Raw genomic sequence first — 54,521 nt, forward strand, 5'->3', positions numbered from 1 at the left:
CGAGGGTCTTGCCGAGCGTGCCCGAGTCGTCCTTGGCGGCTTTCCTTCCGGCCTCGTTGCCGTCCGGTCGCCGCTTGGCGTCGGGCTTGGGCTTTTCCGGTTCGACCGCCGGGGCCGTCTCAATGAGGTCCAGAGGCTCGTCGTCTTCGTCGGTTTCCGGGGCCGTTTCGGGCGTGCGGCGCGGCAGCGGCTTGAAGCCGGGCAGGGCGTCCGCCTCGGGACGGGTGGTCGCCTCGCTTGTCCAGGCCGGGCTGGGCGGGTCGTCCAGATCGCTTTCCGCCTCGACGAGGGCGCGCAGGGCGCGCAGCGCCTCCTCCATCTCCTGTTCCTGGGTGGACTTGCGCAGCACCGGAGCGCCGTCCTCGTCCGGCTCGTCGTCCTCCCGGCCGGCGTCGTCGTCCGCGTCGTCGCGGCTCCAGAAGGCGTCGTCGGCGTCGCCTTGCTCCTCCTCCGCGTCCTCGTCCTCCCGATCGTCGGAGCTGTCGAGGACCGGCTTGCGCGACCGGCCGAACAGCGGGGTCACCACGCCGCCGTCGCGCTCCTCCTCTGCGTCCGGACGGCCACGGGCCGTCCCCGCATCATCGTCCTCGTCGCGGTCGGCGGCGGCCTTCTGGACCATGCTGCGCAGGGCGGCGATGGTGCGGTCCAGCGGTTCGCTGCCGGTCGGGGCGGGATCGCGCTCCCGCGGCCGCTCCCAGGGGGGCGGGGCCTTGTCCGGGTCGCGGATGGCGAAGCCCAGGATGTCGTCGTTGGACGGCTCCGCGTCCTCGGGCTCGTCGTTAGGGGAGACACTGGGGGCGTCTTCGTCCGGCTCATCGTCCCGGTAATCGACGGCGTTTCTGAGCGGAAAGGCTGTCGGTTGGGCCGGCGGCGGAGGCGCCTCCTCCGTGCGGGCACCGTCGCCGCGACCGTCGAGGATGCTGCGCAGCGCAGCGATGGTGCGGTCGAAGGAGCGGGAAGCGTCGTCGTCCGGCTCGTCCTCGGCGGCCGGGTGGCTCGTCCGAGGGGCCGGAGCCGTGGCCTCGACCCGATTTGCTTCGTCGTCCCCGCCGTCATCCTCGTCCGCGTCCCGGTCCACCAGCGTCCAGCGGCGCGGACTCCAGTCCCCATCATCGACATCCGTGTCATCGACATCCGTGTCGTCGGCGTCCCGCTCGGCGTCCCACTCGGCGCTGTCCGCGTCGTCGTCATGGCCGGCGAGATCGGCGAGCGACACCGGCTCCCACAGCGGGCGCCGGCCCGACTCGGGGGTGGCGTCACCGTCCGCAACCAGCTGTTCCAACTCCAGATCCAGATCCAGATCCAGAGCGGCGGGGGCGGGCCGGGCGGCGGCCGGCACGGGGATGGGCGTGGGGGCCGCGTCCGGCGGCTCGTTGTCCATCGCATCGCCGCGGCTCCGCACCGCGTCGAGCAGCCCTTGCAGCGCGGCCAGCGGTCCGGCGAAGGACGGGGCGTCCTCCGCCATGGGCGTCGCCGTCACGGGCGTGGCGAAGGGCGGGGGCGCCGGACGGCTTTCGGTGTCGCGGGAGTTGCAGCGCGAGCAGCGGTAATGGGGGGCGATGGACAGGACCGGGTAATTGGGGCCGAAGCGCCGGTTCATGTCCGCGCGCGGCAGCACGCCCTCGTGGCCGCAGGCGCGGCAGCGGACGTGCACATCGACCTCGATGTCGCGCAGGTAAAGCATGCGTGCCATCGGCGCAGTATACGCAGCGGCGTGCCCAAGCCCAGCGGATTCGCCGCACGCGCCGCGCGCCGTGCCGGTGCCGGCGGTGACCTTTTCGGTCAGCCGTGCCGACCGGGCATCCCGGCGGGCCGTCCAGAGACGGACGGTTGGCAAGTCGCGGCGGAGCCGCTATGTTCAGCGCCGTGGCCCCGTAGCTCATCTGGATAGAGCGACGGTTTCCTAAACCGTAGGCAGCTGGTTCGAGTCCAGCCGGGGTCACCACCTCCTTCCGCGACCGGTTCCGCCGTCCGTCTGCCGGCTCCCTGCCGAAGGTTTTCCCTCATGACCGCATCCCTGTTGCAGGACGCCGTTCTCGTCACCGGCGCGGGCCGCCGCGTCGGTTTGCATCTGGCCGAGCGGATGATGGCGCTGGGGCACCCCGTCGTCGCCCACTACCGCACGCCCACCGACGATGTGGAGCGGCTCCGCGCCGCCGGGGCGGTCTGCCTGCCGGGCGATCTGGCCGACCCGGACGGCGGGCCGCGGCTGGCCGCGGCGGTGCGCGGCGTGGCGGGCAGCCTGCGGGCGGTGGTCCACAACGCCTCGGCCTTCGAGGTGACGGCGGCGGACACCGCGGACGCGCTGCGGCAGCTCGACGTCTTCCACGCCGTGCATGTCCGCGCCCCCTTCGCCCTGAATCGCGAACTGGCGCCGCTGCTGGACGCCTGTTCGGCGCGGCGGGCCGACATCGTGCACATCACCGACATCTACGCCGACAACCCCAACCCGGCCTTCGACGCCTACTGCGCCAGCAAGGCCGGGCTTCAGAACCTCGCCCTGTCCTTCGCCAAGCGGCTGGCCCCCAAGGTGAAGGTCAACGTCGTCCAGCCGGGGCCGATCCTGTTCAAGGAGTGGCACGGTCCCGAGGCGCGGGTGCGCGTGCTGTCAGAGACGCTGCTCGGCGAGGAAGGCGGGGTGGAGGCCATCGGCATGGCGGTGGAGGCCATCCTGCAGAACCACTATCAGACCGGCGCCGTCGTCGCGGTGGACGGTGGCCGGCGCCTCGCCTAACCGGGGGGAGCCGACGTGGCAGCCCGGCAGGGCGGCCGTGCACAACTCGCCCCGCGGTGGCGGAACGGGGCGCCCGGCGAGCAGCGCGGCGATCTCCGCGAAGGGGTCGGCCAGATAGGCGTCCGGGCGCAGGGCCGCCAAGCCGTCCGCCGGGAAGGAGCGGTTCACCCGACCGATCAGGTCGATGTCGGCGGGCCGGTCACGAGTCTTGCAGCCGGGGTGGGCGCGGTCGCGGCCCAGCGCCAGCTCGATCCCCACGCACAGCCCCTTGCAGCAGGAGGGGTCCAGCGCGCTTGGCACATAGGCGCAGTAATTGACGAAGGGGTGGGCGCTCGCCATGCCGACCGGTGCGGTGCGGTAAAAGCGGCTGAGCAGCACACCGCCGAACACATCGGCCAGATGGGCGGCGATTCGCGCCGCGTTCCGGTCCGGGTCCAGATTGGTTCCGATTCCCAGGATGTAGCCGGCTGTCGCCATGATGGCGGTGGGCATCGGACTCAGGGTGTCCATGGGCGTTCCATCGGTCGAGATGTGCATAGGAAAGATGTGAAAAGCCGAACAGAAACGATGATGCCGAATTGTTGCAGGCTGATCATTTCGCGAGGCAAATATGAGCGAATTTCGATGCATCTTTCCGTATGTGAAAATTCGATGGCTGTTTTTTACAGAATTTTCGTTGGAACGTTCATAGAAAGCAATCATGATAAAGGTTGCATGGCCGAATTGCCGACGGTTAGCCGATATGGTGAATGGAATTCTTTGCCGTTTTGTCGCCCTGGCGTTGTTTGTACTTGCCGGTGCAGCGAGCGCCGGGACGCTGCCGACGCCGACGGAAAAGCCGGTCCTGGTCGTGTCGGGCCTGATCGGAACGACGAACCAGGATGGCATGGCGGTTTTCGACCGTCCCATGCTGGAGGCGCTCGGCATGGTGTCCTTCACCACCGCCACGCCCTGGTACAAGGAGCCGGTGACCTTCGAAGGCGTGCCGCTGGCCCGCCTGATGGAGCGTGTCGAGGCGCGCGGCGAAACGCTGACCGCGACGGCGCTGAACGACTACACCGGCGAAATCCCCATGGACGACGTGCGCAACCGCAAGGTGATCCTGGCGCTGAAGCGCGACGGGGCCTATATGCCGGTCAGCGACAAGGGGCCGCTGTTCATCGTCTATGATTTCGACCATGATCCGGAAGCCAACCGGCAGAAGTATTTCGCACGCTCGGTCTGGCAGGTCGCCCGGTTGACCGTGAAGTGAAGGCACCCTCCGTGAGTTTGCCGACCGAGACCGCGCCGAACGGGAGCACCCGGCTGTCCCGCCTGTTGGGCTGGGCGTCGGAGGACCGCGCGCGCCGCCTGGGTCTCTGGCTGGCCATCCTGACCGGCGCATTCGGTCTGGCCGCTGCCTATCTGTCCCTGCTGGTGGTGAATTACGGCGAGGCGCTGCGCGGGGCCGCGCCCTACAACTTCGCCTGGGCCGCCGGCCAGACGGTGGGCGAGGTGACGCGGCTGGAGCAGCGCATCCTGGCCAGCGCGCTTCCCGGAACCAACATCGATGCAGAGGAGGTGCAGCTCCGCCTGGACATCGTGCGCAACCGCATCGCCGTGCTGGGGCGGGGGCAGGCCTCCCTCTTCATGGACCGCTATCCGCAGCATCGCCGCACGGTGGCCCGGCTGGAGCAGGCGCTGGACACCGTCGGCACGATCCTGGCCGGGCCGCTGCCGCCGGCGGAGAAGGCGCTTGCCGCCCTGGCGGTGCTGGAACCCGTCGACCGCGAGCTGAACGCCTTCGCCTCCGTCGCTTCCCAGTTCGGCGGGGAGCTGGTGGACGAGGGGCACGACCACCTGCTCTATCTGCATGGGCTGTTCTCCATGCTGGCCGCCGGTCTGGCGGTCTGCGGCGTCCTGTTCATCACCGTGCTGCTGATCCAGAACCGGACCATCCGGCGCGCGCACGACCGCATGGAGGCGATGGCCGGCGCCCTGCAGACGGCCATCGCCCAAGCGGAGGAGGCCAGCCAGGCCAAGACCCGCTTCCTGGCGACCATGAGCCACGAGCTGCGCACCCCGCTGAACGCGATCATCGGCTTCTCGGAGCTGATCCGCGACGACGGCGGCCTCCAGGGCGAGGGCCGGCCTTCCGGGGGGGGCGCACCGGGAAGCGCGAAGGAAGGCACCCGCCGGGAACACGCCCAGTATGCGGGCTACATCCTGGGGAGCGCCCGGCACATGCTCAGTCTGGTCATCGACATCCTGACGGTGGCCCAGATGGAATCGGGCCATGCCAACCTGACCTTCGAACCCGTGGACCCGCGCAAGGTGGTCGGCACCGCCATCGCCACGGTGCTGGGCACCCAGGCCGGGCGCGGTCGGACGATCCGGACGGCGGCGGGGGCGGTCTGGCCGGTGCTTCAGGCCGACGAGCGGGCGGTGCGGCAGATGCTGCTGAACCTGCTGTCCAACGCGGTGAAGTTCAGCAGCGCCCCGTCGCCGATCGAGGTTCAGGCGTGGCTGGACCCGCAGGGCGGCTTCGTCATCGCCGTGCAGGACCAGGGCATCGGCATGACGCCGGAGCAGATTGAAAAGGCCGCCCAGCCGTTCTATCAGGCGGAGGACGGCGCGACCCGCCGTTTCCAGGGGTCGGGGCTGGGGCTCAGCATCGTGAAGAGCCTGATGGAGGCGCATGGCGGCCGGCTGCTGCTGGAAGGCGCGGCGGGGGCCGGCCTTCGAGCGTCGCTGCATTTCCCGGCGGAACGGGTCGGTGGTCCAATGCTGCGTCCGGAGCCGGCCAGCCAGTTTTGAGACCCATTTTTGAGACGAGACCGGCGCCAAACGCGCTGGAAGAAAGCAAAAGAAGGAAGGGATCGGGTTTTATGACGGTGCAGGCAAATGTTCTCGCCCTCGTGCAGGAGGCGATGGAGGCGCGCCGGTCGAACGAGGCGCTCGACACGCCGCTGGACGCCGCGGGCGAGGCGGCCATGATCGACGCCGCGGCGCGGAAGGTGGAGGAACTGCTCGACGTGCTGCGGATCGACCACCGCAACGACCACAACACCCGAGACACGCCGCGCCGCGTCGCCAAGATGCTGGTGCGCGAGCTTCTGAAGGGCCGCTTCACGGCGCCGCCCGAGCTGACTGAGTTCCGGAACGCCGAGGAATTTGACCATCTGATCGTCACCGGTCCGATCGCCGTGCGCTCCACCTGCGCGCACCATCTGATGCCGATCTACGGCACCGCCTTCATCGGCATCCTGCCGGCCAAGGGCGGCAACATCCTTGGCCTGTCCAAGTACGACCGGATCGTCGACCATTTCGCCGCCCGCTTCCAGATCCAGGAGGAGCTGGTCAAGCAGATCGCCAACTTCATCGTGGAGGCCACCCGGCCCCGCGGGCTGGCCGTGCGGATCAGCGCCGTCCACATGTGCAAGACCCACCGCGGCGTGCGCGCCGGCCATGACAGCCGCATGGTCAACAGCTCCTTCCACGGCGAGCTGCTGGAGTCGCGCGAGCTGCGCGAGGAGTTCCTCAGGGAGTGCGCGACGCTTGAGCGGTCCGCCCGCTGAGCGGAGCGTCCTGTCCCCGGGCCCGCCCGCCGTGATGGGCGCTGAGTGGCGGTCCGGCATGGCGGGGGCGGCGCTGCTGATGGCGGCGTCGCTCGCCCTGGTGCTGACCGCCGGGGCGCTGGCCCGCGAACTAGGCGGCCGCTACAGCGCGGCGGAGGTGCTGTTCCTGCGCTTCCTGCTGTCGCTGCCGGTGGTCGCCGCGGCGGCCGTCGCGATGGCCGGGCGGCGCGCCCTGTCCGTCACCCGGCCCGGCGGCCACGCGGTGCGGGCGCTGAGCGGCGTCGGGGCGGCGCTGATCTTCTACGCGGCGACCCAGCATCTGCCCTTTGCCGATCTGATCGCCCTGTCCTACGCGGCTCCGCTGTTCGTGGTGCTGCTGTCCGGCGCGGCCATCGGGGAGCGGGTGGGGGCGGCCTCCGCCCTCTGCGTCGCGCTGGGGATGGCCGGCGTCTTCCTGATCGCCCCGCCGACGCGGCTGGAGCCGTGGAGCCTCGCCATGCTCGCCATGGCCTTCCTGAACGCGGTCTGCATCCTGGCGACCCGGCGGACGGCCCAGGCCGACGGACCGGCGGCCACCGGGCTGGTCTTCGTGCTGGCCGGGTGCCTGCTGACCGCCCCGGCGGCCCTGCTGACCGGTTTCCGCATGCCCGATGCCGCCGACCTGCCGGCCTTCCTGCTGCTGGGCCTCGCCGCGGGGACGGCCATCCTGCTGAACGCCGCCGCCTTCCGCCGGGCGCCCGCGGCGGTGCTGGCGCCCATCGACTATCTGGGGATCGCCGCCTCGGCGGCCATCGGCTTCCTGTGGTGGGGCGAAAGCCCGTCGCCCGCGGTGCTGCTGGGCGGGGCGCTGATCGCCGCGGCCGGGCTGGGCACGCTGTGGGCCGGCGCGCGGCGGCCGGGCTGAGACCCCGCCGGTTCGATCACAGCTCGATCAGCGCGTAGGGCCTTCCCGACTCCTTCTCGATGGTCTGGGCGACGTTGTAGACCGGCGTGCCGCGCAGGGTCCGGCCGGCGTAGCTGCCGTGGTGGGCGTGGCCGTGGACGACCGCCTGAACGTGGAAGCGGTCGATGGTCTCCGCCAGACGCGAGGAGCCGAGGAACGGGTAGATCTCGGTCGGCTCGCCGCGCACCGTCTCGGCGATCGGGGCGTAGTGCAGGACGACCATGGTCCGTTCGGTCTCCAGCTGGCGCAGGGCGCTTTCCAGCCGCATCGCCTCGTTCACCGCCTCGTGCACGAACTGCTTGATCGCCGGTTCGCCGAAGGCGTCGAGCATGCGGTTCTCGAACCCGCCGCCGAAGCCCTTCACCCCGGCGAAGCCGACGCCGCGGATCTCCAACGGGTTGCCGTCGAGGAAGCGGACGCCGGCCTGCTCCAGGATGCGCTGAAGCTCCTCGACGTGGCCGCATTCGTGGTCGTGGTTGCCCAGCACGGCGACCACCGGGATGCCGATGGCCCGCAGGTCCTCAGCCAGCACCTCGGCCTCGCGCGGCTTGCCGTGGTTGGTCAGGTCGCCGGCCAGCGCCAGGACGTCCGCCCGGTCGGCGATCTCCTGGAACAGCTCGCGGTAGGGGTGGGTGGAGGTTTCCCCCACATGGATGTCGCCGATGGCGGCGACCTTGATCGTTCCTTCAGCCATGCTTCGTTTCCTCGCCGACGACGTCGGCGAACCCCCAGTCCGTGACGTCGATCCGATAATCCTCGCGCGAGAACAGCCGCCCCCGGCAGATGCGGGTCTGCGGCACCGGCAGCTTCGCGCGCTCGTTCAGCCGGTCCAGAAGCTCCTGCAACAGCCAGCCGGGGATGTGGTCGCGCTCCGTCGGGTAGATGAAGCGGAAGTTCAGGACGTGCATCAGCAGCACCTCCCAATACTGCTCCATGTGGCCGAGCAGCCGTTTCCAGTCGATGTGGGTGTGCTGCTTCAGGATCATGTGGGCGACGTCGGGGCCGTCGTACTTGTGCCGCATCTGCACGAAGGCCTTGGAGAAGACCATTTCCGTTGGCGGGATGAGCTGCACGTCGGCGCCGCAGACCAGCGCGCGGTGGTCCTCCTCGAACCAGCGGTCGTTGACCGGGTTGATGGCGGCGGCGGAGTTGAAGATCACGTCGAAGAACAGGTCGCCGTGCAGGACCTTGCCGATCCAGCGTTCGTCCTCGATCTCGGTGCCGAAGCCGCGATCCTGGAAATGCGCGAGGATGCGCGGAAAGTCGCCGCCCCGGCAGAAGATGTCGATGTCCTTGGTCGGCCGGGTGATCCCGGTGTAGGCGCTGAGCGCGTAGGTGCCGCCCAGCAGGAAGGGAATGCCGGATTCCTTCAGAACCTTGAGACTCTCCGTGTAGAAGGCCTCGGCCTCGGCCGAAACATCCGCACGGCCTTCGCGCCCCCGGCTTTCGCGGTTGCCGTCCATCGCACCCCCTCTCCTCCGCTGTCGTCTTTCGCGCCTTCAACAGGAGGAGTGGGCGAAACGGCACCGCCGAATGGTGCCGGTGGCGGGAAAAAAGCGGGCAAGGGCGGGCGGAACCGCCGCGCCGCTACACCGGTTGAGGGTGGTATTGCTGATGGGGAGGCAACCGATGGCACGACATCCGATCCCACAGGGGCTTTTGCTCGCCGCCGGCCTCGTGCTGTGCGGTGCCGGTCCCGCTCTGGCGCAGGGAAGCTGCGCCGCGCTGGTCGACCGCTTCGCCGCCGAGAACAACCTGTCGGCCAGCCCGCCGCCGGTCGCGACTCCGCCGGGCAGCTCCGGCTCCACCGCAGGGGACGGGGCGTTGCCCGATGGAGGTTTGGGCGGCAGTTCCGGCACGACGCCGGACCAGCTCGCCCGCTCGGGTGGGGTGGTGGCGCCGCCGGCCTCGGGCGACCGGGCGGTGATCGAGCCGCCGCGCACCGGCGCTCCCATGCCGACCGCTCCGGCGGTGCGGCCCGACGCCGCGCCGAACAGCGGCTCCTCCATGGAAAGCGGGTCGATGGGGCAGGCGGCGCGCAACGCCCAGATCGAATCGCTGGTGACCGCCGCGCGCTCCGCCGCGAAGGACGGCAACGAGCAGCTTTGCATGGAATCGCTGGACAAGGCGCGCGGCCTGACCCGCGCCGCGCCGGGAGCAACGGGTGGCACGATGGGCGGGGGCGGCTGATGGCGACGGTGCGGATGATGGCCGAACTGATGGCCGCCGACCTGAGCGTCGCCGGCCCCCTTCCACCTTCCCCGCCGACCCCGGACATGCCGGTGCCGCCGCCCGGCATGCCGGACATGCCCGGCGACCCCTCGCGGCCGCCGATCAAAGAGCCGCCGGACGCCATCCCCGTTCCCCCGGAGGAACCGCCGCCCAACCCCGAGCGGCTTGCCTGAAACCGCCCGCCGGGGAGAAAAATGGCACCAGGGCCGCGTGAGCGCGAAACGGCGCTCCTGCGGTCTTGTGATTCGCGCGGGGAAAGGCGATGTGTTCTGTCGGGCACCGGAGGCCGGTGCCGAGTCGCCTTTTGGAGTTCAGTGGGTCTCATGCACCGTCAACCCCCGCGCCAGCACGTCTACCGCCAGCCCGTCGTCCTCGGCACCCAGGTTCAGGCCACCGTCAAGTGGTACGATCCGACCCGCGGCTTCGGCTTCGTCAAGTTCGAGGACGGGTCGCCCGACGCCCTGATCCCCGCCGCCATCGTCGGCACCGCCGGCCACGAGTCCCTGCCGGACGGCGCCACCGTCGTGGTGGACATCGTCGAGGGGCGCAAGGGCAACCAGGTCTCCGCCCTGCATTCGGTCGACACCTCCACTGCCGTCCCGGCGCGTCCGGCCCGTGCCCAGGGTCCGCGCCCGTCCTTTGGCGACCGAGGGGGCTTCGGCGACCGCAACGACCGTGGGGGTGACCGCGGGTTCGGCAACCGCGGCTACAACGACCGGGGCGGTGATCGCGGCGGTGATCGCGGGTTCGCTGGCCGGGGCGACAGCCGTGGCTTCAACGATCGGGGTGGTGATCGCGGCTTCAACGACCGGGGCGGCGACCGCGGCGGCTTCGGCGGCCCGCGCCGTCCGGCGGCGGGCGGCCCGGCCACCCAGACCGAGGGCACCGTGAAGTGGTTCAACGCCACCAAGGGCTTCGGCTTCATCGCCCAGGACGGCGGCGGCCAGGACGTGTTCGTCCACATCAAGGCGGTGGAGCGCTCGGGCCTGCAGGGGCTGAACGACGGCCAGCGCGTCCGCATCTCCGTCCGCCAGGGCGACAAGGGTCCGGAAGCCGTCTCGGTCGAAGAGGCGTAAGGCCTCGGTCCATTGACGATGGTCCACCGAAGGTAAGGTGTCGTTCGGCTCGGTTGAACGGCGGCGCAAAGCCGCGCATCGTGGCGGGGCCGGGACGGCGGTGCGACGGCGCGCCGCCCCGGCCCGATCCGAATCAAGAAAGGACGCCCAGTGGTTCCCGTCACCTGTCCGACCACGCCCTTCGACGGCCAGAAGCCCGGCACCTCCGGGCTGCGCAAGGCCGTGAAGGTCTTCGAGCAGCCGCGCTATCTGGAAAACTTCGTCCAATCCATCTTCGACTGCGTCGACGGCCTGTCCGGCGCCACGCTGGTGATCGGCGGCGACGGGCGGTACCACAACCGCACCGCCGTGCAGACCATTCTGCGCATGGCCGCGGCCAACGGCGTCGCGCGCGCGGTGGTCGGGCGCGGCGGCATCCTGTCCACCCCGGCGGCCTCCTGCGTCATCCGCAAGCGCGGGGCCATCGGCGGCGTAATCCTGTCGGCCAGCCACAACCCCGGCGGCCCGGACGGCGATTTCGGCATCAAGTTCAACGCCGCCAACGGCGGCCCGGCGCCGGAATCGATGACCGACGCCTTCTTCGCCCGCTCCAAGGCCATCACCGAATACAAGACGCTGGAGTCGCCGGACCTCGACCTCGACCGGCTCGGCGGGACGGCGCTCGGCGGCATGGCGGTGGAGGTCATCGACCCGGTGGCCGACTATGCGGAGCTGATGGAATCGCTGTTCGACATGGCGGCGATCCGCAAGCTGTTCGCGTCGGGCTTCCGCATGGTGTTCGACGCCATGCACGCGGTCACCGGCCCCTACGCCACGGAGATCCTGGAGCGCCGGCTGGGCGCCCCCGCCGGCACCGTCATCAACGGCACGCCGCTGGAGGATTTCGGCGGGCACCACCCCGACCCGAACCTCGCCCACGCCGAGGAGCTGGTGGAGCGGCTGTTCGGGCCGGACGCGCCGGACTTCGGCGCCGCCTCGGACGGCGACGGCGACCGCAACATGATCCTGGGCCGCAACGTCTTCGTGTCGCCCAGCGACAGCCTCGCCGTGCTGGCGGCCAACGCCACCCACGTCCCGGCCTTCAAGGGCGGTCTGGCCGGCGTCGCCCGTTCCATGCCGACCAGCCGGGCGGTGGACCGCGTGGCGGCGAAGCTGGGGATTTCCTGCTACGAGACGCCGACGGGCTGGAAGTTCTTCGGCACGCTGCTCGACGCCGGGCGCATCAACCTGTGCGGCGAGGAGAGCTTCGGCACCGGCGCCGACCATGTGCGCGAGAAGGACGGGCTGTGGGCCGTCCTGATGTGGCTCAACGTGCTGGCCGCCCGCGGCCTGTCGGTGGCCGAACTGATGGCCGAGCATTGGGGGACCTACGGGCGCACCTATTACGGCCGCCACGATTACGAGGCCATCCCGCAGGAGGCCGCCGACGCCCTGATCGCCGAGCTGCGCGGGACGCTGCCGGGGCTGGCCGGAACGGACCTCGGCGGGCGCACGGTCGCGGCGGCGGACGAGTTCGCCTACACCGACCCGGTGGACGGCAGCCGGTCGGAGCGGCAGGGCCTGCGCGTCGGGTTCGAGGACGGGTCGCGCATCGTCTACCGCCTGTCCGGCACCGGCACGTCGGGCGCCACGCTGCGCGTCTATTTCGAGCGGTACGAGCCGGTCGGCGGCGAGCATGGGCTGGACGCCCCGGTGGCGCTGAAGCCGCTGGCCGATCTGGCCGCGGAACTGGCCGGCATCGTGCGCCACACCGGGCGCACCAAGCCGGACGTCGCCACGTAACGGCGTGACCTGAAGGAAGGCTCTTCCTCCGGAGCCAGGGGAGGGGCCTTTTTCTTTTCAGAACACCGCCTGGAGCAGGCCCAGCGTGCGCCGCTTGGCCAGGGCGGCGCTGGCCGCGTCGTAGCTGGCGCGCTCGTCGCAGTTGAAGCCGTGGCCGGCCGGGTAGAGGTGCGTGATGGCGGGGGGGTGGCGCTGGCGCACCGCCTCGGCCACCGTCAGGGGAATGGCGTGGTCCGTCTCGCCGAAATGCAGCAGCACAGGCGTGCGCGGCACCTCGTCCAGCCGGTTGCCGATGCCGCCGCCGTAATAGGCGACGGCGGCGCGGACCGGCAGGCGCGACGCGGCGGCCCAGGCGATGGTGCCGCCCCAGCAATAGCCGGCGATGGCTGCCCCCTCCGCCCCGCCGAGATGGGCGAGCCCCGCCGCCACGTCGATCAGAGCGTCGTCGACGCTGACCGCGCCCATCAGGTCGCGGCCGCGCTGGACGCCGGCCTCGTCATAGGGCAGCTCCACCCCGCGCTGCGCCCGGTCGAACAAGGCGGGGGCCAGCGTGTGGTAGCCGTCCGCCGCGTAGCCGTCGCAGACGCGGCGGATGTGGCTGTTGATCCCGAAAATCTCCTGGACGATCAGGAGCCGCCCCTTCTCCGGTCCCATCGGCCGGGCCTCGTAGGCGGTCAGCCGGTGCCCGTCGGAGGCCGTCAGGTGCGTCCAGGCGCCGCTCGTTCCGCCGCTCGTGCCGCTGGTCGTTCCGGTCATGGCTGGTCTCTCCCTCCATTCGTTCCGTGCAGGGAAGATAGCAGCCTGACGCCGGGTGTCATCCGCGACCGACTGGCCCATATCCCCTAGGACCGTCACCCCGTCACTGGAGCCGCCCGATGTCCGCCCCCGCCGACCGTTCCCCGACCGCTGGACCCTTCGACCTGACGCCGCCGACGCCGGAGCAGCGCGCGGTGCTGGTGGAGCGCCTGTCGGACGAGGAGCGGCACGTCCTGCTCAGCCACGGGACGGAGGCGCCCTTCTGCGGCGGCCTGCTCGACAACAAGAAGCCGGGCACCTACGCCTGCCGTCTCTGCGGCCTGCCGCTGTTCCGGTCCGGGACGAAGTTCGAATCCGGCACCGGCTGGCCCAGCTTCACCGCACCCTACGAGAACGCGCATCTGAAGCTGGTGCAGGACAACAGCTACGGCATGGTGCGGGTGGAGACGCTGTGCGCCCGCTGCGGCAGCCACCAGGGCCACGTCTTCCCCGACGGCCCGCCGCCGACCGGCATGCGCTTCTGCATCAACTCCGTCTCCCTGGCCTTCCTGCCGGAGGGACAGGCGCTGGCCAGGAGCGTTCAGGACTGGGTGGAGGAGGGGGCGGCGTTCTAGCAGACGCTTGCCCCCTCCCTAACCCTCCCCCGCTGTCGCAGGGGAGGGGACTTGATTCTCCCTCCCCTGCAAAGCGGGGGAGGGCCGGGGTGGGGGTAAAAGCCTCCCCCAAACCTCCCGTTTCATTGGATACCCCCTTCATGCCGACCGACGACACCTCCCGCTCACCCATCTCCGTCCTCGACCTCGCCCCGGTCCCGGAAGGCAGCACGCCGGGCGACGCCTTGCGAAACACGCTGGACCTCGCCCGCCACGCCGAGCGGCTGGGCTACCGCCGCTACTGGCTGGCCGAACACCACAACATGACCGGCATCGCCAGCGCCGCGACCTCGGTCGTCATCGGCCATGTCGCGGCGGGCACCTCGACCATCCGCGTCGGGGCCGGCGGCATCATGCTGCCCAACCACTCGCCGCTGGTCATCGCCGAGCAGTTCGGCACGCTGGAGGCGCTGTTCCCCGGTCGCATCGACCTCGGGCTGGGCCGGGCGCCCGGCACCGACCAGATGACGCTGCGCGCCCTGCGCCGTGATCCGTCGGTGGCGGAGCAGTTCCCCCAGGATGTGCTGGAGCTTCAGGCCCTGCTCGGCCCCGTCCAGCCGGGCCAGCGCGTGCAGGCCGTGCCCGGCGCCGGCACGGAGGTGCCGCTGTGGATCCTCGGCTCCAGCCTGTTCGGCGCGCAGCTGGCGGCGGCCTTCGGCCTGCCCTACGCCTTCGCCTCGCACTTCGCGCCGGACGCCCTGATGCGGGCGCTGCAGGTCTACCGGGAGAATTTCACGCCCTCGGCGCAGCTCGACCGGCCCTACGCCATGGTCGGGGTGAACGTCGTCGCCGCCGAGACCGACGCGGAGGCGCGCCGGCTCTTCACCTCCGCCCAGCAGAGCTTCGCCCGCCTGATCCGCGGCACCCGCGGCCAATTGCCGCCGCCCATCGACGACATTGAGAGCTTCTGGTCGCCGCTGGAGAAGGCGCAGGCGATGAACATGCTGTCCTGCTCCTTCGTCGGCTCGGCGGAGACGGTGCGGCGCGGGCTGGACTCCTTCCTCGCCGAAACCGGAGCCGATGAGATCATGGTGGCCTCGGCCATCCACGACCACGCGGCGCGGGTGCGCTCCTACGAGATCCTGGCGGAGGTCCACGGGGCGCTGCGGGCCGCGGCCTGACGCGCTCCAAATTGGGGGAGCGGTCCGGCGCAACCGCACAGCGCGCTTCGCGGACTGCGCCATGGACCGCGCCGGAGGAGAGCCCTATCGTCTGTGGCCCGGCGTCGCGTGACGCGGTTCACAGAGATGGAGAGGGGATATGGCCGAGTTTCCCCACGCCAGCAGGGTCAACGTGACGCTTGATCTGCCGCTCGACGTCTATCGGCGTCTGGAACAGCAGGCGCGCTACATGAGCGTTACCGTCGAGGCGCTGCTGAAGACTATCCTGGCGCAGCAACTCTACGACTCCAGTCTTCGCAATATGGATTAGTTCATTGTCGTGAGGCGGCGCGCACGGCGGCGTCAAGATCGCCGTGGCTCTCCAGAAGCGCCGCCAGACCGGCCTCCTCCAGCACGCCGCGGATCGGGCCGGGCACCGCCGCCAGCACGATCCGCACGCCGGACCTCCCGCCCGTGCTTCCCGCACCCGGCCGCGCCTGCCGCACCGCCAGCAGCAGCGAGCGCAGCCCCGCCGGGGTCAGTTGCGTCACCGCCGACAGGTCGAGCACCAGCCCGGCCGGCGCCTTTTCCGGCGCGTCCGGGGTGGCGGGGGCCAGTGCTGCGAACAGGCGCGCCTCGAACCGGGGGGCGGCGGCGCTGTCGATCGGCCCCACCGGGCGCAGGATCGTCACGTCGCCGCGCACCTCTTCCGCGATTTGCATCAAACCCTCCGATTTCCCCATCCGGCTGGGCCTGCTATACCTCCTCCGGCGGGGGATTTCCCATCACACGGATCATCATACAGCAGAGCGGCGGCGGGGGCATGGAATCGGACGGACGCTTCGGCGGCGGGGCGGGCCTGCGGGACGGCGGGGAGTTTTCCGACGAGTCCGGCGGCGGGCCGCGCGCGCTCCCGGCCTTCCTCGCGGCGGGACCCGCCGTGGCCCCGGAGGACCGCCCTCCGGCGGAGGCGCCGCCGGACCAGCCGGCGCGGCTGCGCGGGGCGCTGAACCCGCTGCTGGCCGCCGCCGGGCCGCTGCTCGACCTCGCCGGGTCGCTGCGCGAACGCTCGGGGCACGAGAACCCGGAGGGCTTGCGCGACGTCATCCTCGCCGAGGTCCGCCGCTTCGAAGAGGAGGCCGCCGCCATCGGCGTCCCGCCGGAGGAGGTGCGCGTCGCCCGCTTCGCCCTGTGCACCATGCTGGACGACGTGGTGCGGGCCACCCCCTGGGGGGCGCGCTGCCGCTGGGCGCGCGAGGGGCTGGCGGTGGTGGTCGATCCCGGCGCCGGCGGGCCGGACCGCTTCTTCGACCTGCTCGACACCATGCTGAGCGACCCGCGCCTGCACCGGCTGGAGCTGGAGCTGTTCTACGCCTGCCTGTCGCTGGGCTTCGAGGGCAAGTTCCGCGACAAGCCGCGCGGCGCCCACGACCTCGCCCATCTGCGGGACGAGCTGTTCCGCGTGCTGCGCCGCCTGCGCGGCGAGCGGGAGCGCGCGCTGTCGCCGCAATGGCGCGGCGTCGCCGAACGATTCCGCCCGCTGGGGCATGTGCTGCCGCCCTGGCTGGCCGCGGTGGCGGTGGCGACGCTGCTCGGCGGGCTGTTCCTGACCCTGTCGGCCTCGCTGGGCGGCCGGGCGGACGCGGTGGTGGCCCGGCTGGGCGCGCTGCTCCCCGACCGGCCGCTGGAGCTGGTCCGCGCCGTCCCGCCGCCGCCGCCCAGCGCGGGTCCGGCGCTGGCCGTCCGCGTCACCGCCCTGCTCCAGCCGGAGATCCGCTCCGGCGCCGTGGCGGTGCTGGCCGGCGACGACGGGGCGCTGGTCATCCGCATCGAGGGGGCGGGCATGTTCGCCACCGGCAGCGACGCGATCCGCGCCCGCTACCGCGCCGTGGTCGACCGCGTCGGACAGGCGCTGGGTCCCGAGGCGGGGCGCGTGGTGGTGGTTGCCCACACCGACGACCAGACCCCGCGCGGCGGCGGGTTGCCGACTCCGGAGGCGCTGACCGAGGCGCGGGCGGTGGCCGTGCTGAAGATCCTGGAGCGCACGCTGGGCGCCGAGCGCCTGACCGCCGAAGGGCGGGGCGAGAGCGAACCGCTGGCCCCCAACACCACGCCGGCCAACCGGGGCGCCAACCGGCGCGTCGATGTCCGCCTCTACCCCGAATAGGCCGCGGTCCATGAGCGAACCGTCTCCGCACACCCGCTCCAAGACGTCCCAGGGCAGGGCCCGCCGCGCCGACCCGGCGATGGCGCCGCGGCTGCGCTGGTGGACCACGCTCGCGGTCGCCCTGTCGGTGGGGCTGCTCGGCTGGGCGGTGATGCCGCTGCTCGGCTTCGGCGGCTTGGCCCGCCTGCTGCCGGCGCTGGTCCTGCTCGGCCTGTGGTACGCGCTGAACCGGCACGAGGACGGCCGGCAGAGCGCCGCCAACGCCCGCTTCGTCGAGGCGCTGGCGGCGTCCCGCGATCCCGAGCTGAAGGCGTCGCTGGACGAGCTGGGCACGGTGCGCGAGCGGCTGGACGCGGTGATCGACCGGCTTAAGACGCAGCGCTTCGGCGCGCGCTGGGGCGGCCAGTATCTCTACCAGCTTCCCTGGTATCTGGTGATCGGCGCCCCCGGCTCGGGCAAGACGACGGCGCTCGCCAACGCCCGGCTGGGCGCGGCGCTGGGCGGCGGGTTGGACGGCATGCCGGTGCAGAATCTGGGCGGCACCCGCAACTGCGACTGGTGGTTCACCGACGAGGCGGTGCTGATCGACACGGCCGGCCGCTACACCACCCAGGACAGCCGCCGGGCCATCGACGGGCGCGTCTGGTCCGGCCTGCTCGACCTGTTGAAGGAGCACCGCCCGCGCCAGCCGGTGAACGGCGTGCTGCTGACCATCAGCCTGACCGACCTCGCCGGCTGGAGCGATGCGGAGCGGCACAACCACGCCATCACCATCCGCCAGAGGCTGGGCGAGCTGCGCGCCCATCTCGGCATTCGCGTGCCGGTCTATCTGCTGTGCACCAAGGCCGACCTCGTCGACGGCTTCACCACCTATTTCGACCCGCTGGACCGGGCGGAGCGCGCCCAGATCTGGGGCATCACCTTCCCGGTGGAGGATTTGCCGCCCGGCCCGCTGGCCAGCTTCCACGCGCAGTACGCGGCGCTGCTGCGCCGGCTGGAGGAGCGGCTTCCCGAACGGCTGCACCAGGAACCGGACATCCAGCGGCGCGGCGACGCCTTCGCCTTCCCGCTGCGCATGGCGGGCTTCGAGGCGGCGCTGGCCGACCTCGTCGACACCGCCTTCACCGCGGAGGCGGAGGAGGCGGTGCCGCTGCTGCGCGGCATCTACCTGACCAGCGCCACCCAGCCCGGCGCCTCCGCGGAATCGCCGGCCCAGACCTTCTTCCTGGAGCGGCTGTTGCCCGAGGTGGTCTTCCCCGAGGCCAACATGGTCGGGGTGGACCGCGCGCTGGAGCGGGCGCGGCGGCGGCGGCACGTCTGGGCGCTCGGCGGGACGGCGGCGGCGGGCCTGCTGCTCGGGCTGGCCGGGCTGAGCGGCCACCGCGCCAACGAGGCATTGCTGGCGCGGGCGGAGGCCGCCGTGGCGGTGGCGGAGGAGCGGCTGCGCGCCCTCGATACCCCGCCGCGCTTGCTGACGCGGGTGGAGGATTCCGACTTCCTCGCCGTCCTGCCGGCGCTCGACGCGTTGCGCGCGCTGCCGGCCGGCTGGACCGAGCGGGCGGAGCGGCGGGCGTCCCTGCTCGGCTTCGGCCTGTCGCAGGGGGAGCGCGTCGGCCTGCCCGCCGAGGACGTCTACCGCCGGGCGCTGCGCAGCGTGTTCCTGTCGCGCATCGTCCTGCGGCTGGAGGAGCAACTCCGCACCGGCTGGGCGCGGCCCGACCTGCTGCGGCAGAGCCTGCGCGCCTACGCCATGATCGGCGGGCGGGAGCCGCTGGACCCGGCGGTCCTGGCGGAATGGCTGGCCGCCGACTGGCAGCGCACGCTCCCCGGCGCCGCCCATGAGGCGGAGCGCCGGGCGCTCGGCGACCATCTGGCCGCTCTGGTCGAGGCCGGCTTCGCCCCGGTGCCCCCGGACGAGGCGCTGGTGTCGCGCGTCCTCGACGTGCTGGGCCAGCCGACCTCACCGGCTCCCCGTGTGCTCAACAACGGCGGGGCCGGCTGATGAGCCCCGGTTTCGCGGTGGGCTTCCATGGAAAGGTGCCGGCGCGCGGCGATTTCGTGGGCTACGGCCTGCCGCGCGGCGTGCTGCTTCCCTGGGACGCCTGGCTGACGGAGGTTCTCGACGCGGCGGTGCGCCAGCTCGGCTCGCCCTGGGAGCGGCTGTTCCAGTCAGCCCCGGTCTGGCGCTTCGCCCTGTCGCCCGGCCTGTGCGGGGAACCGCCGCTGGCCGGCATCATGATGCCCAGCGCCGACCGGGTGGGCCGGCAGTACCCCTTCACCATCGTCGGCACGCTGCCCTACGGCACCGACCTCGCGGTGGTGCCGGTGGCCTGCCTGCACTGGTTCACCCGCGCTGAGTCCATCGCCGCCGACGCCTGCCGCGCCGGCGCCGACGTGGACGCGCTGCCCGCCCGCATGGCGATCCTGGGCCGCCCGGAGCCCAACGGCGCCGACCCCACCGTCGCCACCGTGGTCGAGGAGCGCGTCGGCCCGCTGCCGCCCCGCGCCAGCCTGTGGTGGAGCCGCGGCGGCGGGCGGGTTCCGCCTTCGGTCCTGACCTGCTGCGGCCTGCCCCGCTCGTCCCGCGCCGCCGCCTTCATCGATGGAGCCTGGGAGCGGCGGGGCTGGGACGATCTGGACGGGTAGGGGGTGGAGGAAAGCTCACCCTCCCAGATTGACGATCTCCACCCGCCGGTTCTCCGCGGCCTTCGGCTTTCTGGGCAGCAGCGGTTCCCGCGCGCCCATCCCGGCGGTGTCCAGCCGGTCGCGGCGCACGCCGTGCCGTTCCGCCAGATAATCCGCCACGGCGTCGGCCCGGCGCTGCGACAGCGCCCGGTTGGCCGCGTCGCCGCCCACCGCGTCTGTGTGGCCGACGATGCGGAAGCGGGCGGTCGCCGCCTCCGGCGCCATCATCACCGCGCCGATGCGGTCGAGCACCGCCTGCGACTCCGGGCGGATGCGCGCCGAGTTGAAGTCGAAGCCGATCCGGAAGGCGGCGCGCAGCCCGGCCTTCAGCGCGGCGACGGGCGGGTCCGGCGGTGGCCCCGGCAGGGCCGGCACGGTCACCGGGCCGGGAGACGGTGCGGAAGCTGTGACGGGAGCCGGGGTCGGTGCCGCCGCGACGGGCGGGGGCGGCGGGCGCTTCATGACGATGGGCGGGCAGCCGGGTCCGGCGGCGCCGAACAGGGCGGCCTGGATCTCGCATTCGCTGGGGTTGGGGCCGAGCGGGACGGCGGGCGCCGCCGCCGATTGCGCCAGGGCCGGACCCGCGGGAAGGGCCAGCCCCCCTCCGAGAAGCCCTAAGGCCAAGAGCCCGATTGTTGGGAACCTCCGCATTTGCATGCCCGCATTGTCCCAGGCTTGGGGGCGGGCCGTCAAATTCCGCGTGGAACAGTCGTGCGTGCCTCTGTACGATCCCGGTCCGATCTTTCGTTTGCGGTATGCGGGAGGAAACAAGAATGAAGTCAATGAAGGCCCTGTTCGCCGGTCTGGCGCTGGCCGCCATGGTTCTGCCGGGCGTGGTCGCCAACGGCGCGGCGGCGGCGGACTACAAGGCCGAATACAAGCTGTCCACCGTGCTGGGCAAGCCGTTCCCCTGGGGCATCGGCGGCGACCGCTGGGCCGAGCTGGTCAAGGAGAAGACCAACGGGCGCATCAATGTGAAGATGTATCCCGGCTCCGCCCTGGTGAACGGCGACCAGACCAAGGAATTCACCGCGCTGCGCCAGGGCGTGATCGACATGGCGGTGGGCTCCACCATCAACTGGTCGCCGCAGGTGAAGGAGCTGAACCTCTTCTCGCTGCCCTTCCTGATGCCCGATCACAAGGCCATGGACGCGCTGACCCAGGGGCCGGTCGGCAAGCAGCTGTTCGATCTGCTCGCCACCAAGGACGTGGTGCCGCTGGCCTGGGGCGAGAATGGCTTCCGCGAGGTCTCCAACTCCAAGCACGCCATCACCAAGCCGGAGGACCTGAAGGGCCTGAAGATCCGCGTCGTCGGCTCGCCGCTCTACCTCGACACCTTCACCGCGCTCGGCGCCAACCCGACGCAAATGAGCTGGGCCGACGCGCAGCCCGCCCTGTCCACCGGCGCCGTCGACGGGCAGGAGAACCCGGTCGCCGTCTTCACCGCCGCCAAGCTGCCGACCCTCGGCCAGAAGCACCTGACCCTGTGGGGCTACGTCGCCGATCCGCTGATCTTCGTGGTCAACAAGGAGGTCTGGAACAGCTGGTCCAAGGAGGACCAGGAGGCGGTGCGCGCCGCCGCCGTCCAGGCCGCCGCGGAGGAGGTCGCCATCGCCCGCAAGGGCATCACCGCCCAGGACGACAGCCTGCTGAAGGAACTGGCCACCCAGGGCGTGGCGGTCGTGCAGCTGACGCCCGAGCAGCAGAAGGCGTTCCAGACCGCCACCCGCGCCGTCTACGACAAGTGGGCCAAGACCATCGGCCCCGACCTCGTGAAGGCCGCCGAGACCTCGGTTGCCGGCCGCAACTAAGCCCGTCCGGCGCCCGTCCGTTTCCGCTCCGGCGGTAAACGGGACGGGCGCCATTCCTTTTCAAAGTCCGCTCCAGCCCGCCCGTCCCCGTCCAGAGAACCCGTTATGACCGAAGACCCCGAACTGACGCGGCGCGAAGAGCCGCGCCCGCGCGTTCCCATCCGGATCGAGGAGGCGCTGGCGGCGCTGGCCATCGCGGCGATGGGGGCGATCACCTTCGCCAACGTGATCACGCGCTACCTGACCAACATTTCGCTCGCCTTCACGGAGGAATACGCCATCGCCCTGATGGTCGTGATGACCATGCTGGGCGCCTCGGTCGCGGTCGTGCGCAACCATCACATCCGCATCACCTATTTCGTGGACCGGCTGCGCCCGGTCATGCGGCGCAGGGCCGAGTTGTTCGCCATTGCCATCACGGCGCTGGTCTTCCTGGGGCTGGCCGTCTACGGCTCGCGGATGGTCTGGGACGAGTACCGGTTCGAGGAGACGTCGCCCGGTCTGGGCGTGCCGCAGTGGATCTACTCGATCTGGCTGCCGGTCCTGTCGGTGGTCATCGTGCTGCGGGCGCTGGGTCGTGGCATCCGCGTCGCGCGGGGGGACGAGCAATGATCACCGCGCTGCTGTTCGGCGGATTCTTCGCGCTGCTGATCGCCGGCGTGCCCATTGGCGCGGCGCTGGCGTTGGCCGGCGCCGTGGTGATCGGCGTCGCCGGCCTCGGCATCATGTCGCTGCCGACCACCGTCTACACCGGCATGGCGAAATACCCGCTGCTTGCCATTCCCATGTTCGTGCTGACCGGCCTGATCTTCGAACGGTCGGGCGTGGCGGAGCGTCTGGTGAAGTTCGCGCTGGCCGTCATCGGCAAGCGGCAGGGGGCGCTGCCTGCGGTCGCCATCATCGTGGCGATGTTCATGGGCGGCATCTCCGGCTCCGGTCCGGCGACCTCCGCCGCGGTGGGGGCGGTGATGACCGCGGCCATGCTGCGCGAGGGCTACCCGCGCGCCTTCACGGCCAGCGTCATCGGCGCCGCGGCGGCGACCGACATCCTGATCCCGCCCTCCATCGCCTTCATCATCTACAGCGTGATGGTGCCGCAGGCGTCGGTGCCGGCCCTGTTCGCGGCGGGCATGATCCCCGGCATCCTGGCCGGTCTGGCCCTGGTCATCCCGGCGGTCTGGATGTCGCGCCGCAACGGCTTCGGCGAGGTCGCGCGGGAGGGCGAGACGCGCCCGTCGATCTGGAAGGCCTTCAAGGAGGCAATCTGGGGCCTGATGGCGCCGGTGGTCATCCTGGGCGGCATGCGCGCCGGCCTGTTCACCCCGACCGAGGCGGCAGTGGTGGCTGCGGTCTACGGCCTGTTCGTCGGCTTCTTCATCTACCGGACGTTGACCCTGCGCATGGTCTACGACGTGTTGGTGGAATCGGCGGAAATCTCCGCGATCATCCTGATGGTGGTGGCGCTGGCCGGCGTCTTCGCCTGGGCGACCGGGACGCTGGGCGTCATCGACCCCATCGCCCGGGGGATCGTCGATCTCGGCATTGGGCAGTACGGCGTTCTCGCCCTGCTGATCGCGGCGCTGGTGGTGATCGGGATGTTCCTGGACGGGGTGTCCACCTTCCTGATCCTGTTGCCGATCCTGGTGCCCATCGCCAACCACTTCAATTGGGATCTGGTGTGGTTCGGCGTGATCCTGACCATGAAGCTGGCGATCGGCCAGTTCTCCCCGCCGATGGCCGTCAACCTGATGGTCACCTGCAAGATCGCCGGCACCACCATGGAAGCCACGGTGCGCTGGGTCGGCTGGCTGATCCTGGCGATGTTCCTGGCGCTGGCCGCGGTGGTGGTCTTCCCCGGGCTGGCGCTCTGGCTGCCGCGCAGCCTGGGCTACTGAGGGTGACGAATGCGGGGGCGCCTTGTGCGTCCCCGCCTCAGCTTTTCCGGCGGGTCGCCAGCAGGATGCCCGCTGCGATCAGGCCGATGCCAGCGGCGTGGTAGAGGTGGGGCTGCTCGCCGAGGAACAGGATGGCGAGGATGCTTCCGAACACCGGCATCAGATGGATGCACATCCCCGCCGTGTTGGCGCCGACCAGCGCCACGGCGCGGTTGAAGCAGAGATAGGCGGCGATCGACGGGAACAGCGCCACGTAGGCGACCGCCCCCAGCGCCGTCGGGGTGATCGGCATGGGGTTCCCGCCGACGCTTTCCCACAGGTAGAAGGGCAGCAGCATCGCCGCGCCGCCCGCGAAGGTGACGGCGATGAAGCTGAGGCCATGCACCGCCGGGCGGCGGCGCAGCAGGGCGGTGTAGGCGGCGTAGCCGAGCACCGCCGCCAGCACCCACAAATCCCCGGCGGCGAGCTGCAACCCGATCAGCACCGCCGGGTCGCCCCGCGCGATCAGCGTCAGGGCGCCGGCCAGCGAGACGGCGATGCCCACCCCTTGCCGCGGGGTCACGCGGTCGCCGAACAGGGCCAGGCTCATCAGCACGATCAGCACCGGCATGGACGATTGCATCATCACCGCGTTCAGCGCCGTGGTGGTGTGCAAACCCACATAGAGGAAGGTGTTGAAGACGGCGATGCCCAGCGCCGACAGCAGCAAGACGACCGGCCATTGGGCGGCCAGCGCCCGCGCGTCGTGCCGCAGGTGCCGCCACGCGAAGGGCAGCACCAGCAGCATCCCCAGTGTCCAGCGCCAGAAGGCCAGCCCGACCGGCGGCACCTCGCCCGACACCGCGCGGCCCAGGACGGCATTGCTGGCCCAGAACAGCGGCGGCAACATCATCAGGAGCCACGCCTGATCGAACAGGCGACGGCGGGCGGGGGTGGCGTTTTCGCTCACGGCTGGCGACTCATCGGGCTGGACGCGTCATGGAAGGTGCCGCGGCTCAGCCGCGGCGGCGCGGGGAGGCGAAGGGCGAAAGGGGGCCATCGCCACGGGAACCCTCGCCGCGCGGGCCGTCACCATGGGGACCGTCCGACCGGAAGGCCTCGCTGCGGGAGAAACCCTCGCGGCGCGGGCGGTCGCCACGGGGGCCCTCACCACGGGGGCCGTCACCGCGAGGACCATCGCCACGGGGACCGCGCCCCTCGCCACGGGGACCGTCGCCGCGGCCTTCGCGCGGCGGCTTCGGCGGCTGGCGCATCTCCACCTCCAGCTCGGCGATGCGCTTCACCAGCGCTTCACGGATCGCCGGGGCCGCGTGGGACTTCAGGGTGGCGAGCTGCTCCTTCAACTGCTGGAGCTGAAGCTGCTTCTGCTCCCGCGTGCGCTTGATGGCGACGTTGTCGGAATGCTGGCCGTCGAAGGCGCGCATGAAAAGGTCCTCGTTGCAGAAAATAAGACACCCGCCGTGGCGTCCCAGCGGACGCCCGGTCGGGGAGCGCGGAATATTGGAAAGGCACCGGCGCCAAAGCAAGCCGGGAGTTTGCTCCGCCTGTGCGATAAAGCGGTTGACGGGGGAGGTCCGGATCACTCTTCCAACGAACGTCGGCTGCGGAACAGCGCTGCCGCCTCATCGAGATAGCGCGACAGGGCGGTGGCGGCTTCCGCCGGTCCGACGCGGCGCGACCCTTGGACGCGGGCCTCCTCAGCGGCGGCGGCCAGGGCGGCGGGATCGGCGGCCAGAGCAGCCAGCCGCTCGACGAAGGCGCCGTAGTCGGGGTGGTTGAAGCGCGGGCCGACGACGCTGGCGACGTCGCCGCCGGGAAGCGACAGCGGCACCGCCCCGGCGGCCAGGGCCTCGGCGGCGCTGGCGCCTCCGCCGGTCCGCCGGGGATTCACATAGGCGTCGCAGACCGCCAGCAGGGCGCCGATGTCCGACACATAGCCCAGGCACCGCAGCCGTGCTGCGTGGCGTGACGCGGCCAGCCGCCGGGGCAGGGCGTCGGCGTGCCCGGCGAAGACGGCGCGGGCGCGTGGCACGCGGTCGAACAGTGCCTCCAGCATGGCGAGGAAGGCGCCGTCCGCCTCCTCGTCCAGCCGGTTGCCGACGACGGTGCAGACGAAAGCGTCCTCCTCCAGCCCGAAGGCTGCGCGCGATCCTTGTTTCGTCGGGTTGGCCCCGGCCAGTGAATGCAGGAAGCGGAAGGGCCGCCAGGACCGGGCCAGCGGCCCGTGGGTGGGTGCCGCGCCTCCGCCAAAATCCAGCACGATGTCGGCCAGCGACAGGGTGGCCCCGCTGGTGGTCGGGATGCACAGGGTCGGGCGCGTCCCGGCCATCAGGTCGGCGACGACGCAGGACCCGCCGAGCGACAGCACCGCGTCGGGATCAAGCGCCGCGATGGCCTCTAGGAACCAGGCGATCTTGCCGGGGCTGACGCAGGGCTCGACCGAGGACAGCATCCGATACGCGTGCCCGTCCGCCTCGATCCGCTGATCGCCGGAGAGGGTGGGCTCCACCGACGCCGCGAAGGAGGGCACGAACAGGCTGTGCACCTCCGCCGGCATGATGTTGGTGTTGAGGATCACCACCTCCCGCCCGCAGCGGTCCTCCAGCAGGGCGGCGTAGGACAGCAGGTCCCGCGACGGCTGGTGGCGCAGCGACAGGAACTGGTTGGTCACCAGCACGACCCGCCCGGTGTCCACCCCCCCGGCCCGGCGGGCGGGTGGGATGATGGCCTGACGGCGGCGGATCTCGTCGAGGATGCGGCGGTAGAAGGGGAACTGCCGCTCTTCGACGAAGCCGGGGCGGCTCGCCGGGTTCATGCGCATCAAAAAGAGCTGGCGTCCGATGCCGGCGTGGATGTGCAGCAGCCCCTCCAGCCCGGATTGCGCGATGTTGGCCTCCACCGCGTCGAGCAGCTCGTCGTAATAGCGCAGGTCGCCGGAGACGGTGGCCATGGCCGACAGCAGCAGGACGGTGTCCGCTCCCCGCGCCAAGCGGGACAACTCGCGCGCCGCCCGCGCCCGCTCGGCCTTGGGCCGGTCGAGAAAGGCCGCGCAGAGGGTTTCGACGGCCTTCAGATCGCGCCCGCTCGTCACGGGCCGGCGCAACGCGGCGGCGAGGTCGGTGAGGGTGGGCGGTTGGGACATCGGCCTTGCTGGGAAAAGGGCGCGATGAGTCATGCCACATATGGAAAGGCCCCGGAAGGCGTTACCTTCCAGGGCCTTAGAGTGGTGCCGCAGCAGGGATTTGAACCCCGGACCTACTGATTACGAATCAGTTGCTCTACCCCTGAGCTACTGCGGCGCCGACGTCGGTGCGTCGTGGGCGCGGAAATTAACCGGGGGGGCGGACCGGCGCAAGCGCTTTTTTGGGAGATGGATAAAATTATCCTTTCTGGCGGATGACGTCCAAAAAGGGGTCGGCATAACGCTCCAGCTTGCGGGCGCCGACGCCGGGCAGGCGGGCGAAGGCGGCACGGTCCATCGGGCGCGTCGCGACCATCTCCAGCAGCGTGCTGTCGTGGAAGATCACGTAGGGCGGCACCCCCTGTGCGCGGGCCAGCTCGGTGCGGCAGTCCTTCAGCGCGTGCCACAGCGCGTCGTCGGCCGGCGACAGGGCGCCGCGCGCACCGGCCCGCGACACGCCCTCGCCGGACAGGCCGCCGGAGGGGGAGGAGCCGCCGCGGGAGACGTGGCGGCGCAGCGCGTCGTGGACGCCGCGGCGCTTCTCCACCACCGGGTCCTTGCGCAGCTTCACCGTCTGCTGGCCCTTGATGACCGGGATGCCGGCGTCGGTCAGGCGGAAGCCGCCATAACCCTCCAGATCGACCGTCAGATAGCCGGCGGCGACGAGCTGGCGGTAGACCGACTGCCATTCCGCCTTGGACAGCTCCTTGCCGCAGCCGAAGGTCTTCAGCGCGTCGTGGGCCTGCTGCGCCACCTTCTCCGTGGCGTTGCCGAGCAGCACGTCGATCAGGTGCCCGGCGCCGTAGCGCTGGCCGGTGCGGTAGACCGCCGACAGGGCCTTCTGCGCGGCGACGGTGCCGTCCCAGGTCTCCACCGGCTCCAGGCAGGTGTCGCAATTGCCGCAGGGCGCCTCCAGCGTCTCGCCGAAATAGTTCAGCAGCACCTTGCGGCGGCAGGCGGAGGTCTCGCAGAAGCCGAGCAGCGCCTCCAGCTTGGAGCGCTCGACGCGGCGGTGGGAATCGCCGGCCTCCGACTGCTCCAGCATCTGGCGCAAGCCCACCACGTCGGCCATGCCGTAGCTCATCCAGGCGTCGGCGGGCAGGCCGTCGCGTCCGGCGCGGCCGGTCTCCTGATAGTAGGCTTCCAGGCTCTTGGGCGGGTCGAGGTGGCAGACGAAGCGCACGTTCGGCTTGTCGATGCCCATGCCGAAGGCCACCGTCGCCACCATAACGATGCCCTCGCCCTTGATGAACAGGTCCTGGTTCGCCTCGCGCACCTCGGACGGCAGCCCGGCGTGATAGGGAAGCGCCTCCCGCCCCTGCTGGTTCAGCCAGTTGGCGGTGTCTTCCACCTTCGCCCGCGACATGCAGTAGATGATGCCGGCGTCCTCGGGGTGGTTCTCCCGCAGGAAGGCCAGCATCTGCTGACGCTCGCTCTTCTTCGGGACGACGCGGTAGGTGATGTTGGGCCGGTCGAAGCTGGACAGGAAGACGCGGGCCTCGGTCAGCCCCAGCTTGTCCTTGATCTCCGCGCGGGTCTGCGCGTCCGCCGTGGCGGTCAGCGCAATGCGCGGCACGGTCGGGTGCCGCTCGTGCAGGATGGAGAGCTGGAGATACTCGGGCCGGAAATCATGGCCCCACTGGCTGACGCAATGCGCCTCGTCCAGCGCGAAGAGGGCGAGCCTGGTGCGGTCCAGCAGGTCGAGGAAGCGCGGGGTGACCAGACGCTCGGGCGCCACATAGACGAGGTCGATCTCGCCGCGGACCATGGCCCGCTCCACCTCGCGCGCCTCGGCGGCGTCGAGGGAGGAGTTGAGGAAGGCCGCCCGCACGCCCAGCTCGCGCAATGCCGTCACCTGATCCCGCATCAGCGCGATCAGCGGGGAGACCACGACCGTCACGCCGTCGCGCACCAGCGCCGGCACCTGATAGCACAGCGACTTGCCGCCGCCGGTGGGCATGAGGACGAGCGCGTCGCCGCCACGGATCACGTGGGCGATGATGTCGGCCTGCTGCCCGCGGAAGGCGGAATAGCCGAAGACCGACCGCAGCACCTCCAGGGCGGGGTTGCCGTCAGGGTCCTGGGCCGGCTCCGCCGGAGGGGCCTTGAGATTGAAAAGCGAGTCCACGCCGATGCGGTTCAGATGCGGGTCCGTCTCTGGACGATTTGGAATCTGGTGTTCGGGTCAAAATCTGGTGGTCGGGATGCGATCCCGAACGCGACGGCTATGATGTGGCACAGATCGCCCGATTCGTGAAGCCGCAATCCGGAAGAGGTGTGGGGACAAGGGTGGCGCATCGCGCGATGCGGGAAAAACTGTGCGCGCATGCATCCGGTCGCGTGTAAGGTGAAAGCGGCGGGTGGAATTGGCCACCCGCCGTTTCGAAAGGAGAAAGAGGCATGCCAAAAATGCCCTTTTTCCTGGTGCTCCAGTGGCGGCGATGGCGGATCGAAATCCGCATCACCGTTGGCTAAGCACTAGGAGCGTGCCGGTGGGTGTTAGCAGCACCTGCCGGCCACTCCCGACAAGGTAGCGCAATTCCCCCGCGTTGCAAATCCCCAACCGGCTACAACAGGTCGCGCAGCATCGCCACCAGCGGCACGTCGGCGGGGGGCATAGGGTAATCGCCCATGCGGTTCGGGTAGACCCAGGCGAGCGTTTGCCCCTCCCGCGCCGTCACGTCGCCTTCCCAGACGCGGCAGACGAACAGCGGCATCAGCAGGTGGAATGTTTCGTAGCTGTGCGAAGCGAAGGTGAAGGGGGCGAGGCAGCTCGCCGCCGTGTCGATGCCCAGCTCCTCCTTCAGTTCGCGGACCAGGGCGGCCTCCGGCGTCTCGCCCGCGTCGACCTTGCCGCCGGGGAATTCCCACAGCCCGGCCAGCGACTTGCCGGGCGGGCGCTGGGCCAGCAGGACGCGGCCGTCGGCGTCCACCAGGGCCACGGCGACGACCAGCAGGGTCGGCAGGGAGCCGGGGGCCGGGGTGGAGGAGGGGTCGAAGCAGGCCGGCATCACGCGGTCTCCGGGGTGAGGAACCGCCAGCGTCCGGCGGTCAGTTCATAATGGGCAGCGGCGTCGAGCGGCAGGAAGCCGACCGTCTCCAGCACGCGGCGGGAGCGGTGGTTGTCCGGGGCGATCCGCGCCCACAGGCGGGGCAGACCTAGCGCGAAGGCGGCGGGGATGACGGCCCGCAGCATCTCCGCGCCATAGCCGACCCCCTGGTATGGCCGGCCCAGCCAATAGCCGACTTCGCCGTCCGCCAGGATCACGCCGATGCCGCCCACCGGCTGCCCGTCGTCCTTACGGACCGCCAGCAGGTCGAGCGACGCGCGCTCCGCCCGGTTGCGGGCGGCCAGGGCCACCCAGGCGCGCCCGTCCTCCGGGCCGTAGGGGTGGGGCACGCGGGCGAGCCAGCGCGCCACTTCCCACTCCCCGATCAGCGGAACGAAGCGCTCCACATCCTCCATGCGGAAGGGGCGGAGCGTCAGCCGCGCCGTATCGAGGCGGTCGGGCAGGGGCGCGCCGGTCATGACACCAAGTCCGGTCTCAGCTCCGGCCTCAGCTCCGGTAGGAGCCGTTGATGTCGATGTAGCCGTGGGTCAGGTCGCAGGTCCAGACGCGGGACTTGCCGCCGCCGATGCCCAGGTCGATGTGCACGTCGATCTCCTGGCCCTTCATGTGGGCGGCGACCGGCGCCTCGTCGTAGCCCGGAACCTCCATGCCCTCGGCGCAGATCAGCGTGCCGCCGATGGTGATCTTGATGAGGTCGCGGTCGGCCCGCTCGCCCGCCCGCCCGATGGCGGCGACGATGCGGCCCCAGTTGGCGTCCTCGCCGGCCAGCGCGGTCTTGACCAGCGGGGAGTTGGCGACGGTCAGGGCGATGCGCTTGGCGGCGGCGTCGCTCTCGGCGCCGACCAGCGTGATGGAGACGAACTTGGTCGCCCCCTCGCCGTCGCGCACGATCTGCAGCGCGAGGTCGAGCATCACCTCCTCCAGCGCCTTGCGGAACGCGGCCAGCTCCGGCGCCTGGGCGTCGGTCACCGGGGCGTTGCCGGCCTTGCCGGTGGCGAACAGCAGCAGCGTGTCGCTGGTCGAGGTGTCGCCGTCCACGGTGATGGCGTTGAAGCTGCGCTCGGTGAACTCCGACAGCATGGACTGCAGCGCCGGGGCGGCGATGGCTGCATCGGTGAAGATAAAGCCCAGCATGGTCGCCATGTCCGGGGCGATCATGCCGGAGCCCTTGGCGAAGCCGCTGATCGTCACCGTCGTCCCACCGATGGCGACCTGACGGGTCGAGCCCTTGGCGAAGGTGTCGGTGGTCATGATGGCCCGCGCACCGCCCTCCAGCGCCGCCGAGTCGTCCTTCAGGGCCGGAACCATGCCCGGCAGAACCTTGGCGATGGCGTCGGCGGCCAGCGGGATCCCGATCACGCCGGTGGAGGCGACGTAGACCTCGTCGGTGGCGCAGCCGGCGATCTTGGCGGCGGCCTCGACCGTCGCCTGGACGGTGGCGTCGCCCGCCTTGCCGGTGAAGGCGTTGGCGTTGCCGGCGTTGACCACGACCGCGCGGGCCGAGCCGCGGGGCAGGCTGTCGCGGCACCAGATCACCGGGGCGGAGCAGGTCAGCGACTTGGTCAGCACACCGGCCACCGTCGTGCCCTCGTCAAGCACGGCCAGCATCAGGTCGTCGCGGCCCTTGTATCGGATGCCGCTGTTGGCGGTGGCGATGCGCACGCCCGCCACGGGCGGGAGCGTCGGGAAGCCGGCGGGTGCCAAGGGGGAGACGGTCGTGGCCATGGGGACGGGCTCGTGGGGCTGGTGGAGCGGGGGGTGTTGGGGGTGTCAGGCGTTTGCCCTCTCCCTAACCCTCCCCCGCTCTCGGCGGACCGAAGGTCCGCCTGCCGCGTCAGCGCAAACCTCTGGTTTGCGCGAGAGCTTCGCAGGGGAGGGAGATCAGTCCCCTCCCCTGCGAAGCGGGGGAGGGTCGGGGTGGGGGCAACCGGTGCCGGAGCTTAGTTCTTCTTCGGCTCTTCCGCCTTCGGGGCGGTCTGGGCCGGCTCCTCCTTCGGCATCGGCGAGCCGTCGAGCTGGAAGGTCTCGACCTTGGCGACCTTGCGCAGGTCATCGACGACGTTGGTCACGATGTCCTTGCTGAGCTGCTGCTCGAGCTGCGGCTTCACCTCGTCCAGGGACGGCTGCGGCTGGGTGCGCTTGTCCTCGACCTTGATGATGTGCCAGCCGAACTGCGTCTTCACCGGCTCCTTGCTCACCTCGCCCTTCTTCATGGCGAAGGCGGCATCGGCGAAGGGCTCGACCATCGTGTCCTTGGTGAAGTAGCCGAGGTCGCCGCCCTGCTCGGCGGCCACCGGGTCCTTCGACTTCTCCTTGGCGAGCTTGGCGAAGTCGCCGCCCTTCTTGAGCTGGGCGATGATCGCCTTGGCCTCATCCTCCTTCTCGACGAGGATGTGGGCGGCCTTCACCTCTTCCTGGGCCGGGTTCTGCTTCAGGAAGGCCTGATAGGCCTCGTCCAGCTTGGCCTGGGTGATGCGCGACTGCACTTCCTTCTGGATGTAGGCGCGCTGCACCGCGCGCTCCTCGGCGCGCTTGATCTCGTCCTTGACCTCCGGCGTGCCGGCGAGGTTGGCCTTGTAGCCGGCCTCGGCCACCAGCTTGGAGTTCACGAGCTGCTCGATCACCGCCGGGTAGATCATCTCCAGCGGCATCTGCTGCACCTGCGGCGGAAGCTGCGCGACCATGCGCTGGACGTCGGAGCGGTGGACCGCCTCGCCGTTGACGCGCGCCACCACCGGATCGGCGTCCGCCGGGGCGGGAGCGGTCGACGCCGCAGGGGCGGCCGGAGCGGCGGGAGCCGGAGTCTGGGCGTGTGCGGCCAGCGCGAGGCCGCAGGCGGCCATCGACAGCAGGGCGGCGCGGAACACTCGATTCACCATGGAGTCTTTTCCTTCCGGCGGATGTGTCTTGTCACGGTCAATGGCATGACAGAACGTCTTATGATTGGCGGCGGCCGTTGATTTGGTGGCGGCTGTGCGGACGATCCGGCCCCGCGCCCGAATCCGCGGGGGATTAAGCATGGGTTCGCGGCGCGGGGCAAGCGGTCGTGATGAGCGGCCATGCCGCCTTCCTTCGGCCCCTTGCTTCGACCGTGTTCAAGGCGATATGGCGGCGGAACGGTGGTGCTTCCAGGGCGCGCCACACGCCGATCCACGCTCCGTGCAGGACCGGCACCTCCGCGATGCGCGCCGCAAAGGGCCGGGCAAAGGGGCGGGTCTCGTTGACAGAAACTTGCTTCGGGCCTATGTGAGACCGGTCAAAAAGCCGGCTTCACGACGTTCCACCCCCGAGGTTTTCATGTTCGGTGCTCTCGCCCGCAAGATTTTCGGCACCGCCAACACGCGCACGGTCAAGGCGCTGCAAAAAACCGTCCAGCAGATCAACGCGCTGGAGCCCGAGTTGGCGGCGCTCTCCGACGACGCTTTGCGCGCCCGCACCGACTGGCTGCGCGGCCGGCTGTCGCAGGGCGAGACGCTCGACGCCATCCTGCCCGACGCCTTCGCCACCGTGCGTGAGGCGGGCAAGCGCGTGCTGGGGCAGCGGCACTACGACGTGCAGCTCATGGGCGGCATGGTCCTGCACCAGGGCAAGATCACCGAGATGCGCACCGGCGAAGGCAAGACGCTGGTCGCCACGCTGGCCGTCTATCTGAACGCGCTGGAAGGCAAGGGCGTCCACGTCGTCACCGTGAACGACTATCTGGCCTCGCGCGACAGCGCCTGGATGGGCCGCATCTACGGCTTCCTCGGTCTGACCACCGGCTGCATCGTGCACGGGCTGGACGACGAGGAGCGCCGCGCCGCCTACGCCGCCGACATCACCTACGGCACGAACAACGAATTCGGCTTCGACTATCTGCGCGACAACATGAAGTTCCGGCTGGAGGACATGGTCCAGCGGCCCTTCAACTTCGCCATCGTCGACGAGGTCGACTCGATCCTGATCGACGAGGCGCGCACCCCGCTGATCATCTCCGGCCCGTCCACCGATTCGTCGGAAATGTACGTGCAGGTGGACCGCCTCATCCCGCAGCTGACGCGGGACGACTATGAGCTGGACGAGAAGAACCGCACGGTCAGCCTGTCCGAGGCCGGGCAGGAGCATATGGAACAGCTTCTGGCCGAGGCCGGGCTGCTGAAGGCGGGCGGGCTGTACGACATCCAGAACGTGGCGCTGGTCCACCATTCCCAGCAGGCGCTGCGCGCCTACACGCTGTTCCAGCGCGACAAGGACTACATCGTCAAGGACGACAAGGTCATCATCATCGACGAGTTCACCGGCCGCATGATGGAGGGCCGCCGTTATTCGGAAGGCCTTCACCAGGCGCTGGAGGCCAAGGAGAAGGTGACGATCCAGCGCGAGAACCAGACGCTCGCCTCCATCACCTTCCAGAACTACTTCCGCATCTACCCGAAGCTGGCCGGCATGACCGGCACGGCGATGACCGAGGCGGCGGAGTTCGCGGAGATCTACGGCCTCGAGGTCGTGGACATGCCGACCAACGTGCCGGTCCAGCGCAAGGACATGGACGACGAGGTCTACCGCAAGGCGTCGGAGAAGTACGACGCGATCATCGACCTGATCGAGGACGCCCGCAAGCGCCAGCAGCCGGTGCTGGTCGGCACCACCTCCATCGAGAAGTCGGAGCTGATCGCCGATCTGCTGAAGAAGCGCAACATCCCGCACAACGTGCTGAACGCCCGCCACCACGAGCAGGAAGCCTACATCGTCGCGCAGGCGGGCCGTCCCGGCGCCGTCACGGTCGCCACCAACATGGCCGGCCGCGGCACCGACATCCAGCTCGGCGGCAACGTCGAGATGCGCATCCAGATGGAACTGGCCAACCTGCCCGAGGGGCCGGAGCGCGACGCCAGGATCAAGCAGATCGAGGCCGAGGTGGCCGAGGCGCGCGAGCTGGTCAAGCAGGCCGGCGGCCTCTACGTCGTCGGCACGGAGCGGCACGAGAGCCGCCGCATCGACAACCAGCTGCGCGGCCGGTCGGGCCGCCAGGGCGATCCGGGCGCCTCCAAGTTCTTCCTGTCGCTGGACGACGACCTGATGCGCATCTTCGGGTCGGAGCGCATGGACGGCATGCTGCAGCGCCTGGGCCTGAAGGAGGGGGAGGCGATCATCCACCCCTGGATCAACAAGGCGCTGGAGAAGGCCCAGACCAAGGTCGAGGCCCACCATTTCGAGGTCCGCAAGAACCTGCTCAAGTTCGACAACGTCATGAACGACCAGCGCAAGGTCGTCTATGAGCAGCGTCGCGAGATCATGGACACCGAGGACATCGCCGAGACCGTCCTGGAGATGCGCCATCAGGTCGTGTCCAACATGGTCAACAAGGCGATCCCGCCGAACTCCTACTCCGAGGCCTGGGACATCGCCGGCCTGCACGAGGAGGTGAACCGCCTTCTTGGCATGGACCTGCCGGTGGCCGACTGGGCCAAGGAAGAGGGCATCGCCGAGCCGGAGATCGAGGAGCGCGTCCGCGAGGCCGCCGACCGCAAGTATGCGGAGAAGGTGGAGACTTACGGCGCCGACACGATGCGCCACGTGGAGAAGAGCCTGCTGCTGCAGATCCTCGACCAGGAATGGAAGGATCACCTGCTCCAGCTCGACCATCTCCGCCAGGGCATTTCCCTGCGCGCCTACGCCCAGAAGGACCCGCTGAACGAGTACAAGCGCGAAGCCTTCGAGCTGTTCGAGACCATGCTGTCGACCCTGCGCGAGCAGGTGACCGCCGTGCTGATGCATGTCGAGATCCGCATCGCCCCGCAGCCGGAGGAGCTGTACGCCCGGCCGCCGCAGGAGATGCACGAGGGCCGCGACGATCCGGCGCTGGCGATGGCCGAGGCCGGAGCGGGCGCTGCTCAGGGCTACCCGCCCGCCGACGCGCCGCTGCCCGCCGGCATGGTCCGCCGCGAGGCCGCCGCCTCGGTGGTGCCGGGGGCCGACCCCAACGCCTGGGCCAACACGCCGCGCAACGCGCCGTGCCCCTGCGGCTCGGGCCAGAAGTACAAGCACTGCCACGGCAAGGTCGGCTGAGCGCCGCCGCGAAGAACGCCGCCGGGGATGTTCCGGACGGGGCCGGGCCGCAAGGTCCGGCCCTTTCCTTTTGCGGTCTTGGAAACTTCGGCTGGGCTGTGGCGTTCTTCCGATCAACAAGCGGGAGCGCAGCCATGTTGCAGGAATTCAAGACCTTCATCAGCCGCGGCAACGTCGTGGAACTGGCCGTCGGCATCATCATCGGCGCGGCCTTCACCGGCATCGTCAACTCGCTGGTCAAGGACATGCTGATGCCGCCCATCGGCTGGGTCATGGGCGGGATCGACTTCTCCAACTACTTCCTGAACCTGTCCGGCGGCCATTACGAGAGCCTGTCCGCGGCGGAGGCGGCGGGGGCGGCGACCATCAACTACGGCCGCTTCATCAACGCCCTGATCAACTTCTTCATCGTGGCGGGGGCGCTGTTCCTCATCGTGCGGCAGGTCAACCGCCTGCATTTCCTCCAGGATTCCAAGCCGAAGGCGCCGCCCCGCCAGGAGGTTCTGCTGGAGGAGATCCGGGATGCGCTGCGCGCACGGCAGGCACCCGCCCCGGGGGACACGACTCGACCGGGGGCGTGAAAGAATCTTCTTGGATTGTGCAGCGCAACCCATTATGTAAGGCGTCTTGATCGCTGGAGGCTCGCGCGTCTCTTGAGCGAGACGCGCTTTGATATTGCGGGACGGCCTTCCTTGGGACCCGGTCGCCCGTTGCTTCGGACAGACGCCTCTCCCTCTTCCGACCTCCTCCCGGCGAAAACGCCGGCGTTCCACCGCTCACCATCCTGGTGCGGCGGCCGTGCGCCGTCTTGGTCCTGAGGAAAGGTTACCCTACTTGTCGTCCATCGAAATCACCGCCGCCGACGCCCTCGTTGTTGAGACCGCCGTCGCCGAGACTTCTGTCGTCGAGACTGCCGTCACCGAGGTTGCCGTCGCCGACGAAACCGTGACCGACACCACTGAAACCGTCACCCCCAACGCTTTCGCCGGGCTGGGCGTCCACCCGCTCGTCGTGAAGGCGCTTGAGGCGTTCGAATACAACACCCCGACCCCGGTCCAGGCCGAGGCGATCCCGCCGGCCCTGGAAGGCCGCGACATCCTGGCGACCGCCGAGACGGGCACCGGCAAGACCGCCGCCTTCATGCTGCCGGCGCTGACCCGCACCGTCGAGCTGCCGCGCCTCGGCGTGGCCGCCCCGCGCGTGCTGGTGCTGGCCCCGACCCGCGAGCTGGCCAAGCAGGTCACCGACGCCGCCCGCAAGTACGCCAAGTTCATGAAGTACAACATCGTGGACGTGGTCGGCGGCATGCCCTACCGCGACCAGCTGCGCCTGCTGTCGCGCGCCGTGGACGTGATGGTGGCCACGCCGGGCCGTCTGCTCGACCACGTGTCGCGCAACCGCATCGACCTCAGCGCCGTCGAGGTGCTGATCCTGGACGAGGCGGACCGCATGCTGGACATGGGCTTCCTGGACGATGTGGAAACCATCGCCAAGTGCTGCCCGGACAGCCGCCAGACGCTGCTGTTCACCGCCACGCTGGACCGCCGCATGGCCCAGCTCGCCGGCAACCTGCTGCGCAACCCGGTGCGCGTCGCCGTGGAAAGCGCCACCACCTCGGTGAACGTCGAGCAGCGCCTGCACCACGCCGACGACATGGACCACAAGCGCCGCCTGCTGAAGCACTTCGCGGACCTGCCCGAGGTCGGCAAGGCGATCATCTTCGCCGCCACCAAGCGCGACGCCGATGCGCTGGCCGAGGAGCTGAGCGACGCCGGCCACGCCGCCGCCGCCCTGCACGGCGACATGGACCAGTTCAAGCGCAACCGCACGCTCCAGCGCCTGCGCACCGGCCAGGTCCGCCTGCTGGTGGCGACCGACGTGGCGGCGCGCGGCATCGACGTGCGCGACATCACCCACGTCATCAACTTCGACCTGCCGCGTTCGGCGGAGGACTATGTCCACCGCATCGGCCGCACGGGCCGTGCGGGCGCCTCGGGCGTGGCGATCTCCTTCGCCGCCCGCGCGGACCGCGACGCCCTGTTCCGGATCGAGCGCTACACCGGCACCCGCCTCGACATCCACGTCGTTCCGGGCCTGGAGCCGCAGCGTCCGTTCCAGACCGGCGGCGGCGGCCGTCCGGCGGGCCGTTCGGGTGGCCGTCCGGGTGGCGGCAACGGCGGCGGCTACAACAAGAAGCCGTGGGTGCGCAACGCCAACGGCGGCGCCGAGGGCGGCAAGCCGAACGGCGCCCCGGGTGGCCGTCCGCAGGGCCGTCCGATGAACCGCAACGAGCATGGCCGCAGCGACCATGCCCGCAACGAGCACGGCGGTCACGCCCGCCGCGACTCCCAGGGCGGCAAGCCGGCGCACCGGGCGTCCAAGTGGTAACAGCGGTTCGCCGCTGACATGAAAAAGGCGCGGTCCTTCGGGATCGCGCCTTTTTTCTTGGTCGGGTCGAGTGTGGCGGGCAAGACTTCACACGGATTTCACGGATCGACGCACGGATTTCACGGATTTTTTAAATAATAAATATTGGAAACTTGGCTTTTTGCGCGAGGCACCAGGGATGGCGGTGAGCGGATAAATAAAAATCCGTGTAATCCGTGAAATCGTCCGTGCAATCCGTGTGAAGTCTTGTTCCCCGCACCCGCGTTTCACAGCCCCGCGATTCCCCAGAGCAGCAGCGCCACCAGCAGCGCCAGGATCAATCCGGCCACGGCGTAGACCGCCAGCGCCCGCCCGATGTCGGCGGCGGTGGCGCGGGCGCGGCCCTCGCCGATCCAGGGTTCGGTGATGACTACGCCGCCGTCGCGGTGCGGCCCGCCCAGCGCCAGACCCAGCGCGCCGGCCATGGCGGCGGTCGGCCAACCCATGTTGAGGGAGGCCGCCTTGCCACCGTCCCGCATCATCGTGCGGAAGGCGCCGCCGGCCTTCGCTCCGGCGAAGGGCGCGGCCAGCGCCAGGAGAACCGCCGCCAGCCGCGCCGGGATGGCGTTCAGCGCGTCGTCCAGCCGCGCCGCGGTCTGGCCGAAGCGCTCGTGCCGCACGCCGGCGTGCCCCAGCGCGGTGTCGGCGCCGTCCACCACGGCCCAGACCAGCAGGCCGGGCACGCCCAGCAGGGCGTAGCCGAAGACCGGGGCCACCAGCTTGCGGGCGAAGCCCTTGGCGGCGGCCTCGACGGCGGCGCGGGCTATGCCGTGCTCGTCCAGGCTGAAGGCGTGGCGGCGGGTGAGGGGGGCGACGGCCTCCCGCGCCGGGGCGACTCCGCCCTTGTCCAGGGCACGGCGCACCGCGCGCACCCGCGCCCAGACGCTCCGCCCGCGCAGGGCGGCGAGGATCACCGCCAGTTCCAGCAGCCAGCCGCGGCTCTGCGCGCCGATCCGCTCGACGATCAGGCCGACGGCGACGGCGGCCAGGACGAGCGCCAGCACGACCAGCGCGCCGCGCAGCAGGCGGGCGGTCTTGCCGCGCTCCACCCGGTTCAGCCGCCGGTCGGCCCAGGCGCAGACGCGCTGTGCCAGCGCCGCCGGGTCGGGCAGGACGCGCCCGGTCCAGTCTCCGGCGGCGGCGTCGATGGCCAGGGCCAGCAGCAGCAGGAACAGCGGCCCCGGACCGTTCAGGGGGGCGGCGCCGAGGACGGAGGTGAGCAGGGCGTCGCCCATCGCGGCCTCAGCGCGCTCCGGCCTGGCGCAGCAGGTTCGCCACGCGGGCGTTGCGGCTGTCCTGGGCCCAGCTCAGCGTCGTGCGGCCCGTGAAGTCGGTGCGGTCGGCCTGCGCCCCGGCCTTCAGCAGCCGCTCGACCAGATCGACGCGCCCGAAGCGCGCCGCGGTCATCAGCGGGGTGACGCCCTGGCGGTTGTCCTGGTCGACCTTGGCGCCCTTGGCCAGCAGAAGGTCCACCGCCTCCGGCGTGTCGGCCTCCACCGCGTAGTGCAGCGGGGTGTTGCCGGCCTTGTCGGCGCGGTTGGGGTTGGCCCCGCCGTCCAGCAGAAGCCGCACCAGCTCCGGATGGCCGTTGCCGATGGCCACCAGCAGGACGGGGCGCCCGCTGGAATCGACCTGATTCGGGTTCTCCCCCTTCAGCAGGAGCAGCCGCAGCGCGCTGGCGTCGTTGGACGTCACCGCCTTGACCATGGAGGGGCCTTCCAGGAGGTTGATCTGGGCCAGGGCCGGCGCGGCGACGGGGGCGGTCAGGCCGAGGGCCAGCAGGCTGAGCATCAGCAACCGTTTCATGGCGCGTCCTTTTGTGCGATCCGTATGGGTGTGATCCGTCTTTCGGCCGGGGATACTATCCAGTTTGGCCCGGTTTGGCGACGGCGTCCCGCTGCAAAGGAGCCGCCCATGGTCCGCAACCCGCTCGCCCGCCACATCGCCCTGTTCCTGGCGGTGAAGGCCGCGCTGATCGCGCTGGGCCTGTGGTGGTTCCTCGGCACCATGCCGGAGCCGCGGGGCATGGTGATCCCGCCCGCCGTCGCGGGAAAGCCCTGACGCCGCCTGGTCTGCGAACGGGAACCTCCGCTCGGCGCCCATGGTTGAACATCGACCGGGAAGCGCAACAGGGGAAGACCGCCATGACCTTCGAGAACGATGTGAACGCGAACCGCTCCGCCGGCCATCTGCGCGGCGCCGTGCGCGAAGCCGTGGGCATCTTCGCCAGCCGCGACGCCCTGCAGAAAACCGTCGACGAGCTGACCCTCGCCGGCTTCCAGCGCCATGAGCTGAGCGTGCTCGCCAACGACCAGACCATCCGCGACCATCTCGGCCATGTGCCGCAGCGGGCGGAGGACATCGCCCACGATCCCGACGCGCCGCGCCAGTCCTACGTCTCGCCGGAGGATGTCGGCAGCGTGAAGGGCGTGGCGGTCGGGTTCCCGGCCTATGTCGGGGCGATCCTGGCGACCGGCGCCGTCCTGGCGACCGGAGGCACGGCCCTGGCCGCGGCGGCCGCAGCGGCGGCGGCGGGGGTGGGCGGCGGCGCCATGGGCTCGGTGATGTCGAACTGGCTGACCGACAAGCGCAACGAGCCGATGCTCCAGCACCTCGACAAGGGCGGCATCCTGCTGTGGGTCAATCTGGCCGACGCCGGGCGCGAGCAGCAGGCGTTGGAGATCATGAACCGCCACGCCGCCCAGCCGGTGGAGGTGCATGAGGTGGCGCAGTCCGGCTCCGAGACCTGACCCCGAAGGCCCGAGCCGGCGCGGGCTGGAGCCCGTTGACTCAGGTCATGGCCTTCGCGGCGGGCTTCCCCTATACACGGGCGGTCTTCCAACCGGAGATCCGCCTTGGACGCCCATTCGGCCCTGACGCTTCTCGAAGCCGGCCTCAACCAGTGCGCCGTGGTCATCGATCGCGACGGCGGGCTGCTGGTCGCGCTGCTCACCGCGGGGCTGGTCGGGGGATCGACCCATTGCGCGGGCATGTGCGGTCCCTTCGTCCTGGCCCAGGTCACTGCCCGGCTGGAGCAGGTCCCGGCCTCGCGGATGAGCGAGTTCCACCGGCTGGCCGGGGCGGCGGTGCTGCCCTACCATCTGGGGCGCGGCACCACCTACACGCTGATCGGCGCGGCGGCGGCGGCGGTCGCCGGCCATGTCGGGGCGCTGCCGGGGCTGAAATGGCTGTCGGTGGCGCTGCTGGCCTTCGCGGCGCTGTTCTTCCTCGGCTATGCCGTGAAGGGGCTGACCGCCTGGGTGCCGAAGCTCGACGGCGCGGTGCAGCGCTGGTGGGGCGACCGGGTGTCCCGGCTGGCCCGCCCCCTGTTCGGCAACCCCACGGGTTGGCGTGGCTACGGGCTGGGGCTGGCGCTCGGCTTCATCCCCTGCGGCCTTCTCTACGGGGCGGTGGCGGTGGCCGCGGCGAGCGGCAGCGCGCTCACCGGGGCGCTGGGCATGGCGGCCTTCGCGCTGGGCACCCTGCCGAGCCTGTTGGCGGTCGGCCTCGCCGGGCATCTGGCGGGGCGCACCTGGCGCTCCGCGGTGGCGCGGGCGGCGCCGGTCATCATGGTGGTGAACGCCGGGGTTCTGGGCTGGATGGCGATCCGGATGATCGGGTGAACGCCTTCCCGCTCTGGTTTATTGGAGCTTTTCCGCCGATCCCTTCAGCGCCTCGCCCAGCGGGACCTCGCCGCAGCCGGGCTTGAGCGGCTGCTGCTGGCTCTCGTGCGGCGACCAGCCGGCGAGGTAGAGGATCTGGAAGGTCGCCTCGATGCGGCCGTCCGGCTCGGCGTAGCGCTCGGCGTAGCGGCGGGCGGCGTCGAACAGCAGGGCGCGGGTGGCCGGCACCTTGCGGCGGGCCAGGACGGCGTTGGTCTCGCCCATGCCGCGCAGGTCGCGCATCAGGCGGAAGGCGTCGCTGTAGGTGACGGTGATGACGTCGCTGTCCACCACCGGCAGGGCGAAGCCGGCGCGCTGCATCAGCCCGCCGACGTCGCGGATCTCGGCGAAGGGCGACACGCGGGGCGACACGCCGCCGGCCACCTCCATCTCCGCCTCGTACAGGCAGCGGCGCAGCTCCAGCAGCGTTTCCCCGCCCAGCATGGCCGCGCAGAAGAAGCCGTCGGGCTTCAGCGCCTGCCGCACCTGGACCAGGGCCCCCGGCAGGTCGTTGACCCAGTGGAGGCTGAGGTTGCTGACCACGAGGTCGAAGGTCTCCGGCACGAAGGGCAGGAGCTCCTCGTCGGCGGCGACGGCCAGCGGACCGGCCCTCCGGGCGAAGCCGGGGGAGAGGTCGCAGGCGACCAGCGTCTCGACGCCCTTGCGCCCGCGCAGCGTCCGCCCCATCACCCCGTCGTGGGCGCCGAGGTCGAGGACGGTGGGAAAGGGCCGGGCCACGTCCTCCAGCCGGTCGACGAGGCGTTCGGCCACCTCTTCGAACAGGAAGGCGTGCTCGGCAAAGGCGGGGACGGCGCGGTCGCGGCGGCGGCGGACGAGCGCGCGGTCGAAGACGGTCATGCTGTCGGGCGTGGTCATGCCCGCAATATAGCCCAGCCCCGGCGGGCTACAACCATCGGCGAAGGGGCCGGGCTGTGCTATGGTCGGCGCCGAACGTCGCTGGAGCTTGGCCATGGGCATCGAGGAAGCCATCGGCGCCACCTACGAGGCGCTGATCGTCATCATCAAGATCACCACCCCGGTCCTCGTCGTCACCACGGTGCTCGGCATGCTGCTGACCATCTTCCAGCAGGCCACCAACATCAACGAATCGACGCTGCAGCAGGACCTGAAGATCTTCGCGACGCTGGCGATCCTGTTCATCACCGGGCCGGCGATCTACATCGCGCTGCGCGACTACACCTTCGTGATCTTCGACCGCATCGCTGGCCTGAACTGACCTGAACTGAGGGGGGCGCGCCGCCATGGCCCTTCCGCAGCGGCTGGCGACCAGGGTTCTCGGGGGAATTCTCGACACGCTGCTGCCGCCGCGCTGCCTGTGCTGCGGCGGGGCGGTGGACCGGCAGGGCGGCCTCTGCGCGCCGTGCTGGAGCGGCCTGACCTTCATCGCACCACCACTCTGCGCCGGATGCGGCACGCCCTTCGACTTCGCGCTGGAGGGGGAGCCGCTGTGCGGCGCCTGCATCGCCGAGCCGCCGGTCTTCGCCCGCGCCCGCGCCGTCCTGGCCTACGACGACGGCAGCCGCCCGCTGGTCCTCGGCTTCAAGCACGGCGACCGCATCCACGCCGCCGGGGCCTATGGCGCGTGGCTGGCCCGCGCCGGGGCGGAGTTGCTGGCCGACGCCGACCTGCTGGCCCCGGTGCCGCTGCACCGGCTGCGGCTGTTCCGGCGCCGCTACAACCAGGCGGCCCTGCTCGCCCAGGCGGCGGGCCGGCAGGCCGCGCGCCCAGTGATCCCCGATCTGCTGGTCCGCCGCCGCGCCACCCCGTCGCAGGGCGGGCTCGACCGCTCGGGGCGGCGGCGGAACGTCAAGGGCGCCTTCGCGGTCCGGCCGGGGCTGGAGCCGCGGGTGGCGGGAAAGCGGATCGTCCTGGTCGACGACGTGCTGACCACCGGGGCCACCCTGTCGGAATGCGCGCGGGTTCTGCTGCGCGCCGGGGCGGAGCGGGTGGACGCGTTGACCCTGGCGCGCGTCGTCAAGACGTGAGCCGTGGGTGTGAGCCATGAAAACGTAACGGGTGACGCCGTGCGGCGGTTGATCTTATAACCGTTCAAAACAGCCAAGGAGCCCTCCGCATGGCCGACGTCGTCATCTACACCACGCCCTTCTGCCCCTATTGCTCGCGCGCCAAGCGCCTGCTCGACAGCAAGGGGGTGGCGTACGAGGAGATCGACCTCTACATGCACCCGGGCCGCCGCGAGGAGATGGTGCAGCGGGCCGAGGGGCGCATGACCGTGCCGCAGATCTTCATCGACGGGAAGCCCTACGGCGGCTCCGACGACATCCACGCGCTGGACCGCGCCGGCAAGCTCGACCCGATCCTGGGAATCGGGGGATGAGCGGCGTCCTGAAGGCCGCCTGCGTCCAGGTCAACGCGGGCACGGAGATCCTTCCGAACCTTCAGGCGGCGGGCGATCTGGTCCGCCGGGCGCGCGACGCCGGGGCGGACTTCATCGCCCTGCCCGAGAATGTCAGCATGATCGTGCAGGGCCGCGCCAAGGTGCTGGAGCGGGTGAAGACAGCCGACGAGCATCCGGCGATCCCCTTCTTCGCCGATCTGGCGCGGGAGACCGGGGCCTGGCTGCTCGCCGGGACGCTGGGCGTCCTGCTCGACGACGGGCGGGTGGCGAACCGCAGCTACCTGTTCGACGCCGAAGGGCAGGCCGTCGCCCATTACGACAAGCTCCACATGTTCGACGTCGACCTGAAGGACGGGGAGAGCTACCGCGAATCCGCGACCTTCCGGCCCGGAGACCGCGCGGTTCTGGCGGCCACCCCATGGGGCGGGGTCGGCATGACCGTCTGCTACGACCTGCGCTTCGCCTATCTCTACCGGGCGCTGGCCCAGGCCGGGGCGTCGATCCTGACGGTGCCGGCGGCCTTCACGGTGCCGACCGGGCGGGCGCACTGGCACACGCTGCTGCGCGCCCGCGCCATCGAGACGGGCTGCTTCGTCCTGGCCCCGGCCCAGACCGGCAGCCACGACCAGGGACGGTTGACCTACGGCCATTCCCTGATCGTCGCCCCCTGGGGCGAGGTGCTGGCCGACGCCGAGGAGGCGGTGGGCTTCGTCCTGGCCGAACTGGACATGGCCCGCGTCGAGGAGGCCCGCCGCATGGTGCCGGCCCTGACCCACGACCGGACCTTCACGCTCGACCGGGTCGGCTTCTGAGCGGTCGTCAGGCCGGCAGGGGCCGGGGCTCCGGGTCGCCATCCAGGCCGTGTCCGGCCTCCAGGTCCTTGACCGCGCACAGCCGCTGCACCACCGCGGCCTTGGGCGAGGCGACCTCGCCATGCTCGTAGGCGACGACCTGGAGACGCCCGCGCGCCACCTCCAGAAGCTCGCCGCTGCGCAGCAGGAAGGCAGGGGAGGCGGGGCGGCCGAAGCGGGCGTTGCCCAGAGCGAAGGTCTCGTAGAGCAGAAGGCCGCCCGGTTCCAGCGCGTCGAGGAGGACGGGGAACAGCGGGCGGTGCAGGTAGTTGGTGACCACGATCGCGGCGAAGCGGCGGTCGCGCAGCAGCGGCACCGGCGCACCGCTCTCCAGATCGGCCTCCACCAGTTCCACCCCCGCCGTCCCGGACAGGTCGGCGACCCCGCGCAGGTCGCGGTCCAGCCCGACCACTGGGTGGTTGCGCGCCTGGAACAGCCGCAGGTGCCGCCCCGACCCGCAGGCGAGGTCGAGGACCGTTCCGCCCGTGGGCACCAGCGGCGCGAAACGCGCGACCCAGGGGGAGGGCGGACTGATCGCGGCGTGCGGCAATCCGGAGGTGGACGGCGGTGTGGACAAGGGACGGACGCTCCCGCTCTTTTCATGACGCGTGTTTGACCGCGACGCCGGCGTCGTGCTGAACTGGCAACCGGTCACCGACCGTATATCATGACCATCCGGTCTTCTCATCCTGGAGCATCCGACGGGGACATGATCCTCTTCGTTCTGAAATGCACGGCCGACCACCGGTTCGAAGCCTGGTTCCGCAACGGCGACGCCTATGAGACGCAGGCCGCCGCCAAGGCCATCGCCTGTCCGGTCTGCGGCGACACGCACATCACCAAGGCCCCGATGGCCCCGCGCATCGCCAAAAACGGGCGCTCCAGGGATGAGGCACCCCGGGACGGCGGCGCGCCGGAAGCGGTGCCTGCGGGGGCAAGCGGCGGCGCACCGGTGCCCGCGGCTCCTCCGGCGCCTGCAACGCCATCCGTGCCGGCGGAGTTGCGCGAGCGCTTCGCGACGGAGGTCATGCGTCAACTGACGGAAATTCGCCGTACGGTTGAGACGAATTGCGATTACGTCGGGGACCGCTTCGCCGAGGAGGCGCGACGCATCCATTATGGCGAAACCGATCCGCGCGGAATCTATGGCGAGGCCACCGACAAGGAAGCGGAGGAGTTGAAGGAGGAGGGTGTGACTTTTGGTCGCATACCTTGGCTTCCGCGCACCAATTCTTAAGCCCACGCTTCACGATATTTCGTGCACCCCTCGCCCTTTCGCTGCCATGGGTTTGTGAGCGATCCCCCGGAACAACGGCCGCGGGCTGCGTCAAGCCGCTTTTTAGCGGTTGGCCTGCATCAAAGTTGTTGACGGGATAGTTCGTTACAAAGACCATATGCCCCGAGTGTCTAATATGACCTTGCAAAAATCGCTCGGCACTCGCGAGGGGACGCACTATGAAAGAAAACGCTCAGAGGATTCTCGCGAATCCCAAGTTTCAGGAGCTGGTGCAGAAGCGTAGCGCATTCGCGTGGACGCTTTCGATCGCCATGCTCGTCATCTACTTCGGCTTCATCCTGCTGGTCGCCTTCGGCAAGGGGTTCCTGGGTACCCCGATCGGCAATGGCGTGACCACCTGGGGTATCCCCGTCGGCCTCTTCACCATCATCTCGGCCTTCATCCTGACCGGCATCTACGTGCATCGGGCGAACGGCGAGTTTGATGAGCTGAACCGGCAGATCATGGAGGAGTCGAAGTGATGCGTTCGCTGGTCAATCGTGTGGGCGCCGCGGCCGTCGCGGCCGGCGCGCTCATCCCCGCGTCGGTGCACGCGGCGGCGGTCGAAGGCGCGGTCCAGAAGCAGGCGACGAACTTCTCGGCGATCGTCATGTTCCTGGTCTTCGTGCTGGCCACGCTCGGCATCACCTACTGGGCGGCGCGCCGCACGAAGTCGGCGAAGGACTTCTACGCCGCCGGCGGCGGCATCACCGGCTTCCAGAACGGCCTCGCCATCGCTGGCGACTACATGTCGGCGGCGTCCTTCCTCGGCATCGCCGGCCTCGTCTACACCTCCGGTTTCGATGGTCTGATCTTCTCGGTGGGCTGGCTGGTCGGCTGGCCGATCATCCTGTTCCTGGTCGCTGAGCGCCTGCGCAACCTCGGCAAGTACACCTTCGCCGACGTCGCCTCCTACCGCTTCCAGCAGACCCCGATGCGCACCATGGCCGCCTGCGGCTCGCTCGCCACGGTGACCTTCTACCTGATCGCCCAGATGGTCGGCGCCGGCAAGCTGATCCAGCTGCTGTTCGGCATGGACTACCTGTGGGCGGTGGTGATCGTCGGCGTCCTGATGATCGCCTACGTGACCTTCGGCGGCATGCTCGCCACCACCTGGGTGCAGATCATCAAGGCGGTTCTGCTGCTGTCGGGCGCCTCCTTCATGGCCTTCGCGGTGCTCGCCAAGTTCGGCTTCAGCCCGGAGGCGATGTTCTCCACGGCCGTGCAGGTCCACCCGAAGGCGACCGGCATCATGGCGCCGGGCGCCCTCATCACCGACCCGGTCTCGGCAATCTCGCTGGGCATGGCGCTGATGTTCGGCACCGCCGGCCTGCCGCACATCCTGATGCGCTTCTTCACGGTGTCGGACGCCAAGGAGGCCCGCAAGTCGGTGTTCTACGCCACCGGCTTCATCGGCTACTTCTACATCCTGACCTTCATCATCGGCTTCGGCGCCATCGTGCTGCTGCTGGCCCCGGACGCCACCGGCGCCTATCCGTTCCTCGACGCGGCCAAGCTGGCGGCGGCGGGCGGCAAGCCCAACCCGGCGATGATCATCGGCGGCTCCAACATGGCGGCCATCCACACCGCGCACGCGGTGGGCGGCGACCTGTTCTTCGGCTTCATCTCGGCCGTGGCCTTCGCCACCATCCTCGCGGTGGTCGCGGGCCTGACGCTGGCCGGCGCCTCGGCCGTGTCGCACGACCTGTACGCCTCGGTGATCGCCAAGGGCCGCGCGTCGGAGCATGACGAGATCCGCGTGTCGAAGATCACCACCGTGGTCATCGGCATCGTCTCGATCTTCCTCGGCATCGCCTTCGAGAACCAGAACGTGGCCTTCATGGTCGGCCTCGCCTTCGTGATCGCGGCCTCGGCGAACTTCCCGGTTCTGCTGATGTCGATGTTCTGGAGCCGGATGACCACCCGCGGCGCCGTTCTCGGCGGCTGGATCGGGCTGGTCTCGTCGGTCAGCCTGCTGATCATGGGCCCGACCGTGTGGAAGTCGGTGCTGGGCAACCCGGCCGCCCTCTTCCCGTACGACAACCCGGGCGTCTTCACCATCCCGCTGTCGTTCCTGGCGATCTGGTTCTTCTCGATCACCGACAACAGCAAGGCGGCGCAGGACGAGCGCGAGGCCTACAAGGCCCAGTACATCCGGTCGCAGACCGGCCTGGGCGCCGAAGGGGCTTCCGCTCACTAAAGCGAATGGTCGCACCCGCCTTCCGCAGATGAAGGGGCTGGTGTAATCTTCAAGGCGCCTCAAGACCGTGGTCTTGGGGCGCCTTTTTTATTCACCCCACCGGTTCGTGGAGCGGGTTTTGTCCGACGCCTTCGATTTTTCCGTTCCGCCCTTCGACCGCCTGATGCCGGAGCAGCGGCAGCGGCTCGCCGCGGCGCTCGACCTCGGCGTCTACGCGCGGGACGGCGTGATCCTGAGCCGGGACGAGCCGGCGGATTGCCTGTTCGTGGTGCGGCAGGGGCTGGTCCACGAACGCCGTGGCGGCGAGGTGGTGGCGGTGCACGGCGTCCATGACAGCTTCGACCTCCAGGCGCTGTTCTCCGATGGGCAGGCGCGCAGCTTCGTCGCGGCGGAGGACACGCTGTGCGATCTGGTGCCGCGTCCGATCCTTCTCGAACTGGCGCACGAGAACCCCGCCTTCGGCGCGGTGATCCAGCAGGCGTTCGCCGACCGGCTGAGCGCGCTGGCCAACGAGCGGTCCAACCGCGAAACCGCCGCGTTGACGATGGCGCGCATCCGGCAGGCCTATCTGCACCCGCCGGTCTTCGTCGAGGCCGGAGCGTCCCTGCGCGACGCGGCGGCGGCGATGAAGCGGAACCAGGCGAGCAGCGTGCTGGTCCGTGATGGCGATCCCGGAAAGGGTGGCCGCGTCGGCATCCTGACCGGCACCGACCTGCGCGACCTCGTGGTGCTGGAGGGGCGGCCGGTGGACAGCCCGGTCGGGCCGCTCGCCCGCTACGAACTGCTGACGCTGGACCGCGACGACCTGCTGTTCAACGCGCTGATCCTGATGACCAAGCATTCGGTGCGCCGTCTGGTCATCACCGAGCAGGGCGCGGTCGTCGGCCTGCTGGAGCAGACCGACCTGCTGGCCGTCTTGTCCAACCATTCCCAGGTCGTCGCGCTCAAGGTCGACCGCGCCGCCACGCCGGAGGATCTGGGCCGGGCCAGCCAGGACATCGTCGGGCTGATCCGCACGCTGCACGGCACGGGCGTCAAGGTGTCCTTCATCGCCGACCTCGTGACCGAGCTGAACCGCAAGATCTTCCGCCGCCTGTTCGAGCTGCTGGCCCCGCCCGACCTCCTGGCCAACTCCTGCCTGATCGTGATGGGCAGCGAGGGGCGCGGCGAGCAGCTCCTGAAGACCGACCAGGACAACGGGCTGATCCTGCGCGACGGCTACGAGTGCCCGACGCTGTCCCAGGTGACCGGCGCCTTCACCCGCCATCTGGTGGACTTCGGCTACCCGCCCTGCCCGGGGCGCATCATGGTGTCCAACCCGGACTGGACGCGGCCGCTGGCGCTGTACAAGGATTCCCTCTTCCACTGGATCCACCGGCCCGACGAGGCGGCGCAGATGAACCTCGCCATCTTCTACGACGCGGCGGCGGTGGCCGGGGACGCCGCCCTGCTCGCCGAGGCGAAGGGCTATCTGCTCGGCCGTCTTCAGGACAACCAGATGTTCTTCACCGCCTTCGCCCGCCCGGCGCTGGCCTTCGACACGCCGTCGGGCCTGTTCGGCGGGCTGTTCGAGCGGCGGCGCAGCGAGGCGGTGGACATCAAGAAGGCCGGCATCTTCCCCATCGTCCACGGCGTCCGTGCGCTGGCGCTGGAAAAGCACATGGCGGAGACCAACACGACCGAGCGCATCTGGGTGCTCGCCGACCAGGGCGTTCTCGACCGCGGCATGGCGGGCGAACTGGCCGACGCCTTCACCTTCCTGTCGACGCTGCGGCTGAAGGCCGGGCTGGACGGCAGCGTGTCCGGCACCCAGACCGACAACCTCGTCCGCACGGAGTCCCTGGGCAAGCTCGACCGCGACCAGTTCAAGGACTGTCTGGCGCTGGTGAAAAAGTTCAAGGAACTGCTCGCCTACCACTTCCACCTGAACCACTGACCCTGAACCACTGACCCGCCGGGCGCGCGGGGAGAGGAGGCGGCATGCCGACCGAAACCATTGCCAGCGTGGTCGCCAACGGGGGGGCGCCGTCCGTTCCGGCCATGCCCGAGCATCCCGACCGCGCCCTGCTGCTGTCGGGGGCGGAGAGCGGGGAGCGGGTGGCGATCCATTGCGAGGCCACCTCCTTCGACGCGGCCACGGCGGATCTGCGCAGCGTCGCGGCGTTGCGCATCCGCGGCGGGCGCGTCCTGACCAGCCAGCGTCTGATCCTCTCCTTCTGGCCCACCGAACCGGCGGAGCCGGCGCTGTCCCGTCTGCTGGCCTTCATCGGGAACCGGCCGCTGGTCGGCTACTACCTGGATTTCACCGTAGGGCTTCTCGACCGGCTGGTGCAGCCGATGGTCGGCATGGCCCTGCCGAACCCGCGCATCGAGGTGTCCAGCCTCTATTACGGCCGCAAGGCCAAGGCGCCGGGCAAATACGCGGTCGACCTGCGGCTGGACAGCATCCTGCGCGATCTCGACCTGCCGCCGCGCGCCGGGGAGGACGCCTACGCCAGCGCGCTCGCCGCCGCCATGGTCTATCTGCGCCTGGAGCCGCCGCGGCCCTGACGCTTCATCAAGCCGCCCTTATCAAGCCGCCTTTGTCTGGGCTTTCGAAAGGGTGGGCACCGCCACGATGAAGCGGGTGCCCGGTCCGCCGTCCGGCTGGCGCTCGATGGTCACCTGCGCCCCGGCCTGCTGGGCCAGCGCGCGGACCAGAACCAGCCCCAGCCCGCTCTGGCGCTTGTCGGTCGCGCGGTTCTGCGCGGCGGACGGATCGGGCGGCAGGCCGGCGCCGTCGTCGCGCACCACCATCCGCATGCCCTCGCTCCCCTCCGGCAGCAACTCCACGCTCACCGTGCCGGGATGGCCGAGGGGGAAGGCGTGAAGCAGCGCGTTGGACACCAGCTCGCTGGCGATCAGGGCGAGCGGGGTGGCCTGATCGACATCCAGGCTCCAGGGCTGGGGGGCGTTCACCGTCAGCCGCGCCCCGGTCGGGTTGGTCGAGCGGACCAGCCCGTCGCAGAGCTGGCGCAGGTAATCGGCGAAGTCGATGCGCGCCGGCTGGTCGGAGCGGTAGAGCAGCTCCTGCATCAGGCTCATGCACTGGATGCGGCGCAGGCTCTCGTCGAAAGCGCGGCGGGCCGGCTCGTCGATGCGGGCGGCCTGGAGGCGCAGCAGGCTGCAAATGACCTGAAGGTTGTTCTTCACCCGGTGCTGAACCTCCTTCAGCAGGACCTCCTTGTCGGTCACCGCCGTTTCGAGCTGGGCGTTGGTCCGCGCCAACTCCGCCGTGCGCTGGAGAACCCGCTCCTCCAGCGTGTCGTAGGCGTGCTGGAGCGCGTTCTCCGCCTGCCGCTCCCGCCGGGCGCGCTGAAGGGCCATCCCGCCGATCACCGACACCGCGGCCAGTGCCGCCAGCGCGTAGGAGATGTAGGTCCAGAGCTGCCCTTGCCAGCGCTCCATGACGCTGCTCACCGGAATGGCCACCTCGGCGGTCACGGGCACGCTGTCCACCCGGCGCAGCGCGGAGATTTCCGGCTCCCCGGCGGCCTCCGCCGCGGCGCTGTCGGTGGCGTCCGGCCCCTGGGTCTCGTGCAGCAGCACCGTGCCGTCGGCGCGGCGCAGGGTGATGGAGCGGGCGTAGTCGAAGTCGAAGCTCTTGTAGATGTCGCGGACGTAGCGCGGCGAGACGGCGACCAGGGCGACGCCGCGGAATTGCCCCGGTGTGGCGGCGAGCGGACGCGAGAGCAGGATTAGCGGCTCCTGGCTGTAGCGGTTGTTGTCCAGCGCGGTGATGAAGAGATTTCCCCCCGCCTCGCTGCCGCCCGTCCGTTGGGCCATGAAGTAATCGCGGTCGGCGACGTTCATCGCCGGGGTGGGAAAGCGGCGGGTGGTCAGGACGGGGTTCCCTTCGGCGTCGAACAGCCAGATCGACACCAGATAAGGCGTGCCCCGCACCAGCGCCGCGTAGCGCTCCCAGCCCGCCCGGTCGCTGGGCAGCGGGGCGTCCGCCGGCCCGGCGAGCTGGACCGCCTGCTTCAGGATCAGGTCGCTGGTCTCCACCAGCCGGGCCGCGTGCTCCGCGACCAGCAGGCTGGCGTTGCCGGCGGTGTCCTGGGCGTGCTGCAGGGCCGCCGCCCGGTCGCGCAACGCGAAGCTGGCCGACAGGCCGAGGGTCAGCAGCAGCGCCACCGCGCAGACCATCAGGACCAGCGCCGATCCCGGCATCCGGTAAAGCAGAGGGGAACCTTTGGATCGCAGGGCGCGCAGGGGCATGGGGACGATGCTTCGGGGCATGGAAGGTGGTGGCTTTCGTGGCGGACCAACACTTTTTTGCAGGCTCCTGTTCCCTGGGTACGCCCGTTGAACCGCGCCGCGCCACCCCCTATTGTCGCGTCGGGCCGAAAGGCCGAAGCGGCATCGAGCGCGGGGAGTATGGCGTATGAAGATCGACGGCACGGCCTACCGCACCATCTGGCTGGCGCAGGACGGCTGGTCGGTGGAGATCATCGACCAGACGCGGATGCCGCATGATTTCGCCGTCGCGCGGCTGACCGACCTCGGCGAGGCCGCCCACGCCATCCGCGCCATGCTGGTGCGCGGCGCGCCGCTGATCGGGGCGACCGCCGCCTACGGCGTCGCGCTGGCCATGCGGGCCGACCCGTCCGACGCGGCGCTGAAAGCGGCCCATGCCCGGCTGCTCGCCACCCGCCCGACCGCGGTCAACCTGCGCTGGGCGCTGGAGCGGATGCATGCCCGTCTGGCGCCGTTGCCGCCCGCCGCCCGCGTGGAGGCCGCCTACGCCGAGGCCGCCGCGGTCTGCGATGAGGACGTCGCGATCAACCGCGCCATCGGGGAGCATGGCGCCGCCCTGATCCGCGAAGCCGCCCGGCACAAGGCTCCGGGCGAGCCGGTGAACGTGCTGACCCACTGCAACGCCGGCTGGCTCGCCACCGTCGATTGGGGCACGGCGCTCGCCCCGGTCTATGTCGCCTTCGAGGAGGGCATCCGCCTGCATGTCTGGGTGGACGAGACGCGCCCGCGCAACCAGGGCGCCAGCCTGACCGCCTGGGAGCTGAACCGCCACGGCGTGCCCCACACGGTGGTGGTCGACAACACCGGCGGCCATCTGATGCAGCACGGCATGGTCGACCTGTGCATCGTCGGCACCGACCGCACCACGGCGACCGGCGACGTCTGCAACAAGATCGGCACCTACCTGAAGGCCCTGGCCGCCCGCGACAACGGCGTGCCCTTCTACGTGGCGCTGCCCTCGCCGACCATCGACTGGGGCATGGCGGACGGGGTGAGGGAAATCCCCATCGAGGAGCGCGACGCCCGCGAGGTGACCGAGCTGACCGGCCTCACCGCCGACGGGCGGATCGAGACCATCCGCGTCACCCCGGCCGGCAGCCCGGCGGTCAATTACGGCTTCGACGTCACCCCGGCCCGTCTGGTGACCGGTCTGGTGACCGAGCGCGGCGTCTGCCCGGCGAGCCGGGAGGGGCTGCTGGGTCTGTTCCCGGAGCAGGGCGGCGTGGCGCGCTGACGCCCTCTTTCCAAAAAGCCGCTTACGCCGCGGCGACGACGAGCAGGGCGACGGTCAGCGCCACCGCGTCCTCGATCAGCGCCGCCGGCCGGTCGCGGCCGAAGGCGGCGGCCATGCGCTGGCGCGCCTCGTAGAAAAGGAGCGTGCCGGCGACCGCGCCGAGCCCGCCGGCGAGCAATCCGGGGACCCACGCCTCCGCGTTCGCGCCGATGGCCGACCCCGCGATGGCACCGCTGGCGATGCGGCTGGCGAAGGGGAAGGGGCGTTTGCGGCTGGGGGTGCTCGGCAGCTTGTCGGTGACCAGCTCCCCCACCGCCATCGCGGTGAAGACCCAGGGCGAGACCGGGTGGCCGAGGAAGAACAGCCAGCTTCCCGACAGGTCGAGCCAGCCGCCATAGGCGGCCCAGGAGACCGCCGCCGGCCCCAGCATGGTGCGCGAACCGGCGACGGCGCCGATCAGGACGGCGAGAATCAGGGCAGTCGTCACATTGGTCTCCGGGT

55 protein-coding genes, 2 tRNA genes and 1 pseudogene (2 of these 58 running past the window's edge) are annotated in these 54,521 nt (G+C 70.5%); 35 read left to right on the plus strand and 23 right to left on the minus strand.

Annotated features, from left to right (window positions below; translation table 11 throughout):
• Positions 1-1,693 carry the 5' portion of a hypothetical protein gene (locus ACFPMG_RS12385; protein ID WP_376995420.1) on the minus strand. 47 nt of this gene lie to the left of the window's left edge, so only the first 1,693 of its 1,740 coding nucleotides appear in the window; the start codon lies at positions 1,691-1,693; its stop codon lies beyond the left edge, outside the window.
• 175 nt (positions 1,694-1,868) lie between these two features.
• Between ACFPMG_RS12385 and ACFPMG_RS12390 the strand changes: the two genes are divergently transcribed.
• Together ACFPMG_RS12390 and ACFPMG_RS12395 are read left to right on the plus strand one after the other, a co-directional pair.
• A tRNA-Arg gene (locus tag ACFPMG_RS12390) sits at positions 1,869-1,945 on the plus strand.
• A gap of 60 nt (positions 1,946-2,005) precedes the next feature.
• Positions 2,006-2,734 (plus strand): SDR family oxidoreductase, encoded by a 729-nt coding sequence (locus tag ACFPMG_RS12395; RefSeq protein WP_376995421.1) that lies wholly within the window; start codon positions 2,006-2,008, stop codon positions 2,732-2,734.
• 183 nt (positions 2,735-2,917) lie between these two features.
• Here the strand turns inward: ACFPMG_RS12395 and ACFPMG_RS12400 are convergent.
• Positions 2,918-3,661: pseudogene (locus ACFPMG_RS12400) on the minus strand (2-amino-4-hydroxy-6-hydroxymethyldihydropteridine diphosphokinase); the annotation flags it as partial.
• Here ACFPMG_RS12400 and ACFPMG_RS12405 point away from each other — a divergent pair.
• The 4 genes from ACFPMG_RS12405 (at position 3,621) to ACFPMG_RS12420 (ending at position 7,195) form a co-directional block, all read left to right on the plus strand.
• The gene (locus ACFPMG_RS12405) at positions 3,621-3,986 is read left to right on the plus strand and encodes a putative pterin-binding protein (protein ID WP_376995422.1); all 366 of its coding nucleotides are present in this window, start codon (positions 3,621-3,623) and stop codon (positions 3,984-3,986) included. The pseudogene ACFPMG_RS12400 and the gene ACFPMG_RS12405 overlap by 41 nt on opposite strands.
• Before the next feature lie 11 nt (positions 3,987-3,997).
• Entirely contained in the window at positions 3,998-5,530 is a 1,533-nt protein-coding gene (locus ACFPMG_RS12410) for a sensor histidine kinase (protein WP_376995423.1), read from the plus strand.
• Between the two features lie 71 nt (positions 5,531-5,601).
• Complete coding sequence (gene folE / locus ACFPMG_RS12415; RefSeq protein ID WP_376995424.1) at positions 5,602-6,291, plus strand: GTP cyclohydrolase I; 690 nt, start codon at positions 5,602-5,604, stop codon at positions 6,289-6,291.
• Positions 6,272-7,195, plus strand: coding sequence for a DMT family transporter (locus tag ACFPMG_RS12420; RefSeq protein ID WP_376995425.1), 924 nt, complete (start codon positions 6,272-6,274; stop codon positions 7,193-7,195). Before folE ends, ACFPMG_RS12420 begins: the two co-directional genes overlap by 20 nt.
• A gap of 16 nt (positions 7,196-7,211) precedes the next feature.
• Here ACFPMG_RS12420 and ACFPMG_RS12425 read toward each other — a convergent pair whose 3' ends face one another.
• Positions 7,212-7,928: a metallophosphoesterase family protein gene (locus ACFPMG_RS12425; protein ID WP_376995426.1), complete on the minus strand. Its 717-nt coding sequence runs from the start codon at positions 7,926-7,928 to the stop codon at positions 7,212-7,214.
• The gene (locus tag ACFPMG_RS12430) at positions 7,921-8,697 is read right to left on the minus strand and encodes a nucleotidyltransferase family protein (RefSeq protein ID WP_376995427.1); all 777 of its coding nucleotides are present in this window, start codon (positions 8,695-8,697) and stop codon (positions 7,921-7,923) included. Before ACFPMG_RS12430 ends, ACFPMG_RS12425 begins: the two co-directional genes overlap by 8 nt.
• 166 nt (positions 8,698-8,863) lie before the next feature.
• On the opposite strand from ACFPMG_RS12430, the gene ACFPMG_RS12435 reads away from it, so the two are divergent.
• From ACFPMG_RS12435 to ACFPMG_RS12450, 4 genes are all read left to right on the plus strand, one after another.
• On the plus strand, positions 8,864-9,424 hold the full coding sequence (locus ACFPMG_RS12435) for a hypothetical protein (RefSeq protein ID WP_376995428.1): 561 nt from the start codon (positions 8,864-8,866) through the stop codon (positions 9,422-9,424).
• Positions 9,424-9,639, plus strand: coding sequence for a hypothetical protein (locus ACFPMG_RS12440; RefSeq protein WP_038525801.1), 216 nt, complete (start codon positions 9,424-9,426; stop codon positions 9,637-9,639). The genes ACFPMG_RS12435 and ACFPMG_RS12440 overlap by 1 nt, the downstream gene beginning before the upstream one ends.
• A gap of 150 nt (positions 9,640-9,789) precedes the next feature.
• The gene (locus ACFPMG_RS12445; RefSeq protein ID WP_376995430.1) at positions 9,790-10,542 is read left to right on the plus strand and encodes a cold-shock protein; all 753 of its coding nucleotides are present in this window, start codon (positions 9,790-9,792) and stop codon (positions 10,540-10,542) included.
• Positions 10,543-10,692: 150 nt separating this feature from the next.
• Entirely contained in the window at positions 10,693-12,324 is a 1,632-nt protein-coding gene (locus tag ACFPMG_RS12450) for an alpha-D-glucose phosphate-specific phosphoglucomutase (RefSeq protein WP_376995431.1), read from the plus strand.
• 57 nt (positions 12,325-12,381) lie between these two features.
• Here ACFPMG_RS12450 and ACFPMG_RS12455 read toward each other — a convergent pair whose 3' ends face one another.
• Positions 12,382-13,080, minus strand: a complete 699-nt coding sequence (locus ACFPMG_RS12455; protein ID WP_376995432.1) for a dienelactone hydrolase family protein — start codon at positions 13,078-13,080, stop codon at positions 12,382-12,384.
• 119 nt (positions 13,081-13,199) lie between these two features.
• On the opposite strand from ACFPMG_RS12455, the gene msrB reads away from it, so the two are divergent.
• From msrB to ACFPMG_RS12470, 3 genes are all read left to right on the plus strand, one after another.
• Positions 13,200-13,694 carry a peptide-methionine (R)-S-oxide reductase MsrB gene (gene msrB / locus ACFPMG_RS12460; protein ID WP_137115180.1) on the plus strand — a complete coding sequence of 165 codons (495 nt, stop codon included), beginning with the start codon at positions 13,200-13,202 and terminating at the stop codon, positions 13,692-13,694.
• A gap of 140 nt (positions 13,695-13,834) precedes the next feature.
• Positions 13,835-14,854, plus strand: a complete 1,020-nt coding sequence (locus tag ACFPMG_RS12465; RefSeq protein WP_376995434.1) for an LLM class flavin-dependent oxidoreductase — start codon at positions 13,835-13,837, stop codon at positions 14,852-14,854.
• 139 nt (positions 14,855-14,993) lie between these two features.
• Positions 14,994-15,164 (plus strand): hypothetical protein, encoded by a 171-nt coding sequence (locus ACFPMG_RS12470; protein ID WP_014239127.1) that lies wholly within the window; start codon positions 14,994-14,996, stop codon positions 15,162-15,164.
• A gap of 1 nt (position 15,165) precedes the next feature.
• On the opposite strand, the gene ACFPMG_RS12475 is transcribed toward ACFPMG_RS12470, so the two are convergent.
• Positions 15,166-15,555, minus strand: coding sequence for an STAS domain-containing protein (locus tag ACFPMG_RS12475; RefSeq protein WP_376995435.1), 390 nt, complete (start codon positions 15,553-15,555; stop codon positions 15,166-15,168).
• 101 nt (positions 15,556-15,656) lie between these two features.
• On the opposite strand from ACFPMG_RS12475, the gene icmH reads away from it, so the two are divergent.
• Genes icmH through tagF form a run of 3 tightly spaced genes read left to right on the plus strand, consistent with a single transcriptional unit; the run spans position 15,657 to position 19,646 of the window.
• Complete coding sequence (icmH, locus tag ACFPMG_RS12480; protein ID WP_376995436.1) at positions 15,657-17,000, plus strand: type IVB secretion system protein IcmH/DotU; 1,344 nt, start codon at positions 15,657-15,659, stop codon at positions 16,998-17,000.
• A gap of 10 nt (positions 17,001-17,010) precedes the next feature.
• Complete coding sequence (tssM, locus tag ACFPMG_RS12485; RefSeq protein ID WP_376995438.1) at positions 17,011-19,002, plus strand: type VI secretion system membrane subunit TssM; 1,992 nt, start codon at positions 17,011-17,013, stop codon at positions 19,000-19,002.
• The gene (gene tagF / locus ACFPMG_RS12490; protein ID WP_014239131.1) at positions 19,002-19,646 is read left to right on the plus strand and encodes a type VI secretion system-associated protein TagF; all 645 of its coding nucleotides are present in this window, start codon (positions 19,002-19,004) and stop codon (positions 19,644-19,646) included. The genes tssM and tagF overlap by 1 nt, the downstream gene beginning before the upstream one ends.
• Positions 19,647-19,661: 15 nt before the next feature.
• On the opposite strand, the gene ACFPMG_RS12495 is transcribed toward tagF, so the two are convergent.
• Entirely contained in the window at positions 19,662-20,309 is a 648-nt protein-coding gene (locus tag ACFPMG_RS12495) for an OmpA family protein (RefSeq protein ID WP_376995439.1), read from the minus strand.
• Between the two features lie 149 nt (positions 20,310-20,458).
• Between ACFPMG_RS12495 and ACFPMG_RS12500 the strand changes: the two genes are divergently transcribed.
• The 3 genes from ACFPMG_RS12500 to ACFPMG_RS12510 all read left to right on the plus strand — a co-directional run bounded on the left by ACFPMG_RS12500 (position 20,459) and on the right by ACFPMG_RS12510 (position 23,391).
• Positions 20,459-21,496, plus strand: coding sequence for a DctP family TRAP transporter solute-binding subunit (locus tag ACFPMG_RS12500; protein ID WP_376995440.1), 1,038 nt, complete (start codon positions 20,459-20,461; stop codon positions 21,494-21,496).
• A 105-nt stretch (positions 21,497-21,601) separates the two neighbouring features.
• Entirely contained in the window at positions 21,602-22,108 is a 507-nt protein-coding gene (locus ACFPMG_RS12505) for a TRAP transporter small permease (protein ID WP_109469226.1), read from the plus strand.
• The gene (locus ACFPMG_RS12510) at positions 22,105-23,391 is read left to right on the plus strand and encodes a TRAP transporter large permease (RefSeq protein ID WP_014239135.1); all 1,287 of its coding nucleotides are present in this window, start codon (positions 22,105-22,107) and stop codon (positions 23,389-23,391) included. Before ACFPMG_RS12505 ends, ACFPMG_RS12510 begins: the two co-directional genes overlap by 4 nt.
• A 37-nt stretch (positions 23,392-23,428) precedes the next feature.
• On the opposite strand, the gene ACFPMG_RS12515 is transcribed toward ACFPMG_RS12510, so the two are convergent.
• The 9 genes from ACFPMG_RS12515 to ACFPMG_RS12555 all read right to left on the minus strand — a co-directional run bounded on the left by ACFPMG_RS12515 (position 23,429) and on the right by ACFPMG_RS12555 (position 32,522).
• The gene (locus tag ACFPMG_RS12515) at positions 23,429-24,340 is read right to left on the minus strand and encodes a DMT family transporter (protein ID WP_376995442.1); all 912 of its coding nucleotides are present in this window, start codon (positions 24,338-24,340) and stop codon (positions 23,429-23,431) included.
• Between the two features lie 46 nt (positions 24,341-24,386).
• Positions 24,387-24,815 carry a hypothetical protein gene (locus ACFPMG_RS12520; RefSeq protein ID WP_376995443.1) on the minus strand — a complete coding sequence of 143 codons (429 nt, stop codon included), beginning with the start codon at positions 24,813-24,815 and terminating at the stop codon, positions 24,387-24,389.
• 155 nt (positions 24,816-24,970) lie between these two features.
• The gene (locus ACFPMG_RS12525) at positions 24,971-26,533 is read right to left on the minus strand and encodes a glycosyltransferase (protein WP_376995445.1); all 1,563 of its coding nucleotides are present in this window, start codon (positions 26,531-26,533) and stop codon (positions 24,971-24,973) included.
• An 82-nt stretch (positions 26,534-26,615) separates the two neighbouring features.
• Positions 26,616-26,690, minus strand: a tRNA-Thr gene (locus tag ACFPMG_RS12530).
• Positions 26,691-26,771: 81 nt separating this feature from the next.
• Positions 26,772-28,700: a DNA helicase RecQ gene (recQ, locus tag ACFPMG_RS12535; protein ID WP_376995446.1), complete on the minus strand. Its 1,929-nt coding sequence runs from the start codon at positions 28,698-28,700 to the stop codon at positions 26,772-26,774.
• A gap of 439 nt (positions 28,701-29,139) precedes the next feature.
• Positions 29,140-29,583: a (deoxy)nucleoside triphosphate pyrophosphohydrolase gene (locus ACFPMG_RS12540; protein WP_376995447.1), complete on the minus strand. Its 444-nt coding sequence runs from the start codon at positions 29,581-29,583 to the stop codon at positions 29,140-29,142.
• A complete protein-coding gene (locus ACFPMG_RS12545) occupies positions 29,583-30,101 on the minus strand; it encodes a GNAT family N-acetyltransferase (protein ID WP_376995448.1) in 519 nt (172 codons plus the stop codon). The genes ACFPMG_RS12540 and ACFPMG_RS12545 overlap by 1 nt, the downstream gene beginning before the upstream one ends.
• Before the next feature lie 28 nt (positions 30,102-30,129).
• Positions 30,130-31,368 carry a bifunctional glutamate N-acetyltransferase/amino-acid acetyltransferase ArgJ gene (gene argJ, locus ACFPMG_RS12550; RefSeq protein ID WP_376995449.1) on the minus strand — a complete coding sequence of 413 codons (1,239 nt, stop codon included), beginning with the start codon at positions 31,366-31,368 and terminating at the stop codon, positions 30,130-30,132.
• A 215-nt stretch (positions 31,369-31,583) separates the two neighbouring features.
• Positions 31,584-32,522, minus strand: a complete 939-nt coding sequence (locus tag ACFPMG_RS12555; protein ID WP_376995450.1) for a peptidylprolyl isomerase — start codon at positions 32,520-32,522, stop codon at positions 31,584-31,586.
• Positions 32,523-32,940: 418 nt separating this feature from the next.
• Between ACFPMG_RS12555 and secA the strand changes: the two genes are divergently transcribed.
• The 3 genes from secA to ACFPMG_RS12570 all read left to right on the plus strand — a co-directional run bounded on the left by secA (position 32,941) and on the right by ACFPMG_RS12570 (position 38,079).
• Positions 32,941-35,691, plus strand: coding sequence for a preprotein translocase subunit SecA (gene secA / locus ACFPMG_RS12560; protein WP_376995451.1), 2,751 nt, complete (start codon positions 32,941-32,943; stop codon positions 35,689-35,691).
• A gap of 134 nt (positions 35,692-35,825) precedes the next feature.
• Positions 35,826-36,272 (plus strand): large conductance mechanosensitive channel protein MscL, encoded by a 447-nt coding sequence (gene mscL, locus ACFPMG_RS12565; protein WP_103039819.1) that lies wholly within the window; start codon positions 35,826-35,828, stop codon positions 36,270-36,272.
• 253 nt (positions 36,273-36,525) lie between these two features.
• Entirely contained in the window at positions 36,526-38,079 is a 1,554-nt protein-coding gene (locus ACFPMG_RS12570; RefSeq protein WP_376995452.1) for a DEAD/DEAH box helicase, read from the plus strand.
• A 266-nt stretch (positions 38,080-38,345) separates the two neighbouring features.
• Here the strand turns inward: ACFPMG_RS12570 and ACFPMG_RS12575 are convergent, their stop codons facing one another.
• Both ACFPMG_RS12575 and ACFPMG_RS12580 read right to left on the minus strand, forming a co-directional pair.
• Entirely contained in the window at positions 38,346-39,353 is a 1,008-nt protein-coding gene (locus ACFPMG_RS12575; RefSeq protein WP_376995453.1) for a cobalamin biosynthesis protein CobD/CbiB, read from the minus strand.
• A gap of 7 nt (positions 39,354-39,360) precedes the next feature.
• Positions 39,361-39,924, minus strand: coding sequence for an ankyrin repeat domain-containing protein (locus tag ACFPMG_RS12580; protein WP_376995454.1), 564 nt, complete (start codon positions 39,922-39,924; stop codon positions 39,361-39,363).
• 108 nt (positions 39,925-40,032) lie between these two features.
• On the opposite strand from ACFPMG_RS12580, the gene ACFPMG_RS12585 reads away from it, so the two are divergent.
• The 3 genes from ACFPMG_RS12585 (at position 40,033) to ACFPMG_RS12595 (ending at position 41,741) form a co-directional block, all read left to right on the plus strand.
• The gene (locus ACFPMG_RS12585; protein WP_376995456.1) at positions 40,033-40,179 is read left to right on the plus strand and encodes a hypothetical protein; all 147 of its coding nucleotides are present in this window, start codon (positions 40,033-40,035) and stop codon (positions 40,177-40,179) included.
• Between the two features lie 83 nt (positions 40,180-40,262).
• Complete coding sequence (locus ACFPMG_RS12590) at positions 40,263-40,868, plus strand: hypothetical protein (protein WP_376995457.1); 606 nt, start codon at positions 40,263-40,265, stop codon at positions 40,866-40,868.
• A 105-nt stretch (positions 40,869-40,973) separates the two neighbouring features.
• Positions 40,974-41,741 carry a sulfite exporter TauE/SafE family protein gene (locus tag ACFPMG_RS12595; protein WP_038525830.1) on the plus strand — a complete coding sequence of 256 codons (768 nt, stop codon included), beginning with the start codon at positions 40,974-40,976 and terminating at the stop codon, positions 41,739-41,741.
• A gap of 18 nt (positions 41,742-41,759) precedes the next feature.
• Here the strand turns inward: ACFPMG_RS12595 and ACFPMG_RS12600 are convergent, their stop codons facing one another.
• Positions 41,760-42,656, minus strand: a complete 897-nt coding sequence (locus ACFPMG_RS12600; protein ID WP_376995458.1) for a methyltransferase domain-containing protein — start codon at positions 42,654-42,656, stop codon at positions 41,760-41,762.
• Between the two features lie 94 nt (positions 42,657-42,750).
• On the opposite strand from ACFPMG_RS12600, the gene ACFPMG_RS12605 reads away from it, so the two are divergent.
• The 4 genes from ACFPMG_RS12605 (at position 42,751) to ACFPMG_RS12620 (ending at position 44,972) form a co-directional block, all read left to right on the plus strand.
• Positions 42,751-43,017, plus strand: a complete 267-nt coding sequence (locus ACFPMG_RS12605; protein WP_035669536.1) for a flagellar biosynthetic protein FliQ — start codon at positions 42,751-42,753, stop codon at positions 43,015-43,017.
• Positions 43,018-43,042: 25 nt separating this feature from the next.
• Positions 43,043-43,786, plus strand: a complete 744-nt coding sequence (locus ACFPMG_RS12610) for a ComF family protein (protein ID WP_376995459.1) — start codon at positions 43,043-43,045, stop codon at positions 43,784-43,786.
• An 89-nt stretch (positions 43,787-43,875) separates the two neighbouring features.
• The gene (gene grxC / locus ACFPMG_RS12615; protein ID WP_188258893.1) at positions 43,876-44,139 is read left to right on the plus strand and encodes a glutaredoxin 3; all 264 of its coding nucleotides are present in this window, start codon (positions 43,876-43,878) and stop codon (positions 44,137-44,139) included.
• Entirely contained in the window at positions 44,136-44,972 is an 837-nt protein-coding gene (locus ACFPMG_RS12620) for a carbon-nitrogen hydrolase family protein (RefSeq protein WP_376995460.1), read from the plus strand. Before grxC ends, ACFPMG_RS12620 begins: the two co-directional genes overlap by 4 nt.
• A gap of 7 nt (positions 44,973-44,979) precedes the next feature.
• Here ACFPMG_RS12620 and ACFPMG_RS12625 read toward each other — a convergent pair whose 3' ends face one another.
• Complete coding sequence (locus tag ACFPMG_RS12625; RefSeq protein ID WP_376995461.1) at positions 44,980-45,588, minus strand: class I SAM-dependent methyltransferase; 609 nt, start codon at positions 45,586-45,588, stop codon at positions 44,980-44,982.
• 132 nt (positions 45,589-45,720) lie between these two features.
• On the opposite strand from ACFPMG_RS12625, the gene ACFPMG_RS12630 reads away from it, so the two are divergent.
• From ACFPMG_RS12630 to ACFPMG_RS12650, 5 genes are all read left to right on the plus strand, one after another.
• Positions 45,721-46,248, plus strand: coding sequence for a DUF1178 family protein (locus ACFPMG_RS12630; protein WP_376995462.1), 528 nt, complete (start codon positions 45,721-45,723; stop codon positions 46,246-46,248).
• 218 nt (positions 46,249-46,466) lie between these two features.
• Complete coding sequence (locus ACFPMG_RS12635; RefSeq protein ID WP_109070658.1) at positions 46,467-46,769, plus strand: DUF485 domain-containing protein; 303 nt, start codon at positions 46,467-46,469, stop codon at positions 46,767-46,769.
• A complete protein-coding gene (locus ACFPMG_RS12640; protein ID WP_376995464.1) occupies positions 46,769-48,487 on the plus strand; it encodes a cation acetate symporter in 1,719 nt (572 codons plus the stop codon). The genes ACFPMG_RS12635 and ACFPMG_RS12640 overlap by 1 nt, the downstream gene beginning before the upstream one ends.
• 118 nt (positions 48,488-48,605) lie before the next feature.
• Positions 48,606-50,423, plus strand: coding sequence for a putative nucleotidyltransferase substrate binding domain-containing protein (locus ACFPMG_RS12645; RefSeq protein ID WP_376995465.1), 1,818 nt, complete (start codon positions 48,606-48,608; stop codon positions 50,421-50,423).
• Between the two features lie 44 nt (positions 50,424-50,467).
• Positions 50,468-51,037, plus strand: a complete 570-nt coding sequence (locus ACFPMG_RS12650) for a 3'-5' exonuclease family protein (protein ID WP_376995466.1) — start codon at positions 50,468-50,470, stop codon at positions 51,035-51,037.
• A gap of 21 nt (positions 51,038-51,058) precedes the next feature.
• On the opposite strand, the gene ACFPMG_RS12655 is transcribed toward ACFPMG_RS12650, so the two are convergent.
• Positions 51,059-52,747, minus strand: coding sequence for a sensor histidine kinase (locus ACFPMG_RS12655; protein WP_376995468.1), 1,689 nt, complete (start codon positions 52,745-52,747; stop codon positions 51,059-51,061).
• Positions 52,748-52,913: 166 nt separating this feature from the next.
• On the opposite strand from ACFPMG_RS12655, the gene mtnA reads away from it, so the two are divergent.
• Positions 52,914-54,020, plus strand: a complete 1,107-nt coding sequence (gene mtnA / locus ACFPMG_RS12660; RefSeq protein WP_376995469.1) for an S-methyl-5-thioribose-1-phosphate isomerase — start codon at positions 52,914-52,916, stop codon at positions 54,018-54,020.
• A 22-nt stretch (positions 54,021-54,042) separates the two neighbouring features.
• Here mtnA and ACFPMG_RS12665 read toward each other — a convergent pair whose 3' ends face one another.
• Both ACFPMG_RS12665 and ACFPMG_RS12670 read right to left on the minus strand, forming a co-directional pair.
• Positions 54,043-54,507 carry a DUF4126 domain-containing protein gene (locus ACFPMG_RS12665; protein WP_376995471.1) on the minus strand — a complete coding sequence of 155 codons (465 nt, stop codon included), beginning with the start codon at positions 54,505-54,507 and terminating at the stop codon, positions 54,043-54,045.
• 13 nt (positions 54,508-54,520) lie between these two features.
• A protein-coding gene (locus ACFPMG_RS12670) for an aldehyde dehydrogenase family protein (protein ID WP_376995472.1) crosses the window boundary here: on the minus strand, position 54,521 shows a 1-nt sliver of it. 1,472 nt of this gene lie beyond the right edge of the window; a 1-nt sliver of its 1,473-nt coding sequence is all that appears in the window; its start codon lies off the right edge, out of view — the gene reads right to left on this strand; only part of the stop codon is in view: it crosses the right edge, with 1 base visible at position 54,521.

The sequence above is a fragment of the Azospirillum himalayense genome (assembly GCF_042657465.1).
GTDB lineage: Bacteria > Pseudomonadota > Alphaproteobacteria > Azospirillales > Azospirillaceae > Azospirillum > Azospirillum himalayense.

Coding starts and splice junctions, on each gene's coding strand:
- ACFPMG_RS12435 (WP_376995428.1), top strand. CDS start 8,864: ATGGCACGACATCCGATCCCACAGGGGCTTTTGCTCGCCGCCGGCCTC.
- mscL (WP_103039819.1), top strand. CDS start 35,826: ATGTTGCAGGAATTCAAGACCTTCATCAGCCGCGGCAACGTCGTGGAA.
- icmH (WP_376995436.1), top strand. CDS start 15,657: ATGGAATCGGACGGACGCTTCGGCGGCGGGGCGGGCCTGCGGGACGGC.
- ACFPMG_RS12640 (WP_376995464.1), top strand. CDS start 46,769: ATGCGTTCGCTGGTCAATCGTGTGGGCGCCGCGGCCGTCGCGGCCGGC.
- ACFPMG_RS12395 (WP_376995421.1), top strand. CDS start 2,006: ATGACCGCATCCCTGTTGCAGGACGCCGTTCTCGTCACCGGCGCGGGC.
- ACFPMG_RS12540 (WP_376995447.1), bottom strand. CDS start 29,583: ATGCCGGCCTGCTTCGACCCCTCCTCCACCCCGGCCCCCGGCTCCCTG.
- folE (WP_376995424.1), top strand. CDS start 5,602: ATGACGGTGCAGGCAAATGTTCTCGCCCTCGTGCAGGAGGCGATGGAG.
- msrB (WP_137115180.1), top strand. CDS start 13,200: ATGTCCGCCCCCGCCGACCGTTCCCCGACCGCTGGACCCTTCGACCTG.
- ACFPMG_RS12630 (WP_376995462.1), top strand. CDS start 45,721: ATGATCCTCTTCGTTCTGAAATGCACGGCCGACCACCGGTTCGAAGCC.
- ACFPMG_RS12610 (WP_376995459.1), top strand. CDS start 43,043: ATGGCCCTTCCGCAGCGGCTGGCGACCAGGGTTCTCGGGGGAATTCTC.
- ACFPMG_RS12455 (WP_376995432.1), bottom strand. CDS start 13,080: ATGACCGGAACGACCAGCGGCACGAGCGGCGGAACGAGCGGCGCCTGG.
- ACFPMG_RS12655 (WP_376995468.1), bottom strand. CDS start 52,747: ATGCCCCTGCGCGCCCTGCGATCCAAAGGTTCCCCTCTGCTTTACCGG.
- ACFPMG_RS12525 (WP_376995445.1), bottom strand. CDS start 26,533: ATGTCCCAACCGCCCACCCTCACCGACCTCGCCGCCGCGTTGCGCCGG.
- ACFPMG_RS12425 (WP_376995426.1), bottom strand. CDS start 7,928: ATGGCTGAAGGAACGATCAAGGTCGCCGCCATCGGCGACATCCATGTG.
- ACFPMG_RS12475 (WP_376995435.1), bottom strand. CDS start 15,555: ATGCAAATCGCGGAAGAGGTGCGCGGCGACGTGACGATCCTGCGCCCG.
- ACFPMG_RS12465 (WP_376995434.1), top strand. CDS start 13,835: ATGCCGACCGACGACACCTCCCGCTCACCCATCTCCGTCCTCGACCTC.
- ACFPMG_RS12555 (WP_376995450.1), bottom strand. CDS start 32,522: ATGGTGAATCGAGTGTTCCGCGCCGCCCTGCTGTCGATGGCCGCCTGC.
- ACFPMG_RS12405 (WP_376995422.1), top strand. CDS start 3,621: ATGGCGGTTTTCGACCGTCCCATGCTGGAGGCGCTCGGCATGGTGTCC.
- ACFPMG_RS12620 (WP_376995460.1), top strand. CDS start 44,136: ATGAGCGGCGTCCTGAAGGCCGCCTGCGTCCAGGTCAACGCGGGCACG.
- ACFPMG_RS12445 (WP_376995430.1), top strand. CDS start 9,790: ATGCACCGTCAACCCCCGCGCCAGCACGTCTACCGCCAGCCCGTCGTC.
- ACFPMG_RS12650 (WP_376995466.1), top strand. CDS start 50,468: ATGCCGACCGAAACCATTGCCAGCGTGGTCGCCAACGGGGGGGCGCCG.
- argJ (WP_376995449.1), bottom strand. CDS start 31,368: ATGGCCACGACCGTCTCCCCCTTGGCACCCGCCGGCTTCCCGACGCTC.
- ACFPMG_RS12580 (WP_376995454.1), bottom strand. CDS start 39,924: ATGAAACGGTTGCTGATGCTCAGCCTGCTGGCCCTCGGCCTGACCGCC.
- ACFPMG_RS12470 (WP_014239127.1), top strand. CDS start 14,994: ATGGCCGAGTTTCCCCACGCCAGCAGGGTCAACGTGACGCTTGATCTG.
- ACFPMG_RS12505 (WP_109469226.1), top strand. CDS start 21,602: ATGACCGAAGACCCCGAACTGACGCGGCGCGAAGAGCCGCGCCCGCGC.
- secA (WP_376995451.1), top strand. CDS start 32,941: ATGTTCGGTGCTCTCGCCCGCAAGATTTTCGGCACCGCCAACACGCGC.
- ACFPMG_RS12500 (WP_376995440.1), top strand. CDS start 20,459: ATGAAGTCAATGAAGGCCCTGTTCGCCGGTCTGGCGCTGGCCGCCATG.
- ACFPMG_RS12545 (WP_376995448.1), bottom strand. CDS start 30,101: ATGACCGGCGCGCCCCTGCCCGACCGCCTCGATACGGCGCGGCTGACG.
- grxC (WP_188258893.1), top strand. CDS start 43,876: ATGGCCGACGTCGTCATCTACACCACGCCCTTCTGCCCCTATTGCTCG.
- ACFPMG_RS12510 (WP_014239135.1), top strand. CDS start 22,105: ATGATCACCGCGCTGCTGTTCGGCGGATTCTTCGCGCTGCTGATCGCC.
- ACFPMG_RS12585 (WP_376995456.1), top strand. CDS start 40,033: ATGGTCCGCAACCCGCTCGCCCGCCACATCGCCCTGTTCCTGGCGGTG.
- ACFPMG_RS12605 (WP_035669536.1), top strand. CDS start 42,751: ATGGGCATCGAGGAAGCCATCGGCGCCACCTACGAGGCGCTGATCGTC.
- tagF (WP_014239131.1), top strand. CDS start 19,002: ATGAGCCCCGGTTTCGCGGTGGGCTTCCATGGAAAGGTGCCGGCGCGC.
- ACFPMG_RS12430 (WP_376995427.1), bottom strand. CDS start 8,697: ATGGACGGCAACCGCGAAAGCCGGGGGCGCGAAGGCCGTGCGGATGTT.
- ACFPMG_RS12575 (WP_376995453.1), bottom strand. CDS start 39,353: ATGGGCGACGCCCTGCTCACCTCCGTCCTCGGCGCCGCCCCCCTGAAC.
- ACFPMG_RS12590 (WP_376995457.1), top strand. CDS start 40,263: ATGACCTTCGAGAACGATGTGAACGCGAACCGCTCCGCCGGCCATCTG.
- ACFPMG_RS12520 (WP_376995443.1), bottom strand. CDS start 24,815: ATGCGCGCCTTCGACGGCCAGCATTCCGACAACGTCGCCATCAAGCGC.
- ACFPMG_RS12600 (WP_376995458.1), bottom strand. CDS start 42,656: ATGACCACGCCCGACAGCATGACCGTCTTCGACCGCGCGCTCGTCCGC.
- tssM (WP_376995438.1), top strand. CDS start 17,011: ATGAGCGAACCGTCTCCGCACACCCGCTCCAAGACGTCCCAGGGCAGG.
- ACFPMG_RS12635 (WP_109070658.1), top strand. CDS start 46,467: ATGAAAGAAAACGCTCAGAGGATTCTCGCGAATCCCAAGTTTCAGGAG.
- mtnA (WP_376995469.1), top strand. CDS start 52,914: ATGAAGATCGACGGCACGGCCTACCGCACCATCTGGCTGGCGCAGGAC.
- ACFPMG_RS12440 (WP_038525801.1), top strand. CDS start 9,424: ATGGCGACGGTGCGGATGATGGCCGAACTGATGGCCGCCGACCTGAGC.